The sequence below is a fragment of the Azospirillum sp. TSH64 genome (assembly GCF_003116035.1).
Classification (GTDB): Bacteria; Pseudomonadota; Alphaproteobacteria; order Azospirillales; family Azospirillaceae; genus Azospirillum.
Window position 1 is genome coordinate 1,916,047 of the sequence record NZ_LGQW01000015.1, and the last position, 56,716, is coordinate 1,972,762.

Genomic DNA, 56,716 nt, shown 5'->3' on the forward strand with positions numbered 1-56,716 from the left:
AGAGGGGACATTTTCCTGCGTCGGAAGCGTCACTGAGCCGGGGGCTTAAATCCTCGCAAATTCCGGGGATTTCGCCATGAGCACGGTGGTCATCCTCTGCGATCATGCCCACCCCAGCGGCGGGCTGGCGAAGGTCGCCATAGCGAGCGCGGTCGGGTTGGCCGGGCGCGGCCATCGGGTCCATTTCTTCACCGCCGTCCCGCCCATCGATCCGGCCCTGCTGACCGACGGTATCGCCGTCCATTGCCTGGAACAGGCCGACCTGAAGGGCAATGCCGACCGTGTGCAGGCAGCTCTGCGGGGTCTCTGGAACCGCGAAGCGGCGCGTGCCCTGGAAAGCCTGCTTGCCCGCTGCCCGGCCAACGACACGGTGATCCACGTCCATGGCTGGGCCAAGGCACTGTCGCCCAGCGTCTTCCCGGTCTGCCGCAAATCTGGCCTACCGGTGTTTCTGACCCTTCACGATTATTTCCCGCTCTGCCCCAACGGCGCCTTCTTCGTCTTTCCGGAAGGCATCAACTGTCCGCACCGGGCGCTGTCGGCCGGCTGCCTAGCCACCGACTGCGACGCCCGCGCCCTGCATCACAAATGGTGGCGGGCGGCCCGCCATGCGGCGGGGGCGCTGGCAGGCGGCTTCACCGGTGGCATGGCGTTGGTGACGCTCAGCGACCGGCAACGCGCGGTGATCGCCCCCCACCTTCCGCCCGGCACCATGACCTTGCCAATCCCGAACCCGGTGGAAGTGGAAGACCTCGGTCCGGCTCCGGTCGCCGACAACCGCCACATGCTGTTCGTCGGTCGCCTGTCGCGCGAGAAGGGCGCTGCCCTGCTGGCCGAAGCGGCGGCCGGGGCCGGTTGCCCGGTGCGCTTCGTCGGCGACGGCGACGAGAGGGAGACCATCCGCCGGCTGAACCCGGATGCGGAGCTTTCCGGCTGGCTCCCGCCCGACGGAGTGCTGGAGGAGGTGCGGCGGGCGCGTGCCCTGGTGGTCCCGTCGCTGTGGTATGAGACCTTCGGCCTCGCCGCCTATGAAGCGCTGGCGAATGGCGTCCCTGTCATCGTCAGCGACAATTGCGCGGCGGCGGAGGCGGTCCTGTCCGGCGAGAACGGCTTCCTGTTCCGCAGCGGCGACGCCGCCGACCTCGCCCGCTGCCTGAAGCTGTTCTCCCACGATGCGGAGGTGAAGCGGACGGGCCGCAACGCCTACGACCGCTATTGGCAAGCCCCCTTCACCCTGGACCGCCATCTTGACCGGGTGGAGGAGGTCTATCGCACCGCCCTCAGCGGCGGGCTCCAGCGACCGGCACGGGTTCGCGCACCATGAATGGCCGAACCGGCAACCGCATCGGCAGGCGTACGCTGCTGGCCGCGGCCCTGGCACTGCCGGTAGCCGGATCCGCCACCGTCACCGCCGAGGCGGCCCCGGACAAGCCATCGCGCCCGTCCCCCAGCCCATCGCCAAGCCCCCAGCCCACCCCGTCGCCGCGGAACGGCCCGGCCCTGTCGATCCGCGACCGCGGCGCCGTCGGCGACGGGCGCAGCCACCCCCTGTCGGAACGCTACAAGACCCTGGAGGCGGCGCGGCGCGTCCATCCGCATGCCCGCTCCCTGGACCAGGAATGCGATTGGGCAGCCCTGCAAGGCGCTGTCCTGGAGCTGTCGCGCAGCGGCCAGGGCGGGACGGTGCTGGTGCCGCCGGGCCAGTACCGGCTGGACGGCGAGATCGTCCTGCCCAACCTCGACCGCTACGACGATGCCTTCAACGAGGTCGAGATCGTCGGCGCCGGCATGCGGGCCTCGCTGCTGTCCTGGCCGGAGGATCTTGGGCCGGGCCGCTTCGCCATCCGGGCCGCCAGCCGGCAGGCCACCCGCGACGACAACAAGGGCTATCAGTGCAGCCGCATCGCCCATCTCAGCCTGCGCGGACCGAAGCCCGGCAACCGGCCGGGCGATGCGCCGCCGGGCATGGGCGGGGTGGCCCTGACCTCCCGCTTCCTGCTGGAACGGGTCGGGGTGTACGGCTTCCGCGCCGGGGTGGATGTCTGGCGCGATCACTCCTCGCTGATCTCCTGCCAGTTGACCAAGAACCACATCGGTGCCTACTGGTCGGCGGGAACCGACAGCTTCGGCGATCATCTGTTCCTCGACACCGACCTCGCCGGCAACACGCTGGCCTCCATCGCCGTGGCGCCGGAGAACGGCATCGACCATGCCAGCTTCATCTCCTGCCATCTCGGTTTCTCGCCCTATGCCATCCTGGCGGAGGACGGGGCACCGAAGCGGACCTTCCTGTCCAACAACAAGTTCCTCGACTGCGCCTTCGAGGCTTGCGGCAACGGCTGGATCCAGGGGCCGATGGCGGAGATGTACGGCAATGTCCTGATCGGCTGCAGCGGCTCGCTGCTGCCCGACTATCGTCTGGCCGGGCGTCCGGTCACCGGCTTGATCGTGGTGCGGTCTCTGGAGCGCAACAGCTTCACCGGCGGCAGCGCCAGCTTCGGCGACGGCACCAACGACCGTGCTGCCGACATCGAGACCGCGGCCGTGGTCGCATCCTCGGCCGTCGGCAACCGGTTCGAGGATGCGGAACGGCTGCTCCGCCTCGGCCGCGACGGGTTCGTGCCGGCGCTCAGCATCTCCGGCGCCTGCCGCTCAAACCGGTTCGAGGCGGTGGACTGCGCCGGCGAATTCCGCAAGGTGGGCTCCGGCGGCGTCGATGCCGGCAATCTGGTGCAGCGCGATTATGACCGGGTGCGGCGGTTGGAGCAGGACCGCCCGGCCGACGGCGTCGCCCTGACCTCCGCCCCTGCCGGCGGCGTCGTGCCGGTCGCCACCAGCGGCACCGCGCCGGTCGGCAAGACCCGTGCGGCCATCCGCATGGGCAGCCTCCTGCGCCCCGCCGTCGGCGTTCCCCAGAGGGTCGATTCCACTGCCGGCGCCGCAGCTGCGGTGGGCGTGGCGGTGGCGGACGCCCCGGCGGGAAGCGACAGCGTGACGATGGATTTGCGGCTGGGAGTGCGCTGACGGCACCCGGTCAGGAAGCCGATCCGGCCAACAGCCCCCGCCTCTCGACCGCCCGACCCGAGGATTCCGGCTCCTCCAGCAGGTCGGCATATTGCCCGGCCGTCACCGACCAATCCTGGCTCTCGGCGATGCGTCGGCCGGCTTCGCCCATGCGGCGGCGGAGCGCCGGGTCGGCCGCCAGACTGCGCATCGCCTGCACCAGTTCGGCATGGGCGTCCGGGCGATCCAGCACGATGGCCGCGCCGTCTTCCAGCAGCCGGCCGGCACCAGCCAAGCGCGTGGTGACGACCGGCAGGCCGCTCGCCGCCGCTTCGAGCAGGACAAGGCCGAAGGGCTCGTAGCGGGTCGGGAACACGAACAGGTCGGCCGCCCGCATCAGCGCCGCCACATCGCGGCGGTGGCCGAGGAAGCGGACTCGTTCCTCCACCCCCAACGCCCCCGCCATCGCCGGGAATGGGCCGCCCCGCTCGTCGCCGGCCACCGCCAACGACAGATCCGGCACTTCGGCCAGCGCGCGCAACACGCCGTCCAGATTCTTGCGGTCGCTGCGGGCATCGCCGACGAACAGCGCCACCGGCCGACCGGGCGGCAGGCCGAACAGCACCGGGTCCGGCGTTCCCGGACGGAACTCTTCGACGTCGACGCCATTGTCGATCACGCTCAGCCGCCCAGGCGCGATGCCGTCCCGGTGCAACTCGTCCGCCACGGTGCGCGAGACCGCCACCAGCCGGCCGGCACGGCGGAAGCTCCAGCGCTCGAACCCGACATTCAGCAGCGTGTAGAGCGCCCGGTAGAGCGACAGGGGCGAGACGCCCTTGCGGATCGGGTGGGTGGGGGAGCGCATCCAGGCGGAATGGACGAAATGCACCGCATTCACGTCCGACCGCGCCCAGCTGACGAAGCCGTTCACCACCACCCTGTCTATCCCTGGCCGGCCATTGCCCGGCTGGTCTTTCCCCCGGCGCTTTTCCCGTGCCAGCGCCCGGCTGGCCCGCCATGCGAACAGCTGGTCCTTCGCCAATTGCGTCGGCACCCCTCCCCCGTCGATGCGGACCCAGCGCAGGCGCGGATGACGCGCCAGCTCGTCCGCCAGGTCCGAGGCGATGGCGACGACCTCGTGCCCGCGGCGGAGCAGTTCGTCGACCACGACCGCGTTCACGCGGCCCTGGCCGTCATGGCGGACGATCTTCTGCGTAACGACGGCGATGCGCAGGGATTCGGTGCGCATGTGGAGGCCTCCTGCCCTGCCTGATCTGCGGTACCGGCGGCGGTTCGTGCCGCAGTGGACCATGGAGGTGGAGCGAACGCCAAACAAACGAAAGATACGGTCTCCACACAACAGGCTTAAGACTGCCGATGTCGGATTCAGTCTTTCAGCGTCTAAAGAATTCGCGGACTCGAAATCGATTTTTTTGGAAGAGTCAAAGATGAGTCAGAGTCATGTCCCAAGATTGACTCTCTCAATTACATAAACTTTCGTGCGACTACTCCCAACGAGAAGGGTAATCCGACCGATACGGGTAATCCCGTTTTGGAAGATCTTAATATCCGATTAATAGGAGTCGTGCCGATGTCGTCCACCGGGTCCAATCTCATCGATGTCACCTTTGCGATAGACGCTTGGGGACAGGCTGCCGGCGGCATCTGGCCGCATCTGGCGCTCAAGCTCGATGGTGCGACCATCGGTCAGGCGACGGTGAACAGCAGCACCGCCGGCCGTTACACGATCACCGCCAAGGTCGCCGCCGGCAGTGCGCACAACCTTCAGCTTGTCTATGACAATGACGGGGTGGTCGGCGGCGCCGACCGCAACCTGTTCGTCCGCGCCGTTGCGGTGAACGGCACCTCGATTGCCGTCACCGACCCGTCGGTCACCTATGACAAGGGCGCGGTCGACGGAAAGGACGTGGTGAAGGGGCAGGAGGGGCTCTATTGGGGCGGCGCCCTGAACATGCCGCTGCCCGCCTCGCTGTTCCCCGTCCCCACCGCGACCGATGCCGCCGAGGCGGTGGTCGCGACCCCGGCGGCGACCAAGTCCTTCAGCGTGGTCGTCAATGCCTGGGGCACCAGTGCCGGCGGCGTGCCGCCGCATTTCAAGCTTCTGGTCGACGGCAAGATGGTGGGCGATGCCAAGGTGGCCGCCACCAGCCAGACCGCCTACAAGTTCACGGTCGATCTCGATCCGGCCCTGGCGCACAAGGTCCAGGTCCAGTACGACAACGACGCCGTCGTCAACGGCCAGGACCGCAGCCTCTATGTCGGCTCCGTCGTGGTGAACGGCCACAGCGTCGCCTCGACCGCCGCCGGCGTCACCTATGACCGCGGCGCGCTGGACGGCAAGGATGTGGTTGCCGGCCAGCAGGGCCTGTGGTGGAACGGCACGCTCAGCATTCCCGTCAGCAAGGACATGCTGGCCAGCGGCACGACGACCACCCCCACGGCGCCGACCACGCCCACCACACCGACGGCGCCCGTCGCCACCCTGCCGAAGAACGACCACAGCGCGAGCGCCGGGGTCAGCAGCGAGCGTCCGCCGCTGATGTCGGACGTGTCGACCATCTCGTGGGGTGCCGACCGCGGGCTGGCGCCGCAGCACCTGTTCTGGGAATCGGTGCCCGATTACGCCAACGTCGCCCATCTGAAGGAAACCCGCGACGTTGCAGCCGGCCATCTGGCCGACGGGGTGATGCCGCTGATCGGCTTGCAGCTGTGGGAGGACACATTCGAGTTCTCGCAGAACGGCGGCGAGTTCGCCACTCTGGGCGGCCACAAGGCGTGGGTGTCGTGGGTCAAGGCCCATCCGCAGTATCTGGGACGTGACGGCGACGGCAATGTCCTGAACTCCGACAGCAGCAATCCCTATGGCTGGGGCTATGTCAGCCCGCTGATGCCGCTGGACGCCAAGGATGCACCGGCCGGCTGGACCGGCGGCACCGCCCATTATGCCGACTGGATGGCCGACAAGCTCGGGCGCCTGTCCGCCCTGACCGGCACACGCGGGTACGAGCTGGCCGATTTCTTCGACGGCAGCCCGCATTCCGGCGTGATGGACTTCTTCAACTCCCGCATGATCGCGGAGTTCAGCAGCAAGACCGGCATCAAGGTGGCCGGCAGCACGCTGGCGCAGCAGGCGCAGGACATCGTCGACAACCACCCGACCCAGTGGCTGGACTATTTCGTCGACGGCTGGGCCTATGGCTGGAAGGCGCTGGACGACGCCATCGTGAAGAACACCGGCAAGGCCGCCTGGCTGACCACCCAGGTGTCCTTCACCCCGGCGGCGATGCGCGAATTCGCCGGCGTCGATGCCCGCGTGATCGCCGACAAAATGAACGAGAAGGACATCCTGTTCAACGTGCAGACGCTCGAACGCTTCGAGATGCAGCACAAGCAGGCCCCGGCCTCCTACGAGCAGGCGATGCTGGGCATCCATGCCGCCCGCGCGCCGGACGCCCATTTCGGCCACATGATGTCTTCGTCGGAAGATGATTACTGGGGCGCGGTGAACAGCCTCTACACCGGCGTCACCGGCACGGTGCGCGACGAGCTGGGCTGGGGCCGGCTGGAACAGACTTGGCTGCAGAGCGGCTGGACCATGATCGCCGACGACCAGGGCGGCGTCCGCCGGGCGGCGGAGCAGTGGTCGCGCAGCTATCACGATTGGGGCGAGGTCAAGCAGCCTTGGCTCGACATGCTGCGCGACATCGTGCCGACCCGTCCCTTCGGCCCGGCGCTCTATTACAGCGCCAACGCCGAAAAGGCGATGAACGCGCTGGAACCGGCCGGCAACTCCATCGGCAATGCCTATCTCGGCGAATTGCTGGAGCCGATCACCAAGCTGCACGACGCCGGCGTACCGTTCGGCTATTACGTCAGCGACGCCGCCCTGCAATCGATGACCAAGGCCAGCGCGCCCAGCGCCTTCATCATCCCGCAGGCCACATACGAGGGACACAACCTGTTCAGCGATGCCGAGATCGCCGCCCTGAAGGCCAAGGCCCCGGTCCTGATCGGCGACGAGGCACTGAACTACCACCACCCCTTGACCTTCACCGACAAGGATCCGGATGCCCAGATCACCGGATACGGCTTCTACGACCAGAAGGACCGGTTGATCGTCGTGGCCTCCGACCGCGTCGATTTCAACGACACCGCGGCGCGCAAGGCGGTGGCCACCCACGTGGAATTGCAGCTCGCCAACGGCCACTACACGGTCCAGGACCTGATGCACAACACCACCCAGGGTTTCGACGTGGTGAACGGCGTCGGCGGCTTCGACACCACCATCGCCCGCTGGGACACCGGCGTCTACGCCATCACCCACGACGTGGCGGCATAAGGCGGCGGCCAAGACGCAGCTAGCCGGAACGAAAATGGAGCCCCGTCCAGGCGGGGCTCCATTTTCGTTTCCATGGTCAACGAAGATTCTCCTGGCAACCGCTGTTTAAGAGTCTATATTATCGATGGTGAACTGGCGCAGATCGGACAGATCACAAGTCCTTCCATCTAACATAAGTTGCTTTATCCCGACGTTTCTCTTCTTAGTATGGAAAAATCGTTTGGATCCCTTTCCTTCGGACCCGCCACGATTGGCGATATACCTTGGAGCCCCTACTGTCTTTGTCGGGTAATCATCTCTATCTCGGCACACGAGGATGGTTTATTACTGCTGTCCGTCTGACAAGGGACTCCGCCCTGACAGGGTGATTCTCACCCCCACTGAGCCTGGAACAATTCCAAAAGTGCAGCAGACAATGCCGTGAGTGCCGGATCATAGTTTGATCTAAATTCGAACGGGCGAGCACGACACCAGCGATACAACGTGTATCGTCCATCGGAATTGCGGCATTGCGCGGCCAAGCGCGGCGGCATCGGAGACTGCGGAGGCAACGGTCCGAACGGGGGGCCGAAGGTCGGACGCCGGGCATAAGAATCCGGCTAACCTGAATTGCCACGCACCGGTACCGCCGACGTCCAAGCACAGCGTCCAGGGGGGAAAAGCCTGCCTTCCGGCCGCGCAATGCCGTCCACCAATTCGTCTATTCCTGGGGGAGACGGACATGTCCGATCGCATTCGTGTGATTGTTCACAACCAAAGCCGATTGCTGCGCGAATCCATCCTGAACATTCTGGATGACTGCTTCGAGGTCATCGACCCACAAAGCCGGCTTGCAACTGGACTTTCACCCAAGACGATGTGGAACGGCAGAACCAACGGCGCCGCCGACCGCTATTCCGACGGGTTCTCCGCCAGTGGGGCTGTGGCCACGCTGGAGGCGCCGCCTGGAAACGGCAATCCCGACCGATCCGCCGACATCGTGCTGTTCGACCTCGCCTCGCTGAAGACCGACGCCTGGAACTTCCGCAGTTGGTACGGCGAGCAGGCCAAGCTTGCGATGATCGCCGACGAATTTTCCGCCCACCACATGCGGATGGCCCTGCGGTTCGGCGTGCGCGGCTATCTCCTGAACCGGATGGCGCCGGCCGCCTTCGTGCTGTCCCTGCGTCTGATCCATGCCGGCGAGCCGGTGGTGCCGGAGGAATGCTTCGATTACTTCTCTCCCACCGCACTGCGCCGCGGTGGCGAGGATGGGGCGATGGCCCAGCATGAAACCGAATTGCTGGGATATCCCGGGCTCTATCCGCGTCATGCCCGCATCCTGAAACTGATCATGGACGGATGCAGCAACAAGGAAATCGCGCGCGAGATGCTGATGACCGAAGATCTCGTGAAGCTTCATGTCCGCCACATCATGCAGACCATCAACGTCCGCAACCGCACCCAGGCCGCCCTCTGGGCCGCCCAGAGCGGCATCATCCAGGAGATGGAATATTTCCTGGAACGGACGGCGCCGTAAGCTGGGGTATCCCCTCTCCCGACGGGAGAGGGGGACAGCGGTCAGGCCGGAACCACGCTGTTGCCGAGGAAGGCTTCAAACTGGTCGATCGGCAGCGGCCGACTGATCAGATAGCCCTGGATGCGGGTGCAGCGCTGCTGGCGCAGCATGTCGGCCTGCTCCTGCGTCTCCACCCCCTCAGCGATGGTGTCGAAGCCCAGGCTCTCGGCAAGATTGACGATGGTGCCGACGATGGCCGGGTCGGTGGTCGACTTCACGATGTCGCGGACGAAGCTGCGGTCGATCTTCAGCGTGTCGATGGGGAAGCGCTTCAGATAGGCCAGCGAGGAATAGCCGGTGCCGAAATCGTCGATGGACAGGCGGACGCCGATGTCCTTCAGTCCGTTGAGGATCGTCACCGCCTTCTCGATGTCGCCGATCATCGCACCTTCGGTCAGTTCCAGTTCCAGCCGGTCGGCCGGTATGCCGGCCGATTCCACGACGCTGCGCACAAAACCGACGAGGCGGGCGTCCTGGAACTGGCGCGGCGACAGGTTCACCGACACCGAGGGGATCGGCAGGTCGCGCCGGATCCAGTCGGCCAGCCGGCGGCAGGATTCGATCAGGGTCCAGGCGCCGATTTCCCAGATCAGGCCGGTTTCCTCGGCAAGTGGGATGAACTCCGCCGGGCTGACCACGCCGCGGACCGGGTGACGCCAGCGGATCAACGCTTCCGCCCCGATGGTGCGGTTGCCGACCAGATCGATCTTGGGCTGGAAGTGCAGTTCGAACTCATCGCCGCCGCTGGCGCGGCGCAGGTCGCTCTCCAGCCCCAGCGTGAAGCCCGACCGCTCGCGCATCCCGCTGTCATAGAAGACATATTTGTGCTCGGGATTGCGCTTGGCATGGTACATCGCCAGATCGGCGTTGCGCAGAAGCTGGTCCGCCGTCTCGCCGTCGTCGGGATAGAAGGCGATGCCGATGGATGCGCCGCAGAAAAGCTCCTGATTGTGGACGCTGAAAGGCTCCGACATCGAATAGAGCACCTTCTCGACCAGCCGGGCTCCGGCGGAGCGGTCGGCGGCGTCGGGTGCAACGATCAGGAACTCGTCCCCGCCCAGCCGGCCGACGGTGTCGGTCATGCGGGTGCAGTTGCGCAGACGCCGGGCAACCAGCTTCAGCAGCTCGTCGCCGGCATGGTGGCCCAGCGTGTCGTTCACCTGCTTGAAGCGGTTGAGGTCGAGGAAGGCGACGGCCACCTTGCTCTTGGTCCGCTGGGCGCGGACGATGGCCTCCTCCAGCCTTTCGCAGACCAGCCAGCGGTTGGGCAGGTCGGTCAGCCGGTCAAAGCTGGCCTGATAGCGGATCTGGTGTTCCTGCGACTTGCGCTGGCTGATGTCGGCGATCGTCAGGACGTAATGTTCAAGCACGCCGTTCGGCGCACGGACCGACGTCACCGACAGGGCGGCGGCGAAGGCGTCGCCGGAATGGCGGAAGCTGGTGACCTCCCCCTGCCAGCGGCCGGCCTGCCGCGCCGTGGTCCAGATGGCGTCGACGAATTCCCGCTCGTGAGAGCCGGGGGCGAAGAGCACCAAAGGCTTGCGGAGCAGTTCCTCCCGCTGGAAGCCGGTCATGATTTCGTAGGCCGGGTTGATCGCCTGGACGGTCAGTTCGGGATCGACGATCAGGATGCCGTCGGCCACGCTGTCGAACACGGTGGCGAGCAGCCGGATCTTCTCCTCATGCTGCTTGCGCTCGGTGATGTCCTGGACGGTGCCTTCGTAATAGCGGATGCGGCCGGCGGCGTCGCGCACGCAACGTGCACTTTCCGAAATCCAGATGATGGTGCCGTCGCGGCGGAAGACGCGCGCCTCGAAGCTGAGGACGCGGTCCTGGCGGGCCATCAGGTCGGCGAAGGCCTCGCGCTTGCCGGGATCGACATAGAGCTGGCAGGCGATGTCGGTGAGGTTGGCGATCAGGTCTTCGGGCGAAGCATAGCCGTAGATGTCGGCAAGCGCCGGATTGACCCGCAGGTAACGGCCGTCGACGGTGGTCTGATAGATGCCTTCGACAGCATTCTCGAAGATGCTGCGATACTGTTCTTCAGTGTCGTGACTCATAGTACGCGCCTCATCCGACGCCGATCCCGAACCGCCTGGAAACAACATAGGCCTGCAACTCAAACAACGATTGTGGAACTGCCATCTTTCCGCAATGCGGCAAAGTAGACGCCGGTTCGATGAGGCCCGTCAAGCACCATCGCCTGTACTGTCTCATAGTACGAAGGGAAAATATAACAAAAAGGTAACCGTTCCTGACCATTACCGGCACATACGATCCGAAACATTGATCAGAGCATTGATTCACAACGATAGTCTGATGAGTTACGGTTAAAATTCTGAAAGATTTCTCCGTCATGGCCCGCTCTGTAACGGCTGCTCCCTTATCCGGTCCCACAAACGCTCTTGTACAAATGACTGATTTTTATCCAGCACTGCCCACTCTTTGAGCAACGGCGGTTCCTCTTTGCGTTGCAGACTCGTCGCGACAGTCGAAATGTCGCTGCTTTGCTGTATTCCGGCGTTTGGCACATCCTGTGCAAAGTGCCTCCTGTTCAAGCCAACGGCGGTTTGACCAGCGCGGACCCAAAGACTGCGGCCCGCACCCAAATCACACGCAACGCGTCCTTCCTCCCCCCGCCCCGCACCGGACCGGTGCCGCGCGGATCTCACCGGACGCTGCCGTGCCGTTTCTTCAGCGCTTGTTCCAAGGGGACTTGTCATGTCGTATCTCGTGCCCTCCGAGTTCGTCACCAAAATGGTGGACGCCGGCGAATCCAAGATTTTCATGTCCACCCGCGACACGGTCATCCGCGCCTTCATGGCCGGGGCGATCCTGGCGCTGGCGGCGGTCTTCGCCGTCACGGTCACGGTTCAGACAGGGTTCCCGATCATCGGTGCCATCCTGTTCCCCGTCGGCTTCTGCATGCTGTATCTGCTGGGCTTCGACCTGCTGACAGGCGTGTTCGTGCTCACCCCGCTGGCGCTGATCGACAAGCGGCCGGGCGTCACCATCGGTGGCGTGCTGCGCAACTGGGGGCTGGTGTTCATCGGCAATTTCCTGGGCGCGCTGACTGTGGCGGTGATGATGGCCGTGGTCTTCACCTATGGCTTCTCCACCCCGCCGGACAAGGTCGGCACCGTCATATCCCACATCGGCGAGAACCGGACGCTGGGCTACGCCCAGTATGGCGCGGCAGGAATGCTGACCATCTTCCTGCGCGGCATGCTGTGCAACTGGATGGTCTCCACCGGCGTCGTCGGCGCCATGATCTCCACCTCGGTCAGCGGCAAGGTGATCGCGATGTGGATGCCGATTATGCTGTTCTTCGGCATGACCTTCGAGCATTCGGTGGTGAACATGTTCCTGTTCCCGTCGGCGATGCTGATGGGCGGCAACTTCTCGGTCATGGACTACATGATCTGGAACGAGCTGCCGACGGTGCTGGGCAACCTGATCGGCGGCCTCGCCTTCACCGGCCTGACGCTCTATGCCACCCATGTCCGCACGGCACCCAAGCGCCGCTTGCCGCAGCCCCACCTGCAGCCGGCCGAATAAAGCCACCCTGCCCGTCCGTCCGCTCTCCCCGGTCCGCCCTGGACCCGGGGAGAGCGGAGTTTTCCTTGAGCGGGGCCGGCATCGTGAAAGAGCTGCGGATTTCCATCGGCCAGTGGTCCGACAAGGGGCGTAAGGAGACCAATCAGGATTTCCATGGAGCGCTGATCCCGATCGCACCGTTGCTGGCCATGAAAGGCATCGCGGTGGCGCTGGCCGACGGCATCAGCACCAGCCGGGTCAGCCACATCGCCAGCGAATCCGTGGTGAAGAGCTTCCTGACCGACTATTATTGCACACCGGAAAGCTGGTCGGTCAGGATGTCGGCGCAGCGGGTTCTGGCGGCGACCAATTCCTGGCTACACGCCCAGAACCGGCGCAGCGAATACCGCTACGACCAGGACCGCGGCTATGCCTGCACGCTGAGCGCGCTGGTGTTGAAATCGGCCACCGCGCATTTGTTCCATGTCGGCGATTCCCGAATCTACCGCCTCGCCGGCCGGTCGCTGGAGCAGCTGACCGACGACCACCGCGTGGTGGTATCGTCCGAGGTCAGCTATCTCGGCCGCGCGATGGGCGTGGTGCCGCATGTCGAGATCGACTGCCGTGAGCTGCCGGTGGAACCCGGAGACGTCTTTCTGCTGGCGACCGACGGCGTCTATGAGCATGTCGATGCCGAATTTTTAATCAACACAATCGACAGGCATCCGGACGACCTCGACCGCGCAGCCCGATGCGCGGTCGACGAGGCGCTGCGACGCGGCAGCGCCGACAACCTGACTCTCCAGATCGTCCGAATCGATGCGGTTCCTGACGCCGATGCCGGGGACCTGTTCCACCGGCTGTCCGATCTGCCCGTGCCGCCCCTGCTGGAGCCGAGGATGGAGTTCGAGGGCTACCGCATCCTCCGGGAATTGCACGCCAGCAGCCGCAGCCATGTCTATCTGGCCCAGGACGGTGCAGGCGGTTCAGCGGTAGCCCCGGCGGTGGCGCTGAAGGTGCCGGCCATCGACCGCCGTGACGACCGCGCCCACCTCCGCCGCTTCCTGATGGAGGAGTGGATCGCCCGCCGGCTCAACAGCCCCCATGTGCTGAAGCCGCCGCCGCAATGCCGGCCGCGCCGCCACCTCTATGTCGTCACCGAGTATATCGAGGGGCAGACGCTGACCCAGTGGATGCGCGACCACCCCGACCCCGACCTGCCGACGGTGCGCACCATCGTCGAGCAGATCGGCAAGGGATTGCAGGCCTTCCACCGGCTGGAGATGCTGCACCAGGATCTGCGGCCCGACAATGTGATGATCGACGGCACCGGAACGGTGAAGATCGTCGATTTCGGATCGGTTCTGGTCCCCGGCATCCTGGAAACCATGCCTGACGCCGACCGCGGCGAGATTCTGGGCACCCTTCAATACACCGCGCCCGAATATCTGTTGGGGGAGGGCGGAACGCCGGCGTCGGATCTCTATGCGCTGGGGGTCATCGCCTATCAGATGCTCACCGGCCGCCTGCCCTACGGCGCCGATGCGGCGACGGCCACCACGCGGGCGCGCCAGCGCAAGCTGGCCTACCGCACCGCCCTGGACGACCGGCGGGCGGTTCCCGCCTGGATCGACGGGGTGCTGCGCAAGGCGGTCCACCCGGACCCGGCCAAGCGCTATCGGGAAATGTCGGAGTTCCTGTACGACCTGCGCCATCCGCGCAAGCAGGCGACCGGCATGCGGCGCCGGCCGCTGATCGACCGCAACCCGCTGGCCTTCTGGCAGGGGCTGTCGGCACTGCTGGCATTGGCCGTGCTGATCCTGCTGGCCGGCCGGGTCTGACCGGCCCGCCAGCAGGAGGACCGGGCGGTCAGTGCCCGTGGGCGACCTTCGCACCTTCCTTCAGCTTGAACAGGCGCGAGCAGTAGGGGCATTCGACTTGGCCCTCGCGATCCAGCGTCAGGTAGACCAGCGGATGGCCCAGCGCGCCGCCGCCGCCGTCGCACCCGACGGTCGAGGTTTCAACAAGGATCGTCTCGGTCGGCTGCATAGCAGTCATCCTCTGTTTTGACAGGCGCGCCGGTTCACGCCATCGTGGACACGCCCGCTGTCCGGGCCCCCGATCAGGGTTCCGCGCGCGCGGGCCGGATGATACCCATCGCGCGCCGCGGATCAACGGGGGAAACCACCGGACACCGGGGCTTTTTCGCAAACCGCAAACATCATGGTTCAGGATCAATGGCCGCGCCAACCGATACCCCCACGCCCGTCTCGCTCCCGGCCAACGCGGTGGAGCTGCGCGGCCTGACCAAGATCTACCAGCCGACCGGAAAAGCCGGGCCGAAGCACGCGCTGAAGGGCATCGACCTCGCCATTCCGCGCGGGTCGCTGTTCGGGCTGCTCGGACCCAACGGCGCCGGCAAGTCGACGATGATCAACATCCTCGCCGGGCTGGTGAACAAGACCGGCGGCACTGCCACCATCTGGGGGCATGAGGTGGCCGACCATCCGCGCCGCGCCCGCGCCTCCATCGGCGTGGTGCCGCAGGAACTCAACATGGACCCCTTCTTCACCCCGCGCGAGATGCTGGAGCTTCAGGCCGGCCTCTACGGCGTGCCGAAGAAGGAGCGCCGGACGGACGAACTGCTCGACGCCGTCGGGCTGGCCGACAAGGCCGACGCCCACGCCCGTTCGCTGTCGGGCGGCATGAAGCGCCGGCTGATGGTGGCAAAGGCGATGGTCCATACGCCGCCGGTGCTGATCCTGGACGAGCCGACCGCCGGCGTCGATGTCGAGCTGCGCCGCCAGCTGTGGGACTATGTGCGCACGCTGAACAAGTCCGGCACCACCGTCCTGCTGACCACCCATTACCTGCAGGAGGCGGAGGAGCTGTGCGACACCATCGCCATCATCAACCATGGCGAGGTGGTGGCGTGCGAACCGAAGACCACCCTGCTGCGCCGGGTCGACAACAAGGCGCTGTGCCTGACCCTGGAGCGTGACCTGACCGCCGCCCCGCCCGCGCTGGATGGCTACACGGTGGAGATGCCGGAACCGCGGAGGATGGTCGTCCGCTACCACCCGAGCCGCCAGCGTGCCGGCGCCATCCTGTCCGCTCTGGCGGCTTCCGGAATTGGGATCGTCGATGTCACGACCGAAGAGTCGGATCTTGAAGATATATTCCTCCAACTGACGGGTGGTGCTCACAGCGACACAGGGGTAATCCATGCGGCATAGCGGAATGGCGGCTGTTCTCGGGTTAGGGCTTCTGCTTGGCGGCTGTGCCGCGGATTTCCAACCGATGGGGATGGCCGTCGTCCAGCCGCAGCTGAACGACAAGGTGCTGATCGCCGCCGACGGTTTCGAGCTGCCCATGCGCTCCTGGCTGCCGGCCGACGGCAAGGTGCGGGCCGCGGTGGTGGCCCTGCACGGCTACAACGACTATTCCAACGCCTTCGACGGCTCCGGCCGCGACTTCGCCACGGCCGGCATCGCCACCTACGCCTATGACCAGCGCGGTTTCGGCGCCACTCGCGAACGTGGCGTGTGGGCCGGTACCCCCACGCTGGTCAGCGACGCCCGCACCGCGGTGGAGATGGTGCACAAGCGCCATCCCGGCGTGCCGGTCTATCTGATGGGCGAAAGCATGGGCGGCGCCGTCGTGCTGAGCGCGATGACCGGCCCCAACCCGCCCAAGGTCGACGGCACCATCCTGGTCGCCCCCGCCGTCTGGGGGCGGCAGGCGATGGGGTTCTTCCCGCGTGCCGCGCTGTGGATCACCTACAATCTGGTTCCCGGGATGGTGGTGCATCCGCCGAAGGATCTGGACATCCGCCCGTCCGACAACATCGAGATGCTGCGGGCTCTCGGCCGCGATCCTCTGGTCATCAAGGGCTCCCGCGTCGATGCGCTGGAAGGGCTGACCGACCTGATGGGGTCGGCGCTCGACGCCTGCCAGCATCTCCAGACGCCATCACTGGTGCTTTACGGCGCCCATGAGGAGGTTCTGCCGCCGCGGCCGGTCGAGCGTGCCTTGAAGGATTTCGAATCCGGCGGGCGGCATGTCGTCGCCGTCTATCCCGACGGCTACCACATGCTGTTGCGCGACCTGAAGGGCAAGCTGGTGGTCAACGACGTCATCGCCTGGATCGCGAACCCCAAGGTGCCGCTGGCCAGCGGAGCTGACCGGGCGCCACGGGCATTGCTGGCCGCCAAGTAACGGCCGGCCATTTTTTGTCACAAATGCCTGCGCGATTGCCGATCCGACAGATTGTTCTTCATCCATCGTAACCTTTGGCAATGGTGGAGGACGGCCCGGTGAGCAACAACCCCGCTTCCGATTTGCGTCTGTCGCCGGAGGAAGTCCGGGAGATGGCCGCCGAATACAAGCTTTCACCCCTGTGGGTGCGGCTGGCCCTGATGCTGCGCCCGGCCAACCGCGCGGCGCTGGTTGCTTTCCTGGGATGGGCCAGCGGATTGCCGCATCCACCTGCCTGAAAGGAGCGGCCTAGGGCATGGGACCTTTGCAGCCAAAGGTATAGTACCCGTTAGCACCAAAGCCACTCTGCCCCTTCCAGCGGTTGAGAGCTAAGGTACCGCATAAGCGGACACCGTATGTCCCCGTTGGGAGGAACCATGCACAGCGTCGAATCTCAGGTTACCCCGTCCGGCGCCACCCGCGCCGCGGCGACCGCCCAGACGACCATGTCCTCTACCATGGATGTTCAGACCATCGCCGACCGCTACGGCTGGACCACCCCGATGGCCCGCTGGTGGATGGCGTTCGCCGCCTCGTCGGTCGGGCCGAAGCCTGACACCATGATCGATTTTCTGGACAAGACCGTCGGCGGCGTGACGATGATCCGCCGGCGCTGATCGGCGCATAGACGGAATTTAAAAGCGGCCCTCAAGGGCCGCTTTTTTATTGGGGAATTTCTTCGGCGGCAGGGTTCTTCGGCGGCAGAGTGTATCTGCCGCCGACGTCACGTACTCACACCCCGGGCGGCACGATCCGCCAGATTGCCGCCGGGTTGCGGTGAGGATCCAGCCAGACATGCTGGAACTTGCCGATCCAAGTGAAGCGGTGGCCGCTGAACAGGTCCTCCACCTGGACATGGGCACCGTCGGGCAGGCCCAGCTCCCACAGCGGCACCTCGATGGTCCCGCCATGACCGTTGTGCGGATCCAGGTTCACCGCGATCAGGATCACGTTGTCCTTCGCCGCCGTCATCTTTCCATACAGCAGGATGTTGTCGTCGAAGGCGTTGTAGAATTTCAGGTTGGTGAACTGCTGCAGTGCCGGATTCTCGGCACGGATGCGGTTGATGGCGGTCACATAGTCGCGGATGTTGCCGGGCCTGTTCCAGTCCCAGTGCCGAATCTCGTACTTCTCCGAGTGGTTGAATTCCTGCTTGCCGGGATAGGCCTCCGCCTCGCACAGCAGATAGGGAGCGTAAAGCCCATAGACGCCGGCCAGCGTCGCCGACAGAACCGCCCGCATCATGTGCGCCGGCCGGCCGCCATTTGTCAGGATCGGCGGCAGGATGTCAGGCGTGCTGGCGAAGAAGTTCGGCCGCATATACTCCCGCGATTCACTCTGAGTCAGTTCCGTCAGATACTCGGTCAGTTCCGCCTTGGTGTTGCGCCAGGTGAAGTAGCTGTAGGACTGGGTGAAGCCGACCTTGGCCAGACGCTTCATCAGCTTCGGACGGGTGAAGGCCTCGGCCAGGAACAGGGCGTCGGGGTAGCGGTCCTGCACCTCGCGGATCATCCATTCCCAGAAGGGGAAAGGTTTGGTGTGCGGGTTGTCGACGCGGAAGATGCGCACCCCCTCTTTGCACCACATCAGCACCACGTCGCGCAGCGCGTACCACAGGTCCGGATAGGACTGGCGGTAGAAGCTGACATTGACGATGTCCTGGTACTTCTTCGGCGGATTCTCGGCATAGCGAATGGTGCCGTCGGGCCGCCAGTAGAACCAGTGCGGATGCTCCTTCACCCAGGGATGATCGGGCGAGCACTGGACGGCGAAGTCGAGAGCGATCTCGATTCCATGGCGTTTGGCTTCGCGGACCAGCCGGCGGAAGCTCTCGAAATCGCCGATCATCGGATCGATGGCGTCGTGCCCGCCCTCCTCCGCACCGATGGCATAGGGCACGCCGGGATCGTCCGGGCCGGGATTCAGCGTGTTGTTCTTGCCCTTGCGGAAGGCACGGCCGATGGGGTGGATCGGCGGGAAATACAGCACGTCGAAGCCCATGTCGCGCACCATGGGCAGCAGATTGACCACGTCGTCGAAAGTACCGGGACGGGACGGATCGGGCGAGGCGGAACGCGGGAAGATCTCGAACCATGCCGAATAGGCGCCGGCGGTGCGGTCGACATAGACCTCCAACTCACGCACGTAACGTGACTTGTACTGCCGCTCGCCATACTGCGTCATGACGCGGCGCGGCTCGTCCGACAGGGCATAGTCGATGGCTTCGCGACCCGACAGCGCCTGCATCCGCTCGATCACCGCCTGGAGCGCCCCGCGCCCGTCGCCATGGTTCAGGTCCAGCGCCTGCTCGACGAAGCGGCGCCCTTCCACCAGTTCCAGATCGACGACCATGCCGGCATCGACCTTCTTCTTGAAGTCGGCGCGCCAGCTTTCCCAAACGTCGCGCCAGGCTTCGATGCTGTAGGTGTAACGGGCGTTGCGGTTCAGTGGCACGCGGCCGACCCAACGGTCATTCTCGTGGAAGCGCATCGGCGCTTCGCTCCACGCCTCGTCGCCGTCCGCCCTGTACATGACGGATGCCGCGAGCACGAAGGTGCCGTCGGTGTAGATGTCGGCCCACACCTCCATCACATCGCCGACCGCCCGCTTGATCGCGAACCGTCCGCCGTCAAGTTCCGGATAGACATTCTCGATGGTCATGCGGCCGGCGGCGATGGAGTCCATCCATTCCCGCTCTTCCACATCGTGCAGTTCGATGGCGTGGCTGCGGGCGGCGCGGGCGCGGAAGACGCGCAGTTCCATCGGGCGCAATGTCATCGGCGCGCCAGGCTCCATCGGCAGCGGTTCCGCCTCCGGAGTCACATCCTCGAACGCCTCGTAGGTGCCGCCGGTGGCCGCCAGGATCGGGCCGACATCCAGCGTGTGCGTCCGGTTCTCGTCCGGGTTCAGCACCAGGATGGCGCAGCCGTCGGGCTGGTCGAGCGCGGCGCCGTCCACCTGCCGGATCAGTCCCAGCACCGGGCTATGCGGAGAGGTCACGCGGCGCTGCGGCCCTTCGACATTCAGGGCCGGGGTGGCCGCCTTCATGGCGTTGACGGCGCCGATGAAGCCGGTCAGGTCCAGCTTCGGCTCTTCCCAGTCGGCAGGGCCGGTGCGCACGACGTCCAGCTTGCGGGTGAAGCCATACTCGTAGCCGACCGGCATCATCACGCCGGTGGAGAAGCTGGCCGCGAACAGGTAGTGCATCTTCAGCTGCGCGGCGAGCCGCACGGCGTCCTGGCTGCCGACCTCCGCGGCCAGCCGGTCGGTGTCGTGGCTTTCCGGGAAGGCGATGGACGGCGCGATCCAGCGGAATTCCTCATATTGGTCGAGCAGCCAGTCGGCCTTGAAGTCCCACCATTTGGCGCTGTTGAACAGGAAGTCGAAGCCGGCGCCGCACAGCTCGCGCACCTGCTCAACGGAGCAGCCCAGCGTCTCGGCAAAGAACTTCACCTCCGGATTTACGGCGTGGGCGGCGTCGATCAGGCTCTTCCACACCTCCGCCGGCACCTGATAGGCGGCGTCGCAGCGGAAGCCCTTTACGCCAAGACCGATGTAATGGCGCAGATAGTCGGACCAGTAGCCGACCAGCCCGGCGCGCGAGTCCGCCCGGTCATAGTCGAGGGAGGCGAGGTCGCCCCAAACCGTGACATGGGTGGTGTTGTTGGGATCGACGGCGCCCGGACGGTGCAGGTCGCCGTCAGCGCCGCGCTTGTACCAGTCGGGGTGGCGCTCGACCAGCAGCGCATCGCGCGAGGTGTGGTTGATGACGAAGTCCATCATCACCGACTGGCCGTGTGCCGCGGCCTCCGCCGTGAAGCGGCGCAGAAGCTCGTCGTCGCTGTCGTGCGACCCGCCGCGGAGCGCATCGTGAAGCCGGTAGGGGTCCTTGACGGCATAGAGGCTGCCGGAGAATCCGGGCTGGTGGATCGGGTTCAGGAATATCCAGTCGAAACCCATCCCCTGGATCCGCGGCAGGTGCCCGGCCCAATCGCGCACGGGACCGACCAGGGTCGGAAACAGGTTGTAGATGCGCGGTCCGACGATGCTCATGGAACCCCCTTCCTTGGCCCTGCTTCTCCGTTGACAGCCTGCCGCTCCTCGTTGTGGGATCGACCAGGCGGCATCGGTGCTTTTCCCCTCACGGGTGTGCCGGCGCCGACGCAGATGCCGACACCGTGCCCCCGCCGGACAACCCGCAGGGGCGGTGAAGGTTCCGCCCGCCCTGTCGGCAAGCCGCAACCGACCCCACCAGCACAGGATACAACGCATGGCCGAGAAGCCCGGCAAGGTCTCGAAAATCCGCCTCGGTAAACTGGACCAGGAGCAGGCGCGGATCGACACGGCGGAGGAATACGACCGCCGACTCGGCAAGCTGCAGAAGGAGCTTCTGCACATCCAGCAGACCTACTGGCATGAGAAACGCCGCGCCATCGTGGTGTTCGAAGGCTGGGATGCGGCCGGCAAGGGCGGGGCCATTCGTCGCATGACCGAGCCGCTCGACCCCCGCGGCTTCCATGTCTGGCCGATCTCCGCCCCCACCGCGGATGAGCAGGGAAAGCATTACCTGTACCGCTTCTGGACCAAGCTGCCGGCGCCCGGCACCTTCGCAATCTTCGACCGGTCCTGGTACGGCCGCGTCATGGTGGAGCGGGTGGAGAAGTTCGCCACCAAGGACCAGTGGAAGCGCGCCTATGACGAGATCAACGAGTTCGAACGGCTGCTGACCGACGACGGCGTGCGCATCGTCAAGCTGTTCCTGCACATCACCCCGGAAGAGCAGCTGGAGCGCTTCCGCGAGCGGATGAAGAACCCCTATAAGCGCTGGAAGCTGACCGAGGAGGATCTGCGCAACCGCGCCAAATGGGACGATTACGTCAAGGCGGCGGAGACGATGTTCGACCGCACCTCCACCGCCAACGCGCCCTGGCATGCGGTGGAGGCGAACTCCAAATGGCATGCCCGCACCAAGGTGCTGGAGATCGTCACCGCCGCGCTGAAGGAGGGTGTCAACATCGCCCCGCCCCCCATCAACGGCAACGTCGCGAGAATCGCCGCCGAGGTTCTGGGGATAGAGGCGGAGTAGGTTACCCCCTGCCCGGCACCACCCAGGGCCGCCGCTCCGCATCCGTCCGGTCGAAGGCGTCGATGGCGTCCCGGTGGCGCAGGGTAAGGGCCACGTCGTCCAACCCTTCGACCAGACAATCCTTCTTGAAGGGATCGATGGCGAAGGACAGCGCCCGGCCGTCCGGACCGGTCAGGCTCTGGGCCGGCAGGTCCACGGTGACGGTGGCACCGGGCGTCGCCTGCAACTGGCGGCGCAGCGATGCCACCACATCCTCCGGCAGGGTGACGGTCAGCAGGCCGTTCTTGGCGGCGTTGGCGGCGAAGATGTCGCCAAAGCTGGGGGCGACGACGCAGCGGAAGCCACCGTCCACCAGCGCATAGACCGCGCCCTCGCGCGAGGATCCGCAGCCGAAATTGCGGTCGCTCACCAGAATGCGGGCACCGGCATAGGCCGGGTCGTCCAGCGGGAAGCCCGGCTTGCGCTCGTCATGGAACAGGAAGTTGCCGTAGCCGGCGCTGCGCGGCTTCTTCAGGAAACGGGCGGGCAGAAGCTGGTCGGTGTCGATGTTGGCGATGTCGAGCGGCACCGCCGGCGCGGTCAGCGTGACGAAGGGCTCCATCCTCAGGAAACTCCCAGCTTGCGGACATCGGTGAGTTTGCCAGTCGCAGCGGCGGCGGCGGCCATCGCCGGGCTCATCAGGTGGGTGCGGGCGTTCGGCCCTTGGCGGCCGGGGAAATTGCGGTTGGTGGTGGAGGCACAGCGCTCCCCCGCCGGAACGAGGTCGCCGTTGATGCCGACGCACATCGAGCAGCCGGGCTCGCCCCATTCCAGCCCGGCATCGATGAAGACGCGGTGCAGCCCTTCCGCCTCCGCCAGCATGCGCACCGGGACCGAGCCCGGAACCACCAGCCCCGGCACCACGGCGCGACGGCCGCGCAGCACCGCGGCGGCGGCGCGCAGATCCTCCAGACGGGCATTGGTACAGGAGCCGATGAAGACGCGGTCGATGGCCACCTCTTCCAGCGCCATGCCGGGGGCAAGGCCCATATAGTCCAGCATCTTGCGCATCTGGCCGGCGCGCACCGGGTCGGCCTCCGCACCGGGGTCGGGAACAGCCGCCGTCACCGGAACCGCAGTTTCCGGGCTGGTGCCCCAGGTCACCGCCGGGGCGATGTCGGCGGCATCCAGCGTCACCTCGCGGTCGAAGACGGCACCCGCGTCGCTGGGCAGGGTGCGCCAATGCTCGACAGCGCGGTCGAACATTCCCCCCTTCGGGGCGAAGGGCCGGCCCTCTATCCAGGAGAAGGCGATGTCGTCGGGGGCGATCATGCCGGCCCGCGCCCCGGCCTCGATCGACATGTTGCAGACGGTCAGCCGGCCTTCCATCGACAGGGCACGGATGGCGCTGCCCGCATATTCGATGACATGGCCGGCGGCCCCGTCGGCACCGATGGCGGCGATCACCGCCAGGATCAGGTCCTTGGCCGTGACATGCGGCCCCAGCACCCCGTCCACCGTGATGCGCATCGTCTTGGGACGACGCTGCCACAGGGTCTGGGTCGCCAGCACATGCGACACCTCGGTGGCGCCGATGCCGAAAGCCAGCGCGCCGAAAGCCCCGTGGGTCGAGGTGTGGCTGTCGCCGCAGACGATGGTCAGGCCGGGCAAGGTCAGCCCCTGTTCCGGCGCCAGCACATGGACGATGCCCTGTGCCGGATCGTGAAGGCCGAAATGGCGCAGGCCGTGGCGGCCGGCATTCGCCTCCAGCATCGTCACCATGTTGGCGATCTCGGGATCGGCAATCGGCCTGGACCGGCTGTGCGAGGGAACGTAATGGTCGGCGACGGCGAAGGTCAGCTCCGGCCGGCGCACCTTGCGTCCGGCATGGTCGATCATGCCGAAGGCGTGGAAGGATCCTTCATGCAGGAAATGACGGTCGATGGCGAGCAGGGCCTGACCGTCCGGCCGGGTCGCCACGATATGGGCGTCCCACACCTTCTCGAACAGGCTGCGTGGCTGTGCGGTCATTGGTTGGTTTCCTCACTAACGGCGCCCGCGGCGGCCATCCCGGCGATGCGTCCCAGCGCCACCGCGGTCAGCAGGCCGTTGCCGGACAAATAGCCGGATGCCTTGGACCCCGACACGCCGCAGGCAGCCCCGCCAGCGGCATAGAGGTTGGGCAACTTCATTCCCTGCCCGTCCAGAACACGGGCCTCGTCATCGACGACCAGCCCGCCCTGGGTGTGGAACAGGGCGCCGGTGACGCGGACGGCGCGGTAGGGTGGTACCAGTGGGGCCGAGCCGGCAAAGTCGCGGCCGAAGCCGTCGGTTCCGCCCTCCGCCTTCAACCGGTCGATGTCGGCCAGCGTGGCGGCGAAGGCATCCGCGTCGATTTTCATCGGCCGAGCCAGTTCAGCCGGCGTGTCGGCGCTCAGCACCGCACCCATCGCCTCGGCCTGCCGGAAATCCTCGAACTGGCGGGCGATGCCGGCGATGCGCTCGTCGAAGACGGTCCAGGCGATGCCGCCCGGCTGGCGCAGCACCACGGCGGCCTGTTCCGAATAACCCTGTGCCTCGTTGGAGAAGCGCCGGCCCTCCGTGTTCACCTGCACGCCGCCCTCGGTGATCGTCGCCCAGGTGACGAGGATGCCCGCGGGGTGTGCCACGGAGCCATGGCCCTGATGACCCGACAAGTGCCGGGTTGCCGCCCCCAGCACCTCGCCCCACAGCAGCGCATCTCCCTGGTTGCCGGGATGGCCGAAATAGAGCGCGTCGGCCAGTTCCGGCACATGCTGCCCGACCAGCGCCCTGTTGCCGCCATAGCCGTTGCAGGCCAGGACCAGCGCACCGCAGCCGACCCGCTCGACACTGCCGTCGGGCCGCGTGATCTCGACACCGCGAACCTGTGCGCCATCGACGTAGAGGGCGGTGACATGCGCCTCGCACAGCACGTCGATGCCGACGGTTTCCACGGCTCCCCGCAGCCGGTCGATCAATTCCGCTCCCGACCGGCTGGGCAACCCGTGCATGCGCCGGGCGCTGTGTCCGGGATAGCTGAAATTGTCCACCACCGAGAATGGCAGCCCATAGCAGTCCGCCAGCCATTCCAGCGCCGGCCCGACCGCCTGGGCGACGCGGGCGACCGCGGCCGGATCGGGCTCGCCCTTCGCCTTGGCGATGATGTCGGTCGCGAAGCGCTCCGGGCAATCCTCAATGCCGGCGTTGCGCTGCCAACGGGTGCCCGGCGCTGGGATCAGCCCGGCCGACAGGGCGGTGGACCCTTGCGGCAGCGCATCGCGCTCCAGCACCAGCACGCCGGCGCCTGCCTCATGGGCGGCCAGCGCGGCGACCATGCCGGCCGCACCGCCACCGATCACGACGACGGGGACGGTGAACTCGAACTCGATGCCATCGGCGGGCAGGATGCGGCTCATGAGTTCGCCACCTCCTCCAGCATGGTCGCGACCGTTGCCACCCGGCAGACCGGACGCAGTGCTGCGACGGAAACCTCATGCACCTCCGGGCTGAAGGCGGCGCAACCATCCTCCAGCAGGATCGTCTCGAAATCGCGGACATGAGCATCGCGCACGGTCGAGGCGATGCCGCCATTGGTGACGATGCCGCAGACCAGCAGCCGTTCAACCCCGCATTTCGCCAGCACCCATTCCAACCGCGACATGTAGAAGGCGGAATAGGCGATCTTCTCCACCTCGACATCGACGGGCTGAAGGGCATCGACGGTGCGATGACCCCAGCTGCCGGGCTGGAAATCGCCCTTGGCCAGGAAGGGACGCAGCGACTTCAGATGCGGAGAGATCATCGGCTCGCCGCCACGGCCCGGCACCAGGGTGAAGTTGGTGGAGATCACCCAGCCGCCGCGCGAGCGCAGCAGATCGGCCAGCGGCTTCACCCGCTCCGGCAGCGCTACGATCTCGGGCGCCGTCTGTCCGGCGCGGCCATAGGCGCCATCGGGATGGAGGAAGTCATTTTGCAGATCGCAGACCAGCAGGGCGGTCCGCTCAACCGGAATGGCGGTGCCGCTCATCGGGTGCTCCTTTCCACGATGACGTTGCCGAAGCCGTCGACACGGGCGCTGAGGTCGGGGTCGATGACGGTGGTGGCGTCCGGCTGCTCCAGGATCGCCGGCCCCTGGATCACCGCGCCGACCGGCAGGTCGAGGCGGTTGTACACGGCGGTGTCGTGCCAGGCCCCGTCGAACCACACCGGCCGCGACCCGGCATGGGCGCCCTCCACCGTCGTTCCGGCTGCCGGAGCCAAAGCGGAGAGGTCGAAATGCGGACGGCGGCCGATGGCGGCGGTGCGCAGATTGACGATCTTGGCGCCGACACCCGGCAGCAGGCGGCTGAAGGAGGCCTGATAGGCACGCTCGAAGGCGGAGCGGATGGTCGCCTCGTCGATGCCGGTCGTGCCGTTTTCCACCGACACCGGCAGCGGCACGGCGACCGTGTGGGTCTGGCCGATGTAGTGCATGTCGAGTTCGAAGACGAGGTCGATGCGCTCGACGCTGAGCCCGGCGGACTCCACCACGGCGCGGGCGGCGGTCGCCTCCTCCACCATGCGGCGGTCGAGCGAGCCTGCGTCGATGCCCGCCAGCGGGAGATTGACCGTCTGCACCTGATCGTGGCGGATGTCGGCGATGACGCAGCCGAGCGCCGAGGTCACGCCGGGGAAGCGCGGCACCAGAGCCGCCTTCAGCCCGACCTCCTTGATCAGCGCGCCGACATGCAGCGCCCCGCCGCCGCCGAAGGGCACGGCGGCGAACTTGGCCGGATCGTGGCCGCGCTCGATGGAGACGAGGCGGATGGCGCCGGCCATCTTGCTGTTGGCGATGCGCACCACCGCTTCCGCCGCCGCCATGACCTCAAGGCCGAGCGGCTCGGCGACATGGGTGGCGATTGCCGCGCGGGCGGCATCGACGTCCAGCCGCGCCAGCTTGCCGCCGATGGGACGCTCGGCATTGATGCGGCCGAGCAGGACATTGGCGTCGGTCAGGGTCGGACGGGTGTTGCCCTGGCCGTAGCAGACCGGCCCCGGCCTGGAACCGGCACTCTCAGGCCCGACCTGGAGCATGCCGCCGGGATCGACCCCGGCGATGGAGCCGCCGCCGGCGCCGATGGTGGTGATCTCGATCATCGGGGTGCGGACGACCAGACCGAAATCGATGGTGGTCTGGGCGGCGAGCATGGTCTGCCCCTCCACCACCAGCGACACGTCGAAGCTGGTGCCGCCAAGGTCGCCGGTGATGACGTTGGGGAAGCCCGCCGCCTTGGAGATCGCCGCCGCGGCGATGACGCCGGCCGCCGGCCCCGACAGGGCGGTGCGCACCGGCAGCCGCCGCGCCGTGTCGGTGGACATCACGCCGCCGTTCGACTGCACGATGTGGAAGCGTCCGCCGAACCCTTCGCCGGCCAGCGCGTTGTCGAGCTTGGCGAGATAGCTGCCGACCACCGGCTGGAGATAGGCGTTGAGCGCGGTGGTCGAGGTGCGCTCGAACTCGCGGATTTCCGGAAGGATGCGGGACGAGCATTCGAGGTTGGCATTCGGCCACACCTCGCGCGCCGCCTCCAGCGCCGCCAGCTCGTTGGCCGGGTTGGCGTAGGCGTTGATGAAGACGATGGCGAGCGCCTCCGCCCCCTGGTCGGCCAGCCGGCGGGCGCAAGCACGGACCTCCTCCGGGTCGATCCCTGTACGGATCGTGCCGTCGGCCAGCGTGCGTTCCGCCACCTCAAGCCGCATGTCGCGGTCGACGACGGGAACGAAATCGCCCCACAGGCCCCAGGTTTGGCGGCGGTCGCGGCGGCGCATCTCCAACACGTCGCGGAAGCCGGCGGTGGTGATCAGCCCGACCTTGGCGCCCTTGCGCTCCAGCAGGGCATTGGTGCCGACGGTGGTGCCGTGGACGATGGAGCCCAGTTCGGCGACGGGGCCGAAGCTCTGCAGGCCAGCGAGAAAGCCGACCGCCTCGTCGCCGCGGTTGGAGGGAACCTTGGCGGTGCGGAAGCTGCCGCGCGCCTCGTCGTAATGGAACAGGTCGGTGAAGGTGCCGCCGACATCGACGCCGACGATGGCGCCCTTGCCCGCACCCTTGAAAATGCCGTTGCTCATGGTCTTGCTTCCGGGTTCGTCAGGCGACGGAGGATTCGCGCAAGGTCGCGGTGGCGGCGATGTCGAGCGCGCCGTCGTCGGTCAGCGCCACGCCATAGGCGCTGTGCGCCGCGTCACGGCCAAGATAGCCGAGCCGCACGTCGCGAACGACGGCCTCCGCATCGCGCCGCTTCGGGTCGCCCCAGCCGCCGCCGCCCGGCGTTTCCAGCCGCACGCGCTGGCCGTCGCGGATCTTCACGTCGGTGACCTTGGAGGCGAGCGGCGGCGACTTCTCGCCCTCGTTGCTCTGCCAGCTGAAACGGTTCAGCGCCGCAGGATTGCCGCCCGCCACGCCGAAGGGCGAGAAGACGCCGCGCTCGCCCAGCAGGAAGACATCGGCATCGGTCAACGCCTCGATCTCATAGACCGCACCCAGCCCGCCGCGATGCAGGCCGGCACCGGCAGAGTCCGGCCGCAGAGCCCATTGGGTGAACATCACCGGATAGGCGGCCTCCAGGATTTCCACCGGCGGGATGGTGGCGGTGGAGATCGGGTTGTTGGCGTGGTTCAGCCCGTCCGTCTCCGGATTGCCGCCCAGGCCCCCGCCGAAGAAGGAGAACATGACCCAGCGCGAGCCGTCCTTGCGGTGGCCGGCCAGCGACAGCGCGTTGATGGTGCCGAAGGGGGCGGCGGTGGCGCGGGTCGGATCGGCGAGCGCCAGCGCACCGAACACTACGCCGATCACACGCAGGATCGTCTCGGTATAGCCGCCGACCGGCTTGGGCGGCTTGACCGCCAGCAGGGTGCTTTCCGGGATGACGAAGGTGATCGGGTTGAGGCAGCCGGCATTGGCGGGCACGTCGGTGAAGACATGCTTCAGCGCGACATAGCAGCAGGCCACCGCGGTGGAATAGGCGATGTTCAGCGGCCCGGCGCAGGGAGCCGATGAGCGCGAGAAATCCAGCGTCATCCGCTCGCCGTCGATGGTCAGGTCCAACGCGATGAGCAGCCGGTCCGCCGTGATGCCGTCATTGTCGAGATAATCCTCGAAGCTGTAGGTGCCGTCCGGCAGCTTCGACACGGCGCTGCGCATCAGCGCGTCGGCCCGCGCGGTGAAGGCATCGAAGGCGGCGGAGACCGTCTCCTCGCCATGCTCGTCCAGCAGTTCGGTCAGGCGGCGCACCCCCAGGTCCAGCGCGTTAAGCTGCCCGTTCAAATCGCCGTAGTTCGACACCGGCACACGGGAATTGGCGGCGAGGATCGCCAGCAAGTCGTGGTTCATCACGCCCGCCTTGACCAACTTCACCGGCGGGAAGCGCACGCCCTCCTGGAAGCTGTCGGTGGCGCGGGCGTTGAAGTTGCCCGGCACGTTGCCACCGATGTCGAGCCAGTGGCCGACCGACGCCATCCAGCAGAACAGCCGCCCCTGACGGAAGATCGGCCGCACCAGGCGGAAATCGTTCAGGTGGGTGCCGCCGTCATAGGGGTCGTTGAACAGGAAGATGTCTTCCGCATGAAGGTCGCCCTCCTTCGCCACCTTGTCGATCACCGCCTTGACCGCGAAGGCCATGGCGCCGACGAAGATCGGCAGGCCGTTGGTGCCCTGCACCAGCGTTGCCCCGGTCTCGGCATGGTAGAGGCCGTGGCAGGCGTCGCGCGCCTCGGCGATGATCGGGTTGAAGGCGGAGCGGTAGAGCGTCGCGTCCATCTCGTCGGCGATCTGCTCCAGCCGGCCCTTCAGGACGGCCAGCGTGACGGGGTCGATGGAAGTGGTTCTGGTGGTCATGCTGCGTCCTCCCGCTTGGCGGGGCCAAAGTCCTTATAAGTCTCGCCGAGCGCCAACATCTCCGGCGTGCCGATCAGGTCGTTCAACGCGTTGAAGTCGAACATGCGGTCGCGGAAGGGCTGGGTGGTGCCGTGCTGCGCCAGCGAGCCGTAATAGTCCTGCGCTTGCCGAGCGAGCGCTCGCACGATTCCTCCGGGGAAGATCACCAGCCGGTAGCCCAGTTCGCCCAGCTCGGCGGCGGAACTGATCGGCGTCTGCCCACCCTCGACCATGTTGGCGAGCAGCGGACGGATGCCGCCTAGGTCGGTGGCGATGGCGGACAGCTGCTCGCGGCTTTTGGGCGCCTCGACGAACAGAACGTCGGCCCCTGCCTCGACATAGAGGCGGGCGCGGTCAAGGGCTGCCGAAACGCCTTCCACCGCCACCGCATCGGTGCGGGCGACGATCAACGTGTTTTCGCTGGCCCGCGCATCGACCGCCGCCTTGATCTTGCCGGCCATCTCACCGGCCGGGATCACCGCCTTGTCGGTCAGGTGGCCGCAGCGCTTGGGAAAGCTCTGGTCCTCCAGCTGCAAGGCGGTGGCGCCGGCCCGCTCGAACATGCGCACGGTGCGCTGCACGTTGAGCGCGTTGCCGTAGCCGGTGTCGGCATCGACGATCAGCGGCGTCGGCACGCGGTCGCGCACCAGGGCGATGGTGTCGGCCACCTCGCTGACCGAGACCAGCCCGATATCGGGCCGGCCCAGCCGGGTGTAGGCGATGGCGGCGCCCGACAGGTACAGCGCCTCGAACCCGGCGGCGGTGGCCACCGAAGCGGTGAAGGCGTCATAGACGCCGGGCGCCAGGACGACGCGGTCCTGAGCCAGTCGGTCCCGGAAACTCATGCTGGGGACGGTCATGTCAAGCGCTCCCCCCGGTGTCGGTCCGCAAAGCGGCCGCGGCGGCACCGGGTCAGGGTTGGGAAATGTCGGGAGAGGGCCGGAGCGCGCATCGCTCACAACCCGAGATAGGTGCGTTTCAGTTCGGGGTCGCGCGCGATCTCGTCGGACGGTCCCGACAGCGCGAACACGCCGTTCTCGAGGATGTAGGCCCGGCGGGCGACCTCCAGCGACTGGACGACGTTCTGCTCCACCAGCAGGATCGCCAGCCCGTCCTCATTAAGCTTGCGGATCAGCCCGAACATCTCCTCCACCACCAGCGGCGAGAGGCCGAGCGACGGCTCGTCGAGGATCAGCAGCAGCGGTTCCGCCATCATGCCGCGGCCGATGGCCAGCATCTGCTGCTCGCCGCCGGAGAGCGTGCCGGCGAACTGGCCCTCGCGCTCCTTCAGACGGGGAAAGGTCGCGAAGATGCGCTCCAGGTTCCGTGCCCGGTTCGGCTTGCCGCGCCGGTAGCTGCCGAGTTCCAGATTCTCGCGGATCGACAGGTTGGGGAAAATCTTGCGGCCCTCCGGCACCTGGATCAGCCCCTCCTCGACGATGCGGGCGGCGGATTTGCCGTCGATGCGGGTGCCGCCGAAGCGGATCTCACCGGTCCAGGCCGGCAGTACGCCCGACATCACCTTGTTCAGCGTCGTCTTGCCGACGCCGTTGGAGCCCAGCACCGTGACGATCTCGCCGGCATGGACGGCCATGTCGATGCCGCGCAGCACCTCGGTGGCGCCATAGCCGGTCTTCAGCCCGCGGATTTCCAAAAGCTGTTCAGCCATGTACCGCCCCCTCCGCCTTCAGCCGGGCGGCGGCGCCGTGGCCGAGATAGGCCTCGATCACGCGGGTATCGGCGCAGACGACGGCGGGAGGCCCCTCGGCAATCATGCGGCCCTGTGCCAGCACATAGACGCGCTCGCACAGGTTCATCACCGCCTGCATGACGTGTTCGATCATCAGGATCGTCACCCCTTCGTCGCGGATGCCCCGGATCACCGGGATGATGTCGCGGATCTCCGACGGGTTCAGCCCGGCCAGCACCTCGTCCAGCAGCAGCAGCTTCGGCTCGGTGGCGAGCGCGCGGGCCAGTTCCAGCCGCTTGCGCCCGGCAACCGTCAGCCCGCCGGCCGGCCGGTCCAGCTCGCTCCCCAGCCCGACGCGGCGCGCCACGTCGCGCGCCTTGGCGGTGGCGTCGGCGCGCTTGGCATGGCGCAGATAGGCGCCGACCGCGATGTTCTCGCACACCGTCAGCCCGGCGAAGGGCTGGACGATCTGGAAGGTGCGGCCGATGCCGCGTTCCGCCCGGCGGTGCGGTTCCTCTGCGGTGATGTCGGTGCCCTCGAAGCGGATGCGCCCGTCGGTGGGGGCGACGAAGCCGGAGATCATCGAGAACAGCGTGGTCTTGCCGGCGCCGTTCGGGCCGATCAACCCGACGATGCCGCCGGGTTGCAGCGCCAGCGTCGCGCCGTCCACCGCCATCAGCCCGCCGAACCGCTTGGAAACGCCGTCAACGGCCAGCATGGGAAACCTCCTTGGGTCCGCGCGTGACCATCCCGCGGCCGCGGTCGCGCAGCCGTTCCAGCAGGCCGAGGATGCCGCCGCGGGCAAAAGCGACGGCCAGCACCAGCACGCCGCCGAAGACGATCAGGTCGATGCCGGGGATGCGGCCGGCGAACTGCTTGGCGACCTCGCCCAGCCCGTGCAGGGTCAGCGCCCCGACCACCGGGCCAAAGACGGTGCCGACGCCGCCGATGATCGGGGCCAGCAGAAGCTCAACCGAAATCCAGCTGCCATAGGCGATGTTGGCGTCGATGTAGAGGAAGTACTGGGCATAAAGGCAGCCGGACAGCGCCGTCACCCCGCCCGACAGGGCGATGGCGCGCAGCTTCACCGTCAGTGCATTGACGCCCAACGCCTTGGCGGCGTCCTCGTTCTCCCGCACCGCCACCAGCTGCGCCCCGAAGCGGGAGCGCTGGATCCAGCGCGTCAGCAGCAGAACCGAGACGACGAAGGCCAGCACCAGCCAGTAGAAGACGGCGCGGTCGTCGAATTGCAGGTTGGCGGCGCGGACATCCAGCTTGATCAGCAAGCCCGCCGCACCGCCGGTGAAGGACGCGGCGTTGGCGATGATGCGGAACACCTCGGCGAAGGCCAGCGTCACCAGCGCGAAGTAGGAGCCGCGCAGTCTCGACCGGAAGCTGAGGAAGCCGATGACCCAGCCGACCGCCGCACCGGCCGCCACCGCCAGCACCAGACCGGCCCAGGCGTTGACGCCGTAGCGCAGTTGCAGGATCGCCGTCACATAGGCGCCGGTGCCGAAGAAGGCGGCATGGCCGAAGCTGAACTGGCCGCCGAAGCCGCCCAGGATGTTCCAGCCCTGCGCGCCCAGCGCCACGATCAGCATAAAGACCAGGAAATTCAGCACCAGGCTGGAGGTCACCACCAGCGGCAGCAGCGCCGCCAGGACGGTGAGGACGGCGATCGGGATCAGGTCGCGCGCGGTCATGCCTTGGCTCCGAACAGTCCGGTCGGCCGCACCAGCAGCACGGCGATGAAGATCAGGAAGATGCCGATCTGGCCCAGGCTGTCGCCCAGGAACAGGCCGCACAGGCTCTCCACCACCCCGATGAACAGTCCGCCCAGCAGCGCGCCGGGCAGCGAGCCCATGCCGCCCAGCACCACCACGGTGAAGGCGACCAGCACGAAGGCGCCGCCGATGCGCGGGTTGACGTAGAAGGTCGGCATCAGCAGCCCCGCCGCGACGGCAAGACAGGCGCAGCCCAGGCCGAAGGTGACGGCATAGACATGCGGCACGTCGATGCCGACCAGATTGGCGCCGAGCTTTTCCTTGGCGACCGCGCGGATCGCCTTGCCGGTGTCGGTGCGGTTCAGCACCAGCCACAACAGGCCGGTCACCACCACGGCGACGCCCAGCCCGATCAGCCGCGGGTAGCTGAGCAGCAGCGGCCCCAAGGCCACGACCTGGAAGGAATAATCGGTGTCGAGTGTGCGGGTGTCGGACTGGAACACGGCCAGCAGCACATTCTCCAGCACGATGGACAGGCCGAGCGTGACCAGCAGGATGTTGCCGTCGTCGCCATGGCTGGCCGGCCCGATGACGAAGCGTTGCAGGCCGTAGCCGAGCACGAACATAAGCGGCACCAGCGGCAGGATGGCGAGATAGGGATCCATCCCCAACCATGCCCAGGCGACCCAGACCGCGAACATCGCGCAGGTCAGGAGCGCGCCGTGGGCGAAGTTGATGATGTGGAGCACGCCGTAGATCAGCGTCAGGCCAAGTGCAATCAGGGCATAGACCGCACCGGTCATCAGACCGTTCAGCGCCGCTTCCAGAATGATCTGAGGTGAATACATGGCAGCCCGCGCATGAGGAGAACGGTCCCCTCATCCGTCCGCGAAGCCGGCTCGCGGCGACCCGGACGGATGGGGGAATGCGGAGGTGCGACGGCGAAAAACGGATCAGGCCGCCGGGAAGTTGACCTTCGCCTCGGCGAATGCGTCGGGGAAGATCACCTTGATGTCCTCACCCTGGATCTGGGTGTTGATCGGGCTGGCGCCCTCGTTCTGGCCGTTGACGAACTTGGTCGGGCCATAGGGCATGATGTGGCCAGCGAAGGTGGAGGCGTTCAGCGCCTCGATGATCTTCTTACGGTCGGTCGAGGCCGCGCGCTCGATGGCGTCGGCCAGCAGCAGGACGTTCGAATAGTTCAGCGAGACATTGTAGGCGAAGGACTTGCCCTGCCCTTCCACCGCCTTGCGGAGCGCCAGCGCCTTCGGGTTCTTCGGATCGTGCCAGTGGTTGCAGTCGATGACGTTCTGGGCCGCCTGGGGGAATTCCTTGACGAAGCGGCCATTCGACGCCGCACCGCCCAGGATCGCATAGATGCCCTTCGGCTTGATGCGCTGCTGCTGCATGGTGCGGGCGAGCAGCACGAACTCGCCATAATAATTGGACGGGATCACCAGATCGGGGTTCAGCGAACGGATGCGCAGCGCTACGTTGGACATGTCGCGCGCCGGCGTCGGATGGGCGATGGTCTCCAGAATCTCGAAGCCGCGCTTGGGCAGTTCGGTTTGCAGAAGCTTGGCGAGGCCGGAGCCGAACAGCCCGTCCTCATGCACCAGCACCACGGTCTTGGCCGGCTTGCCCGCCTTGTCGTTGATGGCGGTCAAATTGTCGAGCGCCACCTGCGTGACCTTGCCGAAGCCGGGGCTGAAGCGGAAGGTGTTGGTCAGGCCGCGCGCCATGATCTGGTCCGACACGCCGACATCGACCAGGTAAGGCAGGTCGTAGCGCGCCGCCGCCTGCGACGCGGCGAGGCAGATCGGGCTGGCGAAGCCACCGACGATGGCGGACACGCCTTCGGCCTGCATCCGCTCCACCTCCTGCGTGCCGGCTTCGGGGGTCGAGCGAGCGTCGCCGAAGATCATTTCCAGCTTGGCGCCACCCAGCGACTTGATGCCGCCGGCCGCGTTGATCTCGTTGATCGCCATCTCCGCACCGGCCCGGCCGAGGTCGCCGTCATGGGCCAGCGCGCCGGTCACCGGCTGAAGGATGCCGATCTTCACCACCGGAGTTTGTGCCCGCAGGACCGAGGGGGCGGCAAACGGCAGCGCGGTGACGGCGGCCGCCGCCGCACCGGCCTTCAGAACCGTGCGGCGGGAAATGCCGATGAGGGTGGAGTCCTGAACCGAACGTCCCATAACGCTCAACTCCTCTGTTTGATGACCCGCGGGGTGCGGGTGGGCTTTTCGCCCGCTTTGCTTTTCTCTGATTTGCTTTTGTCCGTGGTGCGCGGCCAGCCGAGCGCGGGGCTCCACCGCCTCTCGCCGTCGTTGCCGGTGCGCACCAGATCCATGTGGAAGCTGTAGCGGTCAGGGCGGTAGAGCGCGTGGAGATGTTCCACGCCGCGGCCCGACGGCTCGTAGACGATGCGGGTCAGGGTCAGCAGCGGCGAGCCGATCTCCAGATCGAGCGCCGCCGCCGCCTCCGGACCGGCCAGCGTGGCGTTGATCGCCTGGGTGGCGCGCTCCGTCGTCACGCCTGACCGTTCGATCAGTTCCAGCAGCGGGCGCGCCGCCAGTTCCGCCTCCGAATAGGTCAGGCCGATCCATTCCGGCACATGGGTGGTCAGGTAGGAGAAGGGTTCCCCGTCGATCAGGCGTACGCGCACCGACCGCTGCGCCCGCTCGCCGGGCTTCAGGCCCAGGCTTTCGGCAATCGGCTCGGGCGGCACGCCATAGCCGAAGGACAGCAGCCTCACGTCGGTGCTGCGGCCCATGTCGATCAGGTGCGACAGCACGTTCGACAGATCGGCGACGATCGGCCGGACGGCGCGCGTGTCGTGGACGAAGGTGCCGGAGCCGGCCTTGCGCTGCACCAGCCCTTCCTTGTCCAGAAGGTCAAGCGCCCGGCGCACGGTGACGCGCGACACGGCATGTTCGGCGGCCAGAGCTGGTTCGCCCGGCAGGCGTGCGCCCGGCGACAGCTCGCCGGCGACGATGCGGTCGCGCAGCAGCAAATAGATCCTGCGGGCCTTCAGGGGTTCGACCGCCGACTTCACAGCACTCCGCCTCCCCTTCCGTCGGAAACCGTAGCTGTCTATTCACCAGACAGGAACCTGTATGATGGATAATACAGCTTTGGTCAACAGCGTTGTTGGCGCCGCGAACCATCACGGCTTGGCCCCAAGCAAAACTTCCTGGGCCCGGTCAGAGGATTCGACAGGAGCATCGCTGCCGTGGCGGTGTCGTCAGCGGCGACTGCGCGACGGCGGACCCTGCCGCGGCGAGGATCGAAACAGCAGTGGAAAGGAGGCAGAGCAGGAGAATGACGGCATGATGCCCCGTTCGTCGGCGGTCAGCCGGCGCTGGCGCGCTGCGTTCGGCAAAACCCATAGACAAGCGGCTTGGGATCGATGGGATTTGCTTCTGTCTGAAATCGCAACTCCGCATTTCCGATTTCGATTTTCCCGGTCTATCCCTTGGTCACAGGCCGAGGGGCCGGGTTGCCAGCCGCCGTCCCGCGGGCGAGGATCGGTCGGTCTCCGGCTTTGCAATGTCCAAGCTTGAACTCTGAGTCCCAACCATTCATCAGGGAAAGACCACCATGACCATTCCGCCGAGCGAACAGGTGCAACTCGTCGCCTATCTGGTCGCCAAGCCCGGCCAGGAGCAGGCGCTGGCCGACGCCATCACCGCCATCGTTCCGGACGTGCTGAAGGAGCCGGGCTGCCTCGCCTACTCCGCCCATGTCAGCCGCGAAAAGCCCGGTACCGTCGTGATGTACGAGATCTGGCGGGATCAGGCGGCACTCGACACCCATGCGAAGGCTGCGGCCTTCACCGGCCTTGCCGCGCAGTTCGACACGCTGCTGGGCGAACCGCTGCGGATCGACCTGCTGCGCCGCATCGCCTGACCGGCATAGCCTGATCGACGCAACGGCGCTCAGGCATCGCCGGCTTCCTGTTTGCCGGGAGGCCGGCCGAGGCTCGTGCGCGCCGCCTCCAGGATCTCTTCCGACAGGGCGGGATCGTCGACGGCACGCGCAAGGATCAGGGCGCCGACCATCTCCGAAAGGGTGGTCAGCGCCGCCTTCCGCTTCGCCTCCGCCGAGCGGCCCGGAACGAGGCGGCTCAAGCCGTCGAGGAAGGGCCGCAGTCCGCGGGTGAAGGCACTGCGCGCCACCCCGCCCTGACGGGCCACATCGATGCCGAGTGCCGCAATGGGGCAACCGGCGGCACTGCGGTCGCGGTGGCGCGGAGACAAATAGCTGTCCAGCAGCGCCGCCAGAGCCTCGTCCCCCTTCGTCTCCGCCGACACGCGCCAGCGCTCCGCCGCAACCTCCATCGCGTGGGCGCAGGCCTCTGCCGCCAGATCCTCCTTCGAAGCGAACTGGCCGTAGAAGCCGCCATGGGTCAGGCCAGCCTCCTTCATCAGGTCGGCGACGCCGATCCCATTGAACCCGCGCTCGCGGAACAGCGCGCTCGCCACCTCGACGACGCGGCGCCGGTTCTCCGCCGCCTGCTCCTTGCTCACCCGCATGTTCCACCTTCCCTGACCCGACCCTGAGAAGCGTCCCCGCAAAGCGATGGGAGGCCCGTTGACAAATTATATGACGATCATCATCATCTATGCAAACATGATGGTCATAATTTAAATCTCGCCCCAGCCGGGCCACCGATCCGGAGACCGCAACATGCACACCGCTTCACCCAAGGATCCCGTCGTCATCGTGTCCGCCGTCCGCACGCCGCTGGGCCGCTTCCAGGGTGAGTTGGCAGCGCTGCCGGCCCCGGCTCTCGGCGCCCGCGCCATTGCCGCGGCGGTGGAGCGTGCCGGCTTGCCGCCAGCCAGCATCGACGAGCTGCTGTTCGGCTGCGTTCTTCCCGCCGGGCAAGGGCAGGCGCCGGCCCGGCAGGCCGCCCGCGGTGCCGGGCTGCCCGATGCGACCGGAGCGACCACGATCAACAAGGTCTGCGGCTCGGGCATGAAGGCGACCATGCTGGCCCATGACCTGATCCGCGCCGGGTCGGCCGACATCGTCGTTGCCGGCGGCATGGAGTCGATGACCAATGCTCCCTACCTGCTGGCGAAGGCCCGCGGCGGATACCGCATCGGCCATGACCGGCTGCTGGACCACATGATGCTGGACGGGCTGGAGGATGCTTATGAGGGTGGCCGCGCCATGGGCGATTTCGGCGAAGCGACGGCCGAGGCCTACGGCTTCACCCGCGCCGAACAGGACGCCTACGCCGCCCGGACGCTGACCCGCGCCCGTGCGGCGGTCGAAAGCGGCGCCTTCGCGGCGGAGATCGTGCCGGTCACGGTTCCCGCCAAGGGTGGCGAGCGGGTGGTCGCGCAGGACGAGAACCCGCTGAAGGTTTCCCCCGACAGGATCCCGGCGCTGAAGCCCGCCTTCCGCCGCGACGGGACGATCACGGCTGCCAGCTCGTCGGCCAATGCGGACGGCGCTGCGGCGCTGGTGCTGACGCGGCGTTCGGTGGCCGAGGCCGCCGGCCTGCCGATCCTGGCGGAGATCCGCGGCCACGCCACCCACAGCCAGGATCCGGCCTGGTTCACCACCGCTCCGATCCCGGCAATCCGCAAACTGCTGGACAAGGTCGGCTGGTCGGTGGGCGAGGTCGATCTGTTCGAGATCAACGAGGCCTTTGCCGTCGTCGCCATGGCGGCGCAGCGCGACCTGGGGATCGATCCCGAGCGGTTGAACGTCAATGGCGGGGCCTGCGCGCTCGGCCACCCCATCGGCGCAACCGGGGCGCGGCTGATCGTGACGCTGCTGCACGCGCTGGCGGCGCGCGGACTGACGCGGGGCGTGGCCTCCCTGTGCATCGGCGGCGGAGAGGCCATCGCCATCGCCATCGAGCGGGTCGGCTGAGACACCGGAAGCGGCGTTCCTATCACCTTGCCTCCTCCCGGTTCAGCCGGCGCGCCATGGCGTCGAGGAACAGGCGCACGCGCGTCGGCAGCTGCCGTTGCGAGGGGAACAGCGCACAGACCGGTGCGGAGTCGCCACGCCAGTCCGGCAGCACCCGCACCAGTCTGCCGGCGGCAAGGTCGTCCTGAACGTCGATCTGTGACTTCCACATGAGGCCGCAGCCGGCAAGCGCCCAATCCTGGGCGACGTCGCCATTGTCGCAGCGCAGGCGGGATGCGGTGTCCAGTTCGACCACCGCACCGCCGGATCCCAGCAGGCGCCAGCGCCCGCCGGTGCCGCGGTATTGGATGCACTCGTGGCTCTCCAAATCCTCTGGCGAGGCGGGCCAGCCTCGACGCTCCAGATAGGCCGGCGCACCGACCAGGATCCGGTGGTTGTCGGCCAGCCTGCGCATGACCAGCGCCGAATCCCTGGGCGCCCCGATCCGTACCGCCACGTCCAGCCCCTCGTCGATCAGATCGACCATGCGATCGGTCAGGCGCAGGTCGACCGAAATCCGCGGATAAGCCTCGACAAGCTCGCGGCAGACCGGGCCGACATGCATGCGGCCCAAGGCCGCCGGCGCTCCCACCCGCAGAATGCCCTGCGGCTCGACGCGGCCATGGCGGAGAGCCTCCTCGGCCTCAGCGACCTCGGCGAGGATGCGCTGGGCATGCCGGTACAGCCGCTGCCCCTCCTCCGTCAGGGCGAGGCGCCGGGTGCTGCGGGCCACCAACCGTGTATCGGTTCGCCGCTCCAGCGATGCCAGCCGCTTGCTGACCGCACTCAGCGCCAGATTCATCTCCCGGCCGGCGGCGGACAGGCTGCCCGCGGCGACGATGCGGACGAAGGTGCGCAGCTCATCGAGGTCGCCCAGCATACCCGTCTCATTCTTTCCATTTGGTGGAGAGTATATCGATCAGGTCGAGGATACTGCGCAATTCGGAGAGGTTCTAGACTTCCTTCCAACCCACCCCCTGAAGGAAATGCACCATGTCAGACAGCTCGAAGAACACGCGCGTGCTGGTGGTCGGCGGCAGCTCCGGCATCGGTCTGGCGACTGCGACGGCGGCTGCCGAAGCAGGCGCTTCGGTCACCATCGCCTCGCGGTCGCGCGACAAGCTCGACGCCGCGGTCGCCGCAATCGGCGGCGACGCACGCGCCGTAGTGCTCGACACCCGCGACCTGGAGGCGGTTGAACGCTTCTTCGCGGAAGAGCCGGCCTGGGACCATGTCGTCGTCTCCGCGGCGCAGACGCCCGGCGGGCCGGTGCGCGGCCTTGCCCTCGCCGACGCCCGGACCGCGATGGACAGCAAATTCTGGGGCGCTTACCACGTCGCCCGTGCCGCAAAAATCAGCGAGACCGGATCGCTGACCTTCGTGTCGGGCTTTCTCAGCGTCAGGCCCTCCGCGACCTCCGTTCTGCAGGGCGCCATCAACGCAGCGCTGGAAGCGCTGGCCCGCGGGCTGGCTCTGGAACTCGCCCCTGTCCGCGTCAATGCCGTTTCGCCAGGCCTGATCGCGACACCGCTGTGGTCCGGCCTGCCGGCGGAGAAGCGGGAGGCGATGTTCTCCGGCGCCGCCCAACGCCTGCCCGCCCGCCGGGTCGGCCAAGCCAAGGATATCGCCAACGCCGTGCTGTTCCTCGCCACCACTCCCTTCGCCACTGGCTCCACCGTGCGCGTGGATGGCGGCGGCGCCATTGCCTGACCGGCCGGTGAACGGACATCGAAACCGCGACACGTCACGGGTATTGATGAGGTTCATTTATAAGTCCATGCATCTTTGGGGGACTAATCGCAGACAGTCCCGTGGATTAGCTTCTCTGGCACCCCCACCGCCGCACCGCGGCGGGCAACGACCGGAGGATCGAGGCCATGGACATCACACGCGTCGGCTCGCAGCCATCCACCAGGGGACCGGCGGACTGGTTCACGGGTACGGTCCGCATCGACCCGCTGTTCCAGCCGCATCCGCCGGCCCGCACGACCGCCGCCAGCGTCACCTTCGAGCCCGGCGCCCGCACGGCATGGCACACCCATCCGCTGGGGCAGACGCTGATCGTCACCGCCGGCTGCGGCCGAGTCCAGCGCGAGGGCGGCCCCATCGAGGAGATTCGCCCCGGTGACGTGGTGTGGTTCGCGCCGGGCGAACGGCACTGGCACGGCGCCTCGCCCACCATGGCGATGACGCACATCGCCATCCAGGAACAGCTGGACGGTAAGGCGGTCGACTGGATGGACAAGGTGACGGACGAGCAATACGGCGCCTGACGCCGACCGTCCCGGATAAGAAGCCGAGAGAAGCGAGGAGTTTTCCCCATGACTGTGAAAGCCTATGGCGCCCATGCCGCCGACAGGCCGCTGGAACCGATGGACATCGCCCGCCGGGCTCCCGGTCCGCATGACGTGCAGATCGAGATCGCCTATTGCGGTGTCTGCCATTCGGACCTGCATCAGGTGCGGGCGGAATGGGCCGGCACGCTGTGGCCCTGCGTTCCCGGACACGAGATCGTCGGCCGGGTTTCCGCCGTCGGCGGCCATGTGAAAGGTTTCCGCGACGGCGATCTGGTCGGCGTCGGCTGCATGGTCGACAGCTGCCGGCATTGCGACGACTGCGAGGCCGGGCTGGAGAATTACTGCGACGGCATGGTCGGCACCTACAACGGACCGACCGACGATCCGCCCGGCCACACGCTGGGCGGCTATTCACAGCGGATCGTCGTTCACGAACGCTATGTTCTGCGCGTCAGGCACCCGGAGGAGCAGCTTGCGGCGGTGGCGCCGCTGCTGTGCGCCGGCATCACCACCTATTCCCCCCTGCGCCACTGGCAGGCGGGGCCGGGCAAGAAGGTCGGCGTCGTCGGGATCGGCGGCCTCGGCCATATGGGCATCAAGCTGGCCCACGCGATGGGCGCCCATGTGGTGGCCTTCACCACGTCCGAATCCAAGCGCGAGGATGCGAAGGCGCTGGGGGCGGACGAGGTCGTCGTTTCCCGCAACGAGGACGAGATGGCCACCCATGCCAAGAGCTTCGACCTCATCCTGAACACGGTGGCGGCTCCGCACGATCTCGATGCCTTTCTCGTGCTTCTGAAGCGCGACGGAACGATGACGCTTGTCGGTGCGCCGGCCACGCCGCATCCCTCGCCCACCGTGTTCAACCTGATCACCAAGCGGCGGTCCATCGCCGGCTCGATGATCGGCGGTATCCCAGAGACGCAGGAGATGCTGGATTTCTGTGCCGAACACGGTATCACCGCCGACATCGAACTGATCCGCGCCAGGGAGATCAACGCGGCCTATGAACGGATGCTGAAGGGCGACGTCAAATACCGCTTCGTGATCGACAACGCCTCCCTGTCCGCCTGATCCCGGCCTTCGCCTCCCTATTTAAAATGCGAGCACCCCCGAACCGGCGCGCCCGCCAGCGTCCCGCCGGACGGGGGTTTGCTGCCCCCGATGGCGCCGGAGCGTCGAGCAAGCCATTCCTGAAATCGACTCCGGCGCTATACTGTGCGGAGCGACATGATGGGGAGTCATGAATGCCGCGTGAGAGCGTCGACGATCTGCTGGCCTTCATCGCGGTGGCCCGTGAACGGAGCTTCACCAGGGCGGCGGCGCAATTCGGCCTGTCGCAGTCGGCCCTCAGCCACACGATCCGTCAGCTCGAAGCCCGGCTCGGCATCCGGCTTCTGACCCGCACGACGCGGGCGGTGTCGCTGACCGATGCCGGCGAGCGCCTGTTCAACGGAATCCGTCCGCATTTCGAGGAGATCGGCGCGCAGATCGATGCACTCAGCGAGTTGCGCGAGAAACCGGCCGGCAACATCCGCATTTCGGCTTCCGACCATGCGGTCGCCCATGTGCTCTGGCCCAAGCTGCGCGACATCCTGCCGAAATACCCCGACATTAAGGTCGAGCTGGTTCTCGACAACGCGCTGATCGACATCGTCGCCATGCGGTGCGATGCCGGAGTCAGGATGGGCGAGCTGCTTGCCAAGGACATGATCTCGGCCAGGATCAGCCCCCCGGTCCGCTTCGCCGTGATCGGCACCCCCGCCTATTTCAACGGCAATCCGATCCCCGCCAGCCCGCAGGAGCTCGTTAACCACAGCTGCATCAATCTGCGCCTGCCGACCTACGGCGGCCTGTGGGCATGGGAGTTCGAGCGCGAGGGGCAGACGGTCAACATCCGCGTCGATGGGCAGGTGGCCTTCAACAACATCCACAATGTTCTGGAGGCGGCCCTGGATGGCTTCGGGCTTGCCTATGTTCCGGAGGACATCGCCACCCCCCACATCGCGCAGGGACGGTTGAGACGCGTCCTCGAAGACTGGTCGCCTTACTGGGAAAGCTATCACCTGTATTATCCGAGCCGGCGGCAGTCCTCGCCGGCCTTCATCGCGCTGGTCGAGGCGCTGCGCCATCGCGACTGACGGGACGGGCGATGCCGCAGCGACGGCTCTTCAGTCAGGCGATACCGGGTCCGCCACCCAGCGATGGACGAAGCCGGCGTCGCGCTCCAACCGGTGGCCCAAACCGATCAGGCGGCGCTCCTCGCCTGGGCGCGCGATCAGTTGGATGCCGAAGGGCAGCCCATCGGCATCGCCGGCCGGCAGCGTCAGCACCGGAAAGCCGATCAGCGTCACGATGGCGGTGACGCCGAGATAATCGAGGATCGTCTCCGTCGGACTGCCGTCGATGGCGGTCACCTCGCCATCCGCGTTCGGCCAGGGCATCACGCCGCAAGCCGGGGCCACCAGAACATCGATGTCCCGGAACAGTGCCGTGAAGCGGCGGTACAGCGCGGTTCGTGCCGCCTGCGCCTCCAGATAGGCCTGGGCGGTGATGCCGTTGCCCGCTTCGATGTTCCACCGCACAGTGTCGGTCAACCGGTCGCCATGCCTGTCCAGCAGCGGGCCGTAGGCGTGGCGGATCTGTGCAGCGCGCAGCGTGCGGAAGGTCGGCATGGCGTCGCCGCACTCCGGATGACGGTAGAGAACCGGCCCTGCGACCCCCTCCAGCCGGGCAATGGCGGCGGCGAAGCGCTCCCTGACCGCATGCGACACGGTTGCGGCACCGAAATCGGCCGTGGCACCCAGCCGTGAGCCCACCCCTTCGCCGACACCGTCGGGGAGCAGAGCCAGAAACGATGTCGGATCGTCGGGATCCATGCCGGCCATCGCCGCGAGCAGCACTGCGCAGTCAGCGGTATCGCGCGCGATCACCCCATGCGTCGCCAGCGTATCCCAGCCCAGTGGCCGCTTCGGCGCCGGGATCAGACCGGGCGTCGGCCGGATCGAGGCGACGCCGCAGAAGCCCGCCGGCACCCGCACCGAACCGCCGAAGTCGGTGCCGTGGGCCAGCGGCGCCATGCCGGCGGCGACGGCGACCGCAGCGCCCCCGCTCGATCCGCCGGACGTCAGCCGCGGGTCGAACGGGTTGCACGTCGGCCCCGCCAGACGGTTGCCGCAGATGGCGCCGAAGCCGAATTCCGGCGTGTTGGTCTTGCCGATGACGATACCGCCGGCCGCTTCGATCCGCTCCACCGCGATGTCGTTCGCCGCCGGCACATGGTCGGCGTAAAGCTCCGACCCATAGGTCGTGCGGATGCCCGCGGTGTCGGTCAGATCCTTGATGGCAACCGGCACGCCATGCAGCGGACCGACCGGCCGGCCGGTCTTCGCAAAGGCGGCATCGAGCATCCCGGCCCGCGCCAGTGCCTTGTCCGCGGCGACGGTGAGGAAGGCGCAGAGCGCGGGATCGGCAGCCGCGATCCGGTCCAGATGTGCCTCCGTCACCGCGCGGGCTGAAAGCTCCCCATTGGCGAGACGCGCTGCCAGCGCCGCCGCGCTGTCCCGCCACAAGACATCACTCTGCACAGACATCGATCAATCTCCTGACAATGGCGTCAAAAGCGGCATATGCATCCGGCCTGCGCACAAGATGGCGGCAATTCGGGTTCCGCAAAGACCTCTGGCTATCAGAAAACAATGCTATCATATTGCTAAATAACGCAAAATACAAAAACGGCATGCCGTTTGCTAAAGAGAAAGGCAATCGAACGGCAATGCGAAAGGGTTGGTGCAGCCATGGTCAGCGCTTCGCCCAACGGCCCGGCTTCCCCGCGCGGGCAGACGCTTCTTCTCGACGGGATCACCCAACGCTACGGCACATCGCTCGCCGTGAACGAGGTCACGCTCGACATCCGCGGCGGCGAACTGGTGGCCCTGCTCGGCCCGTCGGGCTGCGGAAAGACCACCCTGCTGCGGATCATCGCCGGTTTCCTTGCCCAGACGAAGGGGCATGTGATGGTCGGCGGCAAAAGCGTGGACGGACTGCCGCCCAACCGCCGCTCGGTCGGCATCGTCTTCCAGAACTACGCGCTGTTCCCGCACATGACGGTGGCGGAGAATGTCGCCTACGGGCTGGATGCCCGCGGCGTCGACCGCGCCACCCAGCGCAGCGAGGCGCAGCGCATGCTCGATCTGGTCAAGCTCGGCCATCTCGGCGACCGCACCCCGCGCCAGTTGTCCGGCGGCCAGCAGCAGCGCGTGGCGCTTGCCCGCGCGCTGGCGGTCAACCCGTCGATCCTGCTGCTTGACGAGCCCTTTGCCGCGCTGGACAAGAATCTGCGCCTGGACATGCAGATCGAGGTCAAGCGCATCCAGCGCCTGTCCGGCATCACCACCATCCTCGTCACCCACGACCAGGAGGAGGCGCTGTCGATGGCCGACCGCGTCGCGGTGCTGAGCCAGGGCCGGCTGGAGCAATTCTCCCCGCCGACGGAGATCTACGACGCGCCCGACAGCCTGTTCGTCAACACCTTCGTCGGCTCGGCCAATTTGCTGGGCGGCGTGCTGGTCGACAGCGACCGCAGCGCCGGCCGGGTGCGGCTGGACGCCGGCGGACTGATCGAGACCCGCGCGCCCAAGGGCGATTTGCAGCCCGGCTCCCGCGTCACGGTCTGCCTGCGCCCCGAACATCTGAGCGTCGATCCTGTCGGAGACGATGCCGAGACGCTGAACGGCGTGGTTGAGATGGGTCTGCCGCTGGGCGCCACCGTCGTCCACGAGATCCGCGTCGGCGACGGCACCGCCGTCAAGGTGTCCGAACCGCGCATCCAGCGCACCGACCTGCTGGCGCCCGGCACCCCGGTGCGGCTGGCGCCGGTCGCCCCCCGCCTCGCCTCGGTCTTCGCCGCGGCCTGAATACCCCTCCGATCTCCCCTCTCCTCTCACCTTCTGGAGTGAACGATGCTGCTGACCCGCCGCAATCTGATGCAGACGGCGCTGACGCTGGGTGCCATGCATGCCTTCCCCGGCCTGACCTGGGCGCAGGCGCGCCCGCTGGTCTTCGCGACCTTCACCGGCAGCTGGGAGGAAGCCCACAAGGCCGTGCTCGTCCCCGCCTTCCGCAAGGCGGCGGGCAATGCCAACATCGTGCTGGACCCGATGCTGTCGGTCGACCAGATCGCCAAGGTCAACGCCGCCAAGTCCAACCCGCCCATCGACGTGATGCTGCACGATCCGGGGCCCGCGCTCCAGGCCATAGCGCAGGATCTGGTCGAACCCTATCCGGTCGAACAGAGCGCCTATTACAAGGACCTGATCCCGGCGGCGCAGGTCCCGATGGGGCCGGCACCCTTCTTCCAGGTGGTCGGCATCACCTACAACCCGGAAACGGTGAAGACGCCGCCGACCTCCTGGGCCGACCTGTGGAAGCCGGAATTCAAGGGCCGTGTCGGCATCACCAACCTGAACTCGACGCTCGGCACCGGCTTCATGGTGGAACTCGCCAAGATGCATGGCGGGTCGGAGGCCAACATCGACCCGGCTTTCAAGGCGCTCGAGGCGCTGCGCCCCAGCCTTGCCGCCGTCGCCGCCAATCCCGGCCAGCTCGCCACCCTGTTCCAGCAGGGCCAGATCGACATCTCCCCTGGCAACTTCAACGCCATCCAGATCCTGAAGGCGCGCGGCGTGCCCGTCGAGTTCGTCATTCCGAAGGAGGGCGCCATCGCCTTCAAGACGACCATCCACATCGTCAAGAACTCCCCCAACAAGGAGCTGGCCTTCAAGCTGATCGAAGCGGCCCTGTCGCCGGAGGTGCAGGCCACGCTGATGGAGGAGCCCTACCTGATCGTGCCGACCAACACGAAGGTCGCGATCAAGGGCGAACTGGCCAAGACGCTGGCCAAGGACCATGCGGAGATCGCCAAGAAGTTCGTGTTCCAGGATTGGGGCAAGATCAACGAGCAGCGTGCCGCCTGGATCGAGCGGTTCAACCGCGAAATCCGCGTCTGACCGCTCAATAGCCCGCCAGCCGGAGGAGGCGCCCCATGGCCGCGACGTTGCGCGACGTCACCACCTACGACCTGAAGCTCGCGGCTCCGCTGGCGGCGGGCTTCGTCCTGTTCTTCGTCACGCCGCTGGTGATCCTGCTGGCGCTGAGTTTCCAGACCGACCCGCAGGGCGGCCATTACGGGCTGACCCAATATGTCAATTTCCTGGGCGACAGCTTCAGCCTGGGGGTTCTGGGTTCCACCCTGTGGCTGGGGGTGAAGGTGACGGTGCTGACCCTGCTGCTGGGCTATCCGGTGGCATGGCTGCACCAGCGCTCCCCCGGCTGGGCCAGGGGGCTGATCATGCTGCTGGTGCTGCTGCCGCTGCTGACCAGCGTGGTGGTGCGCACCTTCGCCTGGGTGGTGATCCTGGGCCGCCAGGGCATCGTCAACGCCACGCTGTCCTGGATCGGGCTGATCGACACGCCGCTGAAGCTGCTCTACACCGAGGGCGGGGTGGTCGTGGCGCTGGCGCAGGTGCAGATGCCGCTGATGGTGCTGCCGATCATCACGGCTTTGAGCCGCATCGACCCGAATTTCGCCGACGCCTCGTCGGTGCTGGGGGCCGGGCACTGGCGGACCTTCCGCAAGGTGATCCTGCCGCTGTCGCTGCCGGGCATCGTCGCCGGCTGCCTGCTGACCTACGCCGCGGCGATCACCGCCTTCATCACGCAAAGCCTGATCGGCGGCGGCCAGATGCTGTTCATGCCGATGTACATCTACCAGCAGGCCTCGACCCTGCAGAACTGGCCCTTCGCCGCGGCGATCTCCATCGTCTTCCTGGTGTCGGTGCTGGTCGTGGTGTCGATCTTCAACGCTCTCGGCCGCCTGTCGCGCGGCTATGCCAACGCCTGATCCGGGGAGGCAGCGATGTCCGACTATGCAAAACCGGTTTCCGGCAGCCGCCACATCGATTTCGACGCGCTCAGCTTCCGCATCGTCATGACCGGCATCGCGCTGATGGCGCTGGTCCTTCTGGTCGCCCCGACGGTGGTGGTGATCTGGGTGTCCTTCACCAGCGGCTATTCCCTGAAATTCCCGCCGCCCGGCTATTCGCTGCGCTGGTACGCCGAGCTGTGGAACGCCTGGCAGCTCCAGTTCGCCATGATGAACAGCCTGACGGTGGCGGCCTGGGCGACCGGCCTGTCGATCCTGCTGGGGGTTTCCGCCTCGCTCGGCATCGCCCGCTCGCCGACGCTGACGGCGAAGGTGCTGGACAGCCTGTTCCTGTCGCCGCTGGTGCTGCCGGCCCTGGCCTTCGGCCTGTCGTCGCTGATGTTCTTCTCGATGATCGGGGTGCCGGTCTCGCCGCTGACGCTCATCATCGGCCACACGGTCGTCTCGGTGCCCTTCGTCGTGCGCAACACGGTGGCGTCGCTCGCCCAGATGAACCCGTCGCTGCTGGAGGCATCCTCCAGTCTGGGGGCGGGGCGCTGGTACGGCTTCCGCCGCGTCACCCTGCCGTTGATCCGGCCCGGCATCATGGCGGGCGGCTTCATCGCCTTCATGGCGTCCTTCGACAATGTCCCCGTCTCGCTGTTCCTGCGCGACGCCGCCACCGACATGCTGCCGATCCGCATGTGGCAGGATTTGGAAGGCCGGCTGGATGTCACCGTCGCGGCGCTGTCGGGCGTGCTGATCGTCGTCACCATCGGCCTGATGCTGGTGATGGAACGTGTCGCCGGTCTCTCCAAAAGGTTGACCTGACCCCCGTCACACACCGAGAAAGAGGGAAACCCCGTAGGGGGTGAACTTGAAGGGCAGATGCAGATGGCGGTCGAGGTCGGTGACGACGAAGCGGAACGGAACGATGTCGAGGAAGCGGGCCTGCTCCTCGGCATAGCCCGCCGCCCGCAGCCAGTCGCCAACATGGAACAGCACCTCGTGCGGGCCGGCCTCGATGCCGTCGCCGCGCACGGTCGGGTGGTCGAGCTGCCCGTTGGCGCCAAGCTCGCCCGCCGCCAGCAGCCGGCGTTCCGGCATCAGTGCGTGAAGCTCTACCCGCATGCCCTGGGCGGCGACGCCGCGCGCCACATCCACGCCATGGATCGAAATTCCGCCAACCATGCTGCCTCCGTCCTCGGTTCGCCGAAATGGTAGCCGAGACGGCGGCGGCAACGCCAGCGCCGCTGCTCCCCCCGCTCCTGCCGGCACTGGTCGGCATGACCGGTTTGCAGGCTTTGGTCGCGCTGGCCCTGTTCGCGCCGGGGGTGCTGGCACCGCGATTGGGGATCGACCCGGCGGGGCTGGGCCTGTTCACCACCACCGGCTTCGCGGTCGGGATGGCAGCGTCGCTGTATGGCGGCGTGCTGGCCGGGCGTCTCGGGCCGTTCCGGATCGCCAGCCTCTGCGCGGTGGCGGTCGCCGCCGCCATGCTCTGCGCGATGACGGGTGGGAGCGCCGCCGGGCTGCTGGCAGCAGGAATAGCCATCGGCCTTGCCTGCGGCCCCGAAACGCCGGCCAGCGCCGCGATCCTCGGCCGGCTGGTCCGGGAAGCCGACCGGCCGATGGTGTTTTCCGTCCGCCAGACCGGCAACCAGATCGGCGCCATCGCCGGATCGCTGGCACTGCCGCTCCTGGCCGTCGCCCTGGATCCCCGCGCCGGCTACGCGGTCATCGCCATGCTGGCGCTGGCCTGCATTCCGGTCTTCGAGCGACTGCGGCCCGTCTATGACCCATTGACCCGCAATGCCGCCTCCAGCTTCGGACTGGGTACGGCAGTGCAACTGCTGCGCGGCGACCCGGCGCTGCGGCGGATGGCGCTGGCGGCCTTCCCCTATTCTGCGAGCCAACTGACGCTGAACGGCTTTTTCGTGGTCTTCGCAGTGACCGAGCTGGGGCTGGAGCATGTGTCGGCCGGGGTGGCACTGGCCGCCGGGCAGGCGGGCGGGCTGGTGGGACGGCTCAGCTGGGGTGTGGTGGCGTCGCGCTGGATGGCGCCACGCCGGCTGGTCGGGCTGCTGGGGCTGGGCATGGCCGCGGCGTCGATCCTGGTGGGATGGGCCGGCGCCGCGCTGCCCTTCCCGGTGCTGACCTTTGCGACCTTCCTGTTCGGACTGACCGCCAGCGGCTGGAACGGCGTGTTCGTGGCCGAGGTCGCGCGGCTGGCCCCCGCCGGCCGCATCGGCGAGGCGACGGGGGCGGTGATGGTCGGCGGTTTCGCCGGGCTGATCGCCGGACCGATCCTGCTGGTCGCCGCCGCCGCGGTCAGCGACCTCGCCACCGGCTACATCGCCGTCGGCCTGCTGGCGGCGCTTGCCGGCCTCAGCCTTCTGAAGGACAAGCGATGACCAATCCCCTAGGCGCTGCCACCCCACGCGCCACCGCCATTGCCGAAGCCGTGCGCACCGGACGCAGCAGCGCCCGTGCCGCAACGGAAGCGGCGTTGGCCCGCATCGCCGCCGGCAATCCGGCGCTGAATGCCTTCGTCTCCGTCGACGAGGCCGACGCGCTGGCCGAAGCGGATGCGGTCGACCGCAGGCTGGCTGCCGGGGAAACGCCGCTGCTGGCCGGGGTTCCGGTCGCGGTCAAGGACACCATCTGGGTCGCCGGCCGGCGCGTCACCCAGGGATCGCGCCTGTTCGCCGACTTCCGCGCTCCGGCCGACGCAATCGCGGTGGAACGGTTGCGCGCCGCCGGTGCCGTCATCGTCGGCATGACCAACAGCTCCGAATTCGCCTGCAAGGGCGTCACCACCAACCCGCTGTTCGGACCGACGCGCCACCCGCAGGACCCGAGCCTGACCCCTGGCGGGTCGAGCGGCGGACCGGCCGTGGCGGTGGCGGCGGGGCTGGTGCCTCTGGCACTCGGCACCGATGCCGGCGGTTCGAGCCGCCGTCCGCCCGCCCATGTCGGCGCGGTCGGGTTCAAGCCGTCCTTCGGCGCCATCCCCTACGGACCGGGCTTCGCCGAGCCCTTCACCGGCATTGCCGTGATGGCTCCCATCACCGCCGACGTCGCCGACGCGACGCTGATGTTCGAGGCGCTCAGCGGCCCCGATCCGCGCGATCCTGAGTCCATCGCCGTCGCTCCGGCGGACAGCCGGTCACCCAGTAGCCTGACCGTCGCCTACAGCCCCCGCCTCGGCCTGGACGCCCCGATCGACGAGGATGTGCGGCAGGCGGTCGAACATGCGATGGAGGTGCTCGAACGGGCGGGAGTCCGCGTCGTCCGGCGCGATCCGATCTGGCCGGCGGGGGTGACGGAAACGGCGCTGATGCCCTTGCAGCATGCCGGGCTGGCCGCCCTCTACGGCGACGCCTTCCGACGCGATCCTGCCCAATTCGATCCCGACATCGCCGTGCAGATCGAGCGGGGACTGACCCTGACGGGACCGGAGGTCGCAGCGGCGCAGTTGCTTGGCGTCAAGGTCGCACGCGCGCTTGCCGCCTTCTTCACCGACACGGACCTGCTGGTCGGGCCGACGACGCCCTGCGTCGCATGGCCGCTCGACCGGCTGGGTCCGGAGACCATTGGCGGACAGGCGGTGCCGCCACGCGCGCATGCCGTCTTCACCCCGTTGTTCAACCACGCCAAGGTTCCCGCCCTCAGCCTGCCCTGCGGCACCGGTCGTGCCGGTCTGCCGGTCGGGTTGCAAATCGTCGCCCAGCGCGGGCAGGACCGGCGGGTGCTGCGCTTCGCCGCCTTCATCGAAAATCTGCTCGCCGGTGGCGGGCGAGGACTGGCCGGATGACCATGGACAACAACGCTCCGGGCGACGTTTCCGGCACCGCTCCCGAAGCCGCCCCCCGGCGGCGCCGGATGGTGCCGCCGCCGCCACTGGCAGAAATGGCGGTGGAGCGCCTGCGCTCCATGATCATCTACGGCGAACTGCCACCTTCGGCTCGGCTGATCGAGCCGGAACTGAGCGAAAAGCTCGGCATCTCCCGCACCCCCTTGCGCGAGGCGCTGAAGCTGCTGGCGGCCGACGGGCTGGTGATGCTGCGCCCCAACCGCAACGCCATCGTCGCTCCGCTCGACGCCGACGAGCTGATCCATTTGTTCGAGGCCGAAGGCTGCATCGAGAGCTTCGCGGCGAAGCTCGCCGCCGAACGGATGACCGCCGCCGACCTGCGCCGCCTGCGCGGCTTCCAGGACAGGATCGAGGCTTTGCAGGGAGCCGGCGCGCTGGAGGAGTATTTCTCCATCAACCAGAAGATCCACCGGCTGATCGTGTCGGGCGCCAAGAATCCGGCTCTGGTGGACGCGCATGACCGACTGCTCGGCCGGCTGGCGCGGGCGCGCTATTTCGCGCTGGGCGCCCAGGGCCGCTGGAAGGAATCGGTGCTGGAGCACCGCGAGATCCTGGCGGCGATGGAGGCCCGCGACGGCGAGACCGCCCAGCGCCTGTTCATGCACCATGTCGGCCGTACCGGCGAGGTGGTGGCCGCAGCCTGCGCATCGCCCAGAAATCCCCTCTCCCCCCGGGGAGAGGGTTAGGGTGAGGGGGTTTCGCGGCGGCCCTTTACCGGGAATCCATCCCGTGCATCCCCTTCATCCCGCCCCTCTCCCCAGGGGGGAGAGGGAGTAAATCAAAACGGCAGGACCGGCGCCGGGGCGCTCTTGGGACGGGCGGGCGCCGGCAGACCACAGGGCAGGAACAGGCCGCGGCCAGGCTCGGCCAGAAGCGCGCCGTCGCGGCACACCACCGCCCCGCGCGAGATCGTCGCCACCGGCCAGCCGGTGACCTCCATCCCCTCATAGGGGGTGTAGTCCACATTGTGGTGCAGCATGGCGTTCGTGACCGTGACCCGGCGGTTCGGATCCCACAAGGCGATGTCGGCGTCGGCCCCCACCGCGATGGTGCCCTTGCGCGGATGCAGCCCATACATGCGGGCAGGATTGGTGGCGGTCAGCTCCACGAACTTGGTCAGCTCCATCCGCCCGGTCATCACGCCTGCGGAGAACAGCAGCGGCAGCCGCGTCTCCACCCCTGGAATGCCGTTGGGCACGCAACGGAAGGGCGCCTGTTCGCCATGGACCTTCTTGCCGCCCGGTCCGTCGAAATGGAACGGCGCATGGTCCGACGAAAAGACCTGAAAGGTCCCGCCGGTCAGCCCATCCCAGATGACGGCCTGATTGGCGGCATCGCGCGGCGGCGGAGAGCAGATGCACTTCGCCCCCTCGAACCCCTCCCCGCCCAGATCGTCACCGGTCAGGAACAGATATTGCGGACAGGTCTCGGCATAGATCCGCAGGCCGCGCCCCTGGGCCCAGCGGATCTGCTCCACCGCGTCGGCACCCGAGACATGCACGATCAGGATCGGCACATCGACCAGTTCGGCGAGCGAGATGGCCCGGTGGGTGGCCTCGCGCTCCGCCACGCGCGGGCGGGAGACGCCGTGGAAGAAGGGTGCGGTCTGCCCGGCGCGCTCCAGCTTCTCGGTCAGCCAGGCGATGCAGTCGGCGTTCTCCGCATGCATCATCACCATGGCGCCCTCGCTGCGGGCGATGTCCAGAACCTCCAGGACCTGGCGGTCGTTCAGCTTCAGCGCGTCATAGGTCATGTAGATCTTGAAGGACGTATAGCCCTCGCGGATCAGCGCCGGCAGTTCCTGAGCCAGCACCTGCTCGGTCGGATCGGTGACGATCAGGTGGAAGGCATAGTCGATGACCGGCTTGCCGGCGGCCCGCCGGTGATAATCGTCCACCGCCTCGCGCAGCGACCGTCCCTTTTCCTGGCAGGCGAAGGGCAGCACCGTGGTGGTGCCGCCGAAGGCGGCGGAGCGGGTGCCGGTCAGGAAATCGTCGGCCATCACCGACCCGTCGCCGGTCGGCTGGTCGAAATGGACATGCCCGTCGACACCGCCGGGCAGGACCAGCAGCCCGGCGGCGTCGATCTCCTCGGCTCCGGGAGCGAGGCCGGCGCCCAGCGCCGCGATGGTGCCGCCGCGCACGCCGACATCGGCCTTGAACACATCGGACGCGGTGGCGACCGTGCCGTTGCGGATGACCAGATCGAATTCCATGCTCCCCTCCCCCGGATTATGCATTCAGCCGTGCAATTCCCGGAACAGGCTGCCCCAGCCCTCGACCCGGCGGGTGTCGACGCCGGTCATGCGCAGCGCCTTCCACACCACGGTGGACACGGTGTCGTAGACGGGGATGCCCAGCGCCTTCTCCACCCGCTCCGCCACCGGGGCGCCGCGCATGTTGGTGCAGATGATGGCGATGGCGTCGGGCTTCGCCTCCGCCACCTCGGCGCACATGCGCTCGATCCGCTCCTCGGTGATTTCGGAGAAGGAGAAGTTGCCGCGGTCGTTCAGATGCCGCTCCGCCACCACCTCGAAGCCGGCAGCGTTGTAGTTGGCGACCATCCGCTCCTGGATTTCGTCGAGATAGGGGCTGACGATGGCGAAGCGCTTGCGCCCGGTCGTTTCCAGAATCTCGTTCAGCGCCAGCATGGAGGTGCAGGCCGGGATGCCGGTCTCGGCCGCGATGGTGCTGCACAGCCGGTCGTCGGCATCGAAGCCGAGCCAGCCCGCCGAGGTGCCGTTCCAGCCGATCACGTTCAGCTTGGCGTCGGCCAGCAGCCGGGCGGCGTCGAGGAAGGGCGCATCGGTGAACTGGTCGAGCGCTGCGGCGCGCAGCGAGATCTCCTTGACGGTGAAACGGCCGAAATGGGCCGACACCTCCGGCAGGCCGCTCAGCATGGCGGAGGTCACCGGCTCAAGGACCGTGTTGGACGACGGGGTCAGCATCCCCAGAAGGACGCGCTTGGTCAGATCGGGCGTGCTCATGTTCGGTCCTTATCGCTTCAGGCGTTTCTTGTTTTCGGGGTTTGTCGGGGTCAGGCCCGCGCCCACAGCGCGCGGGCGGCCTCGTCGGCTTCGATGCAGATCCGCTCCAGATCGGCGCGCAGCAGGCGGCCGTCCTCGACCAGGATTTCGCCGTCCACCATCACCATCTCCACGTCGCGGCCCTGGCCGGTGTGGACCAGCGTGCCGAGCGGGTTGGTCTGCGGTCGCAGATGCGGACGACGGCTGTCGAACACCACCAGATCGGCGCATTTGCCGACGGTGAGCGTGCCGATGCTGTCAGCCATGCCGACCGCCTCCGCCCCGCCCAGCGTCGCCATCCGGAAGACGTCGGCCGGCTGCCAGTCGGCGGTGACGCCGCCCTGGCCGATGCGGCCGGTGGCGAGCGCCCAGCGCATCGTCTCCACCATGTCGCCATGCTGGGTGTCGGTGCACAGCGCCAGATTGACCCCCGCCGCCTTCAGGGCCGGGGTCGGCGCCAGCCTGCCCGAAGCGGCGTTGCATTTGGGCACATGCACCGCATGAGCACCGGCACGGGCCAGCTGTGCGATGTCGTCGTCATCGACATAGAGGCAGTGGGTGGCGAGAAACCGGTCGTTCAGCATCCCGGTCTCCTCCAGCAGGGCCGCGGGAGAGAGGCCGGTGGAGGCACGGACGCGCTCCACCTCGACCCGGCTCTGCGCCAGATGGGTGTTCACGCGCATCCCGCGGGCCGATGCCTCGGCGGCCAGCGTCCGCAGGAAGCCGGGGGAACAGGTGTCCGGCGCATGGGCCGCCATCTGCACCGCGATGCGCCCGTCCAACGCCCCGTGCCAGCGGTCGTGCAGGTCGAGCGTCCGGCGCAGCAGATCCTCGCCGATGCCGGCATCGAAGCGCCATTCCCCCTGCGGCACGCGGGCGAAATCCACGTCGTGCACCCGCCAGCCGGCATGGACCCGCAGCCCCAGCTCGGCCACCGCCTCCAGCGTCGCCTCGGCATGGACGAAATGGTCGCAGACCAGGGTGGAGCCGGACAGCAGCGCCTCCGCCACGCCGAGCCGGGCGAGCGCCCGCGCCTCCTCCGGCGTCGCGTCGGTGCCCTTGGGAACGCCGGGGGTGTAGGACGGGGCGAAGCCGAGATCGGCGGCAACGCCGCGGACCATGACCAGCACTGCATGCAGGTGGGCGTTGACAAAGCCCGGCGTCACCAGCCGGCCGGGACGGTGCAGCGTGCGCTCCGCCGTCGGCAGCCCGGCGGAGACCGGAGCCAGATGGGCGATCCGGCCGTCGCGGATGCCGATGGCGGCATCTTCGACGATGCCCAGCGCCGGATCGCCGGTAATGGCGGTGACGCCGGTCAGCAGCAGGTCCAAGGGGTGTTGGGCCGTGGTCATGCCGCAGCACCCTGTCGGCTCGCCGCTACGGAGTCCGGCTTTGTTTCCTTACGCTGCTGCATCCCTTCCTCGCGGATCAGGTTCAGGATGTGGCGCTTGTGGTCGTTGAACTGCTGGCTGGTGATGTCGCGCGGGCGCGGCAGGTCGAGGTCGATCAGTTCGCGCACCCGTCCAGGCCGGCTGGT

The 56,716-nt window shown here is 67.4% G+C and carries 49 protein-coding genes (1 of these 49 cut by a window edge); 24 read left to right on the top strand and 25 right to left on the bottom strand.

Going from position 1 to position 56,716, the window contains the following annotated elements:
• Nucleotides 1-76 precede the first annotated feature (76 nt).
• Nucleotides 77-1,324, top strand: coding sequence for a glycosyltransferase family 4 protein (locus tag TSH64_RS10315; protein WP_109096658.1), 1,248 nt, complete (start codon nucleotides 77-79; stop codon nucleotides 1,322-1,324).
• The gene (locus TSH64_RS10320) at nucleotides 1,321-3,024 is read left to right on the top strand and encodes a hypothetical protein (RefSeq protein WP_109096659.1); all 1,704 of its coding nucleotides are present in this window, start codon (nucleotides 1,321-1,323) and stop codon (nucleotides 3,022-3,024) included. Before TSH64_RS10315 ends, TSH64_RS10320 begins: the two co-directional genes overlap by 4 nt.
• Nucleotides 3,025-3,034: 10 nt before the next feature.
• On the opposite strand, the gene TSH64_RS10325 is transcribed toward TSH64_RS10320, so the two are convergent.
• Complete coding sequence (locus TSH64_RS10325; RefSeq protein ID WP_109096660.1) at nucleotides 3,035-4,252, bottom strand: glycosyltransferase family 4 protein; 1,218 nt, start codon at nucleotides 4,250-4,252, stop codon at nucleotides 3,035-3,037.
• Between the two features lie 342 nt (nucleotides 4,253-4,594).
• Between TSH64_RS10325 and TSH64_RS10330 the strand changes: the two genes are divergently transcribed.
• Nucleotides 4,595-7,363 (top strand): carbohydrate-binding domain-containing protein, encoded by a 2,769-nt coding sequence (locus TSH64_RS10330; protein WP_247872853.1) that lies wholly within the window; start codon nucleotides 4,595-4,597, stop codon nucleotides 7,361-7,363.
• A gap of 721 nt (nucleotides 7,364-8,084) precedes the next feature.
• Nucleotides 8,085-8,882: a response regulator transcription factor gene (locus TSH64_RS10335; protein WP_109096662.1), complete on the top strand. Its 798-nt coding sequence runs from the start codon at nucleotides 8,085-8,087 to the stop codon at nucleotides 8,880-8,882.
• Nucleotides 8,883-8,923: 41 nt separating this feature from the next.
• On the opposite strand, the gene TSH64_RS10340 is transcribed toward TSH64_RS10335, so the two are convergent.
• The gene (locus TSH64_RS10340; RefSeq protein ID WP_109096663.1) at nucleotides 8,924-10,981 is read right to left on the bottom strand and encodes an EAL domain-containing protein; all 2,058 of its coding nucleotides are present in this window, start codon (nucleotides 10,979-10,981) and stop codon (nucleotides 8,924-8,926) included.
• A 661-nt stretch (nucleotides 10,982-11,642) separates the two neighbouring features.
• Here TSH64_RS10340 and TSH64_RS10345 point away from each other — a divergent pair.
• Together TSH64_RS10345 and TSH64_RS10350 are read left to right on the top strand one after the other, a co-directional pair.
• Nucleotides 11,643-12,479, top strand: coding sequence for a formate/nitrite transporter family protein (locus TSH64_RS10345; protein ID WP_109096664.1), 837 nt, complete (start codon nucleotides 11,643-11,645; stop codon nucleotides 12,477-12,479).
• 65 nt (nucleotides 12,480-12,544) lie between these two features.
• Complete coding sequence (locus TSH64_RS10350) at nucleotides 12,545-14,299, top strand: bifunctional protein-serine/threonine kinase/phosphatase (protein WP_247872854.1); 1,755 nt, start codon at nucleotides 12,545-12,547, stop codon at nucleotides 14,297-14,299.
• A gap of 28 nt (nucleotides 14,300-14,327) precedes the next feature.
• Here the strand turns inward: TSH64_RS10350 and TSH64_RS10355 are convergent, their stop codons facing one another.
• Nucleotides 14,328-14,516 (bottom strand): zinc-finger domain-containing protein, encoded by a 189-nt coding sequence (locus TSH64_RS10355; protein WP_042695013.1) that lies wholly within the window; start codon nucleotides 14,514-14,516, stop codon nucleotides 14,328-14,330.
• 179 nt (nucleotides 14,517-14,695) lie between these two features.
• Here TSH64_RS10355 and TSH64_RS10360 point away from each other — a divergent pair, with 179 nt between their 5' ends.
• From TSH64_RS10360 to TSH64_RS10375, 4 genes are all read left to right on the top strand, one after another.
• Nucleotides 14,696-15,694: an ABC transporter ATP-binding protein gene (locus tag TSH64_RS10360; protein WP_109096665.1), complete on the top strand. Its 999-nt coding sequence runs from the start codon at nucleotides 14,696-14,698 to the stop codon at nucleotides 15,692-15,694.
• Nucleotides 15,695-15,758: 64 nt separating this feature from the next.
• Nucleotides 15,759-16,676: an alpha/beta hydrolase gene (locus tag TSH64_RS10365; protein ID WP_247872855.1), complete on the top strand. Its 918-nt coding sequence runs from the start codon at nucleotides 15,759-15,761 to the stop codon at nucleotides 16,674-16,676.
• Nucleotides 16,677-16,774: 98 nt separating this feature from the next.
• A complete protein-coding gene (locus TSH64_RS10370) occupies nucleotides 16,775-16,954 on the top strand; it encodes a hypothetical protein (RefSeq protein WP_146208018.1) in 180 nt (59 codons plus the stop codon).
• A gap of 138 nt (nucleotides 16,955-17,092) precedes the next feature.
• Nucleotides 17,093-17,332, top strand: a complete 240-nt coding sequence (locus TSH64_RS10375) for a hypothetical protein (RefSeq protein ID WP_246306903.1) — start codon at nucleotides 17,093-17,095, stop codon at nucleotides 17,330-17,332.
• A gap of 115 nt (nucleotides 17,333-17,447) precedes the next feature.
• On the opposite strand, the gene TSH64_RS10380 is transcribed toward TSH64_RS10375, so the two are convergent.
• Nucleotides 17,448-20,768, bottom strand: coding sequence for a maltotransferase domain-containing protein (locus tag TSH64_RS10380; RefSeq protein WP_109096668.1), 3,321 nt, complete (start codon nucleotides 20,766-20,768; stop codon nucleotides 17,448-17,450).
• A gap of 217 nt (nucleotides 20,769-20,985) precedes the next feature.
• Between TSH64_RS10380 and TSH64_RS10385 the strand changes: the two genes are divergently transcribed.
• A complete protein-coding gene (locus TSH64_RS10385) occupies nucleotides 20,986-21,801 on the top strand; it encodes a polyphosphate kinase (protein ID WP_109096669.1) in 816 nt (271 codons plus the stop codon).
• A gap of 1 nt (nucleotide 21,802) precedes the next feature.
• On the opposite strand, the gene leuD is transcribed toward TSH64_RS10385, so the two are convergent.
• The 13 genes from leuD to TSH64_RS10450 form a co-directional block, all read right to left on the bottom strand.
• Nucleotides 21,803-22,402, bottom strand: a complete 600-nt coding sequence (gene leuD / locus TSH64_RS10390; protein WP_109096670.1) for a 3-isopropylmalate dehydratase small subunit — start codon at nucleotides 22,400-22,402, stop codon at nucleotides 21,803-21,805.
• A 2-nt stretch (nucleotides 22,403-22,404) separates the two neighbouring features.
• Nucleotides 22,405-23,811 (bottom strand): 3-isopropylmalate dehydratase large subunit, encoded by a 1,407-nt coding sequence (leuC, locus tag TSH64_RS10395; protein WP_109096671.1) that lies wholly within the window; start codon nucleotides 23,809-23,811, stop codon nucleotides 22,405-22,407.
• Nucleotides 23,808-25,217 (bottom strand): FAD-dependent oxidoreductase, encoded by a 1,410-nt coding sequence (locus tag TSH64_RS10400; RefSeq protein WP_109096672.1) that lies wholly within the window; start codon nucleotides 25,215-25,217, stop codon nucleotides 23,808-23,810. Before TSH64_RS10400 ends, leuC begins: the two co-directional genes overlap by 4 nt.
• Entirely contained in the window at nucleotides 25,214-25,828 is a 615-nt protein-coding gene (locus tag TSH64_RS10405) for a cysteine hydrolase (RefSeq protein WP_109096673.1), read from the bottom strand. The genes TSH64_RS10400 and TSH64_RS10405 overlap by 4 nt, the downstream gene beginning before the upstream one ends.
• Nucleotides 25,825-27,909 (bottom strand): hydantoinase/oxoprolinase family protein, encoded by a 2,085-nt coding sequence (locus TSH64_RS10410; RefSeq protein WP_109096674.1) that lies wholly within the window; start codon nucleotides 27,907-27,909, stop codon nucleotides 25,825-25,827. The genes TSH64_RS10405 and TSH64_RS10410 overlap by 4 nt, the downstream gene beginning before the upstream one ends.
• Before the next feature lie 19 nt (nucleotides 27,910-27,928).
• On the bottom strand, nucleotides 27,929-29,674 hold the full coding sequence (locus tag TSH64_RS10415; RefSeq protein ID WP_109096675.1) for a hydantoinase B/oxoprolinase family protein: 1,746 nt from the start codon (nucleotides 29,672-29,674) through the stop codon (nucleotides 27,929-27,931).
• Nucleotides 29,671-30,573: an isocitrate lyase/phosphoenolpyruvate mutase family protein gene (locus tag TSH64_RS10420; protein ID WP_199237523.1), complete on the bottom strand. Its 903-nt coding sequence runs from the start codon at nucleotides 30,571-30,573 to the stop codon at nucleotides 29,671-29,673. Before TSH64_RS10420 ends, TSH64_RS10415 begins: the two co-directional genes overlap by 4 nt.
• Before the next feature lie 95 nt (nucleotides 30,574-30,668).
• Nucleotides 30,669-31,382 (bottom strand): ABC transporter ATP-binding protein, encoded by a 714-nt coding sequence (locus tag TSH64_RS10425; protein WP_109096676.1) that lies wholly within the window; start codon nucleotides 31,380-31,382, stop codon nucleotides 30,669-30,671.
• The gene (locus TSH64_RS10430) at nucleotides 31,375-32,121 is read right to left on the bottom strand and encodes an ABC transporter ATP-binding protein (RefSeq protein WP_109096677.1); all 747 of its coding nucleotides are present in this window, start codon (nucleotides 32,119-32,121) and stop codon (nucleotides 31,375-31,377) included. The genes TSH64_RS10425 and TSH64_RS10430 overlap by 8 nt, the downstream gene beginning before the upstream one ends.
• Entirely contained in the window at nucleotides 32,108-33,106 is a 999-nt protein-coding gene (locus tag TSH64_RS10435; RefSeq protein WP_109096678.1) for a branched-chain amino acid ABC transporter permease, read from the bottom strand. Before TSH64_RS10435 ends, TSH64_RS10430 begins: the two co-directional genes overlap by 14 nt.
• Nucleotides 33,103-33,975 (bottom strand): branched-chain amino acid ABC transporter permease, encoded by an 873-nt coding sequence (locus TSH64_RS10440; protein ID WP_109096679.1) that lies wholly within the window; start codon nucleotides 33,973-33,975, stop codon nucleotides 33,103-33,105. The genes TSH64_RS10435 and TSH64_RS10440 overlap by 4 nt, the downstream gene beginning before the upstream one ends.
• A 105-nt stretch (nucleotides 33,976-34,080) precedes the next feature.
• Entirely contained in the window at nucleotides 34,081-35,325 is a 1,245-nt protein-coding gene (locus TSH64_RS10445) for an ABC transporter substrate-binding protein (RefSeq protein WP_109096680.1), read from the bottom strand.
• Nucleotides 35,326-35,330: 5 nt separating this feature from the next.
• Entirely contained in the window at nucleotides 35,331-36,185 is an 855-nt protein-coding gene (locus tag TSH64_RS10450) for a GntR family transcriptional regulator (protein WP_109096681.1), read from the bottom strand.
• A 545-nt stretch (nucleotides 36,186-36,730) separates the two neighbouring features.
• On the opposite strand from TSH64_RS10450, the gene TSH64_RS10455 reads away from it, so the two are divergent.
• Entirely contained in the window at nucleotides 36,731-37,039 is a 309-nt protein-coding gene (locus tag TSH64_RS10455) for a putative quinol monooxygenase (protein ID WP_109096682.1), read from the top strand.
• A 29-nt stretch (nucleotides 37,040-37,068) separates the two neighbouring features.
• On the opposite strand, the gene TSH64_RS10460 is transcribed toward TSH64_RS10455, so the two are convergent.
• Nucleotides 37,069-37,665: a TetR/AcrR family transcriptional regulator gene (locus TSH64_RS10460; protein WP_109096683.1), complete on the bottom strand. Its 597-nt coding sequence runs from the start codon at nucleotides 37,663-37,665 to the stop codon at nucleotides 37,069-37,071.
• 154 nt (nucleotides 37,666-37,819) lie between these two features.
• On the opposite strand from TSH64_RS10460, the gene TSH64_RS10465 reads away from it, so the two are divergent.
• Entirely contained in the window at nucleotides 37,820-39,019 is a 1,200-nt protein-coding gene (locus TSH64_RS10465) for an acetyl-CoA C-acyltransferase (RefSeq protein ID WP_109096684.1), read from the top strand.
• 22 nt (nucleotides 39,020-39,041) lie between these two features.
• On the opposite strand, the gene TSH64_RS10470 is transcribed toward TSH64_RS10465, so the two are convergent.
• Complete coding sequence (locus TSH64_RS10470) at nucleotides 39,042-39,938, bottom strand: LysR family transcriptional regulator (RefSeq protein WP_109096685.1); 897 nt, start codon at nucleotides 39,936-39,938, stop codon at nucleotides 39,042-39,044.
• Nucleotides 39,939-40,051: 113 nt separating this feature from the next.
• On the opposite strand from TSH64_RS10470, the gene TSH64_RS10475 reads away from it, so the two are divergent.
• From TSH64_RS10475 to TSH64_RS10490, 4 genes are all read left to right on the top strand, one after another.
• A complete protein-coding gene (locus tag TSH64_RS10475) occupies nucleotides 40,052-40,768 on the top strand; it encodes an SDR family oxidoreductase (RefSeq protein WP_109096686.1) in 717 nt (238 codons plus the stop codon).
• A 167-nt stretch (nucleotides 40,769-40,935) separates the two neighbouring features.
• Nucleotides 40,936-41,331, top strand: coding sequence for a cupin domain-containing protein (locus TSH64_RS10480; RefSeq protein ID WP_109049118.1), 396 nt, complete (start codon nucleotides 40,936-40,938; stop codon nucleotides 41,329-41,331).
• 99 nt (nucleotides 41,332-41,430) lie between these two features.
• Nucleotides 41,431-42,429: an NAD(P)-dependent alcohol dehydrogenase gene (locus TSH64_RS10485; protein WP_282188147.1), complete on the top strand. Its 999-nt coding sequence runs from the start codon at nucleotides 41,431-41,433 to the stop codon at nucleotides 42,427-42,429.
• A gap of 173 nt (nucleotides 42,430-42,602) precedes the next feature.
• Complete coding sequence (locus TSH64_RS10490; RefSeq protein WP_109096688.1) at nucleotides 42,603-43,496, top strand: LysR family transcriptional regulator; 894 nt, start codon at nucleotides 42,603-42,605, stop codon at nucleotides 43,494-43,496.
• A 30-nt stretch (nucleotides 43,497-43,526) separates the two neighbouring features.
• On the opposite strand, the gene TSH64_RS10495 is transcribed toward TSH64_RS10490, so the two are convergent.
• Complete coding sequence (locus TSH64_RS10495; protein WP_109096689.1) at nucleotides 43,527-44,948, bottom strand: amidase; 1,422 nt, start codon at nucleotides 44,946-44,948, stop codon at nucleotides 43,527-43,529.
• Nucleotides 44,949-45,152: 204 nt separating this feature from the next.
• Here TSH64_RS10495 and TSH64_RS10500 point away from each other — a divergent pair, with 204 nt between their 5' ends.
• From TSH64_RS10500 to TSH64_RS10515, 4 genes are read left to right on the top strand one after another with little or no spacing between them, the layout of a single operon-like run.
• Nucleotides 45,153-46,271 (top strand): ABC transporter ATP-binding protein, encoded by a 1,119-nt coding sequence (locus TSH64_RS10500; protein ID WP_109096690.1) that lies wholly within the window; start codon nucleotides 45,153-45,155, stop codon nucleotides 46,269-46,271.
• Nucleotides 46,272-46,316: 45 nt separating this feature from the next.
• Nucleotides 46,317-47,363, top strand: a complete 1,047-nt coding sequence (locus TSH64_RS10505; protein WP_109096691.1) for an ABC transporter substrate-binding protein — start codon at nucleotides 46,317-46,319, stop codon at nucleotides 47,361-47,363.
• Nucleotides 47,364-47,398: 35 nt separating this feature from the next.
• A complete protein-coding gene (locus tag TSH64_RS10510) occupies nucleotides 47,399-48,256 on the top strand; it encodes an ABC transporter permease (protein WP_109096692.1) in 858 nt (285 codons plus the stop codon).
• 15 nt (nucleotides 48,257-48,271) lie between these two features.
• Entirely contained in the window at nucleotides 48,272-49,108 is an 837-nt protein-coding gene (locus TSH64_RS10515) for an ABC transporter permease (RefSeq protein ID WP_109096693.1), read from the top strand.
• Nucleotides 49,109-49,114: 6 nt separating this feature from the next.
• Here TSH64_RS10515 and TSH64_RS10520 read toward each other — a convergent pair whose 3' ends face one another.
• The gene (locus TSH64_RS10520; protein WP_109096694.1) at nucleotides 49,115-49,468 is read right to left on the bottom strand and encodes a hydroxyisourate hydrolase; all 354 of its coding nucleotides are present in this window, start codon (nucleotides 49,466-49,468) and stop codon (nucleotides 49,115-49,117) included.
• A gap of 26 nt (nucleotides 49,469-49,494) precedes the next feature.
• Here TSH64_RS10520 and TSH64_RS10525 point away from each other — a divergent pair, with 26 nt between their 5' ends.
• From TSH64_RS10525 to TSH64_RS10535, 3 genes are read left to right on the top strand one after another with little or no spacing between them, the layout of a single operon-like run.
• Nucleotides 49,495-50,691, top strand: a complete 1,197-nt coding sequence (locus TSH64_RS10525; protein WP_109096695.1) for an MFS transporter — start codon at nucleotides 49,495-49,497, stop codon at nucleotides 50,689-50,691.
• Nucleotides 50,688-52,094: an amidase gene (locus TSH64_RS10530; protein WP_109096696.1), complete on the top strand. Its 1,407-nt coding sequence runs from the start codon at nucleotides 50,688-50,690 to the stop codon at nucleotides 52,092-52,094. Before TSH64_RS10525 ends, TSH64_RS10530 begins: the two co-directional genes overlap by 4 nt.
• The gene (locus TSH64_RS10535) at nucleotides 52,091-52,840 is read left to right on the top strand and encodes a GntR family transcriptional regulator (protein ID WP_109096697.1); all 750 of its coding nucleotides are present in this window, start codon (nucleotides 52,091-52,093) and stop codon (nucleotides 52,838-52,840) included. Before TSH64_RS10530 ends, TSH64_RS10535 begins: the two co-directional genes overlap by 4 nt.
• A 92-nt stretch (nucleotides 52,841-52,932) precedes the next feature.
• Here the strand turns inward: TSH64_RS10535 and hydA are convergent, their stop codons facing one another.
• The 4 genes in view from hydA to TSH64_RS10555 are tightly spaced (at most 50 nt apart) and all read right to left on the bottom strand, a layout consistent with a single transcriptional unit that may run on beyond the window.
• Nucleotides 52,933-54,369 carry a dihydropyrimidinase gene (gene hydA, locus TSH64_RS10540; RefSeq protein WP_109096698.1) on the bottom strand — a complete coding sequence of 479 codons (1,437 nt, stop codon included), beginning with the start codon at nucleotides 54,367-54,369 and terminating at the stop codon, nucleotides 52,933-52,935.
• Nucleotides 54,370-54,393: 24 nt separating this feature from the next.
• The gene (locus TSH64_RS10545; protein WP_247872856.1) at nucleotides 54,394-55,140 is read right to left on the bottom strand and encodes an aspartate/glutamate racemase family protein; all 747 of its coding nucleotides are present in this window, start codon (nucleotides 55,138-55,140) and stop codon (nucleotides 54,394-54,396) included.
• A gap of 50 nt (nucleotides 55,141-55,190) precedes the next feature.
• Complete coding sequence (locus TSH64_RS10550; protein WP_109096699.1) at nucleotides 55,191-56,531, bottom strand: amidohydrolase family protein; 1,341 nt, start codon at nucleotides 56,529-56,531, stop codon at nucleotides 55,191-55,193.
• Nucleotides 56,528-56,716: the final stretch of an ABC transporter ATP-binding protein gene (locus tag TSH64_RS10555; RefSeq protein ID WP_109096700.1), read on the bottom strand. 630 nt of this gene lie beyond the right edge of the window; the window shows 189 of its 819 coding nt (coding positions 631-819); its start codon lies beyond the right edge, outside the window — the gene reads right to left on this strand; it ends in the stop codon at nucleotides 56,528-56,530. The genes TSH64_RS10550 and TSH64_RS10555 overlap by 4 nt, the downstream gene beginning before the upstream one ends.

Excerpts from the sequence above, each read along its gene's own strand:
- TSH64_RS10355 (WP_042695013.1), bottom strand. The coding sequence starts at position 14,516 with ATGACTGCTATGCAGCCGACCGAGACGATCCTTGTTGAAACCTCGACC.
- TSH64_RS10515 (WP_109096693.1), top strand. The coding sequence starts at position 48,272 with ATGTCCGACTATGCAAAACCGGTTTCCGGCAGCCGCCACATCGATTTC.
- TSH64_RS10455 (WP_109096682.1), top strand. The coding sequence starts at position 36,731 with ATGACCATTCCGCCGAGCGAACAGGTGCAACTCGTCGCCTATCTGGTC.
- TSH64_RS10485 (WP_282188147.1), top strand. The coding sequence starts at position 41,431 with ATGGACATCGCCCGCCGGGCTCCCGGTCCGCATGACGTGCAGATCGAG.
- TSH64_RS10505 (WP_109096691.1), top strand. The coding sequence starts at position 46,317 with ATGCTGCTGACCCGCCGCAATCTGATGCAGACGGCGCTGACGCTGGGT.
- TSH64_RS10460 (WP_109096683.1), bottom strand. The coding sequence starts at position 37,665 with ATGCGGGTGAGCAAGGAGCAGGCGGCGGAGAACCGGCGCCGCGTCGTC.
- TSH64_RS10525 (WP_109096695.1), top strand. The coding sequence starts at position 49,495 with ATGGTAGCCGAGACGGCGGCGGCAACGCCAGCGCCGCTGCTCCCCCCG.
- hydA (WP_109096698.1), bottom strand. The coding sequence starts at position 54,369 with ATGGAATTCGATCTGGTCATCCGCAACGGCACGGTCGCCACCGCGTCC.
- TSH64_RS10530 (WP_109096696.1), top strand. The coding sequence starts at position 50,688 with ATGACCAATCCCCTAGGCGCTGCCACCCCACGCGCCACCGCCATTGCC.
- TSH64_RS10325 (WP_109096660.1), bottom strand. The coding sequence starts at position 4,252 with ATGCGCACCGAATCCCTGCGCATCGCCGTCGTTACGCAGAAGATCGTC.
- TSH64_RS10360 (WP_109096665.1), top strand. The coding sequence starts at position 14,696 with ATGGCCGCGCCAACCGATACCCCCACGCCCGTCTCGCTCCCGGCCAAC.
- TSH64_RS10410 (WP_109096674.1), bottom strand. The coding sequence starts at position 27,909 with ATGAGCAACGGCATTTTCAAGGGTGCGGGCAAGGGCGCCATCGTCGGC.
- TSH64_RS10420 (WP_199237523.1), bottom strand. The coding sequence starts at position 30,573 with ATGACCGTCCCCAGCATGAGTTTCCGGGACCGACTGGCTCAGGACCGC.
- TSH64_RS10320 (WP_109096659.1), top strand. The coding sequence starts at position 1,321 with ATGAATGGCCGAACCGGCAACCGCATCGGCAGGCGTACGCTGCTGGCC.
- TSH64_RS10475 (WP_109096686.1), top strand. The coding sequence starts at position 40,052 with ATGTCAGACAGCTCGAAGAACACGCGCGTGCTGGTGGTCGGCGGCAGC.
- TSH64_RS10535 (WP_109096697.1), top strand. The coding sequence starts at position 52,091 with ATGACCATGGACAACAACGCTCCGGGCGACGTTTCCGGCACCGCTCCC.
- TSH64_RS10440 (WP_109096679.1), bottom strand. The coding sequence starts at position 33,975 with ATGTATTCACCTCAGATCATTCTGGAAGCGGCGCTGAACGGTCTGATG.
- TSH64_RS10400 (WP_109096672.1), bottom strand. The coding sequence starts at position 25,217 with ATGAGCCGCATCCTGCCCGCCGATGGCATCGAGTTCGAGTTCACCGTC.
- TSH64_RS10365 (WP_247872855.1), top strand. The coding sequence starts at position 15,759 with ATGGGGATGGCCGTCGTCCAGCCGCAGCTGAACGACAAGGTGCTGATC.
- TSH64_RS10380 (WP_109096668.1), bottom strand. The coding sequence starts at position 20,768 with ATGAGCATCGTCGGACCGCGCATCTACAACCTGTTTCCGACCCTGGTC.
- TSH64_RS10375 (WP_246306903.1), top strand. The coding sequence starts at position 17,093 with ATGCACAGCGTCGAATCTCAGGTTACCCCGTCCGGCGCCACCCGCGCC.
- TSH64_RS10480 (WP_109049118.1), top strand. The coding sequence starts at position 40,936 with ATGGACATCACACGCGTCGGCTCGCAGCCATCCACCAGGGGACCGGCG.
- TSH64_RS10405 (WP_109096673.1), bottom strand. The coding sequence starts at position 25,828 with ATGAGCGGCACCGCCATTCCGGTTGAGCGGACCGCCCTGCTGGTCTGC.
- leuD (WP_109096670.1), bottom strand. The coding sequence starts at position 22,402 with ATGGAGCCCTTCGTCACGCTGACCGCGCCGGCGGTGCCGCTCGACATC.
- TSH64_RS10445 (WP_109096680.1), bottom strand. The coding sequence starts at position 35,325 with ATGGGACGTTCGGTTCAGGACTCCACCCTCATCGGCATTTCCCGCCGC.
- TSH64_RS10520 (WP_109096694.1), bottom strand. The coding sequence starts at position 49,468 with ATGGTTGGCGGAATTTCGATCCATGGCGTGGATGTGGCGCGCGGCGTC.
- TSH64_RS10500 (WP_109096690.1), top strand. The coding sequence starts at position 45,153 with ATGGTCAGCGCTTCGCCCAACGGCCCGGCTTCCCCGCGCGGGCAGACG.
- TSH64_RS10315 (WP_109096658.1), top strand. The coding sequence starts at position 77 with ATGAGCACGGTGGTCATCCTCTGCGATCATGCCCACCCCAGCGGCGGG.
- TSH64_RS10430 (WP_109096677.1), bottom strand. The coding sequence starts at position 32,121 with ATGCTGGCCGTTGACGGCGTTTCCAAGCGGTTCGGCGGGCTGATGGCG.
- TSH64_RS10435 (WP_109096678.1), bottom strand. The coding sequence starts at position 33,106 with ATGACCGCGCGCGACCTGATCCCGATCGCCGTCCTCACCGTCCTGGCG.
- TSH64_RS10330 (WP_247872853.1), top strand. The coding sequence starts at position 4,595 with ATGTCGTCCACCGGGTCCAATCTCATCGATGTCACCTTTGCGATAGAC.
- TSH64_RS10545 (WP_247872856.1), bottom strand. The coding sequence starts at position 55,140 with ATGAGCACGCCCGATCTGACCAAGCGCGTCCTTCTGGGGATGCTGACC.
- TSH64_RS10510 (WP_109096692.1), top strand. The coding sequence starts at position 47,399 with ATGGCCGCGACGTTGCGCGACGTCACCACCTACGACCTGAAGCTCGCG.
- TSH64_RS10345 (WP_109096664.1), top strand. The coding sequence starts at position 11,643 with ATGTCGTATCTCGTGCCCTCCGAGTTCGTCACCAAAATGGTGGACGCC.
- TSH64_RS10470 (WP_109096685.1), bottom strand. The coding sequence starts at position 39,938 with ATGCTGGGCGACCTCGATGAGCTGCGCACCTTCGTCCGCATCGTCGCC.
- TSH64_RS10465 (WP_109096684.1), top strand. The coding sequence starts at position 37,820 with ATGCACACCGCTTCACCCAAGGATCCCGTCGTCATCGTGTCCGCCGTC.
- TSH64_RS10340 (WP_109096663.1), bottom strand. The coding sequence starts at position 10,981 with ATGAGTCACGACACTGAAGAACAGTATCGCAGCATCTTCGAGAATGCT.
- TSH64_RS10490 (WP_109096688.1), top strand. The coding sequence starts at position 42,603 with ATGCCGCGTGAGAGCGTCGACGATCTGCTGGCCTTCATCGCGGTGGCC.
- TSH64_RS10415 (WP_109096675.1), bottom strand. The coding sequence starts at position 29,674 with ATGACCACCAGAACCACTTCCATCGACCCCGTCACGCTGGCCGTCCTG.
- TSH64_RS10425 (WP_109096676.1), bottom strand. The coding sequence starts at position 31,382 with ATGGCTGAACAGCTTTTGGAAATCCGCGGGCTGAAGACCGGCTATGGC.
- leuC (WP_109096671.1), bottom strand. The coding sequence starts at position 23,811 with ATGACCGCACAGCCACGCAGCCTGTTCGAGAAGGTGTGGGACGCCCAT.
- TSH64_RS10495 (WP_109096689.1), bottom strand. The coding sequence starts at position 44,948 with ATGTCTGTGCAGAGTGATGTCTTGTGGCGGGACAGCGCGGCGGCGCTG.
- TSH64_RS10385 (WP_109096669.1), top strand. The coding sequence starts at position 20,986 with ATGGCCGAGAAGCCCGGCAAGGTCTCGAAAATCCGCCTCGGTAAACTG.
- TSH64_RS10550 (WP_109096699.1), bottom strand. The coding sequence starts at position 56,531 with ATGACCACGGCCCAACACCCCTTGGACCTGCTGCTGACCGGCGTCACC.
- TSH64_RS10335 (WP_109096662.1), top strand. The coding sequence starts at position 8,085 with ATGTCCGATCGCATTCGTGTGATTGTTCACAACCAAAGCCGATTGCTG.